The organism is Serinicoccus sp. CNJ-927 (assembly GCF_001942435.1).
GTDB lineage: Bacteria > Actinomycetota > Actinomycetes > Actinomycetales > Dermatophilaceae > Ornithinicoccus > Ornithinicoccus marinus.
In genome coordinates, this window is sequence record NZ_MKKF01000022.1 from 1 (window position 1) to 56,171 (window position 56,171).

A 56,171-nucleotide genomic window follows, 5' to 3' on the forward strand; every position below is an offset into this window, starting at 1 on the left:
CCCAGATCGCCGACCTCGAGACCCAGCTGAACCAGTCTTTTGAGCAGCACCCGGACGCCGACATCTACCTCTCGCTGCCAGGCCTGAGTGACATCCTCGCGCCCGGGTGCTCGGCGAGCTCGGGGACGACCCCGAACGCTTCGCTGACGCCAAGTCTCGCAGGAACTACGCAGGCACCTCACCCATCACCAAGGCCTCAGGCAAGAAGAAGATCGTGCTGGCCCGTTACATCCGCAACAAACGCCTGTACGACGCGATCGACCAGTGGGCCTTCTGCTCCCTGAGCACCAGCCCCGGCGCCCGCGCCTACTACGACGAACGCCGCGCCGCGGACTACGAGCACCACGAAGCCTTACGCGCCCTGGGCAACCGATGGATCGGGATCCTGCACGGCTGCCTCAAACACCGCACCCCTTACGACGAACACACCGCCTGGGCCCACCGCCACCCCGCCGCAGCTTGACAAGCTAGACCCTGGGATATCTACGTCGACGGCTCGATGCTCGACCCGCTCGAGGGGGCTGGTGCGCGGCTGGTCAACCGGGACCGGATGTGGCACTACGTCGAGGGCATACCCCACCACTCGCCGGTGTGGCCCGGGCACGGCATCCGGATCCTGCCGGGCCCGAGCAGCCTGTGGCTGGACGCGACCGGCCGGCGGCTCCCGGCGCCCTACCTGCCCGGTTTCGACACCCTCGGCACCCTCGCGCACCTGCGCAGGACGGCACCGCACCACGACCACAGTTGGTTCGTGGCGAGCCGGACCGTGCTCGGCAAGGAGTATGCGCTCTCCGGGTCGGAGCAGAACCCCGACCTCACCGGGCGCTCGGTGCGGCAGGTGCTGGGCAGGGTGACGACCGACGTGCCGGCCACGGTGCAGGCCTTCGTCGACCACGGGGCGGACGTCGTCGAGGCGAGCACCGTGGAGGAGCTCGTCGCGCGCATGAACGCGCTGACCGGCGAAGACCTGCTCGACCCGGCGCACGTCCGGGCGCTGGTCGAGGCGCGCGACCGCGAGCTCGCCAACGGCTACGGCAAGGACGTGCAGGTGGCGCTGGTGCGTGCGGCACGGGCCTCGCTGGGCGACAAGCTCATCCGCACCGCCGCGCCGCACCGCTTCCTGGACCCGAGGCACGGGCCGCTGGTCGCCGTGCGGCTGCGCGTCCTGACCCGCAAGACCCTCGGCGGGGCGCAGACCGACCTCGACTCCCGCGCGCTCGACGACCGCGGCGACCCGATCCCCGGCCTGTATGCCGCCGGCGAGGTCGCCGGCTTCGGCGGCGGCGGGGTGCACGGCTACCGGTCGCTGGAGGGCACCTTCCTGGGCGGGTGCCTCTTCACCGGGCGCGCGGCGGGCCGGGCGGCCGCGGCATGAGCCGATGACGGCCTGGGGCGCGACCCTGTCGGCCGGGAGCGGCACGATGCCCCACACGCCGACCGAGTGCTTCCGGCGCAGCCCCTCGATCGCGCGAGATGGCGCGCGGATCCTACGACCTCGGTCCACGGGGGACGCTGTCGCTGCTCTGGAGGACCGGGCGGGAGCTCGTGGCCCTGTGGGACGGCCAGGAGGTGGCCTGCGGCGAGGCGGAGCAGCGGCACCCGCTGCCGTTCCCGTATGCCCTGATGCCGCTACGCCTCGACGGCGTCGACGTCGGGTGCGAGCGGCAGCCCGTGGAGCCGCGTCCGCGCTCGCCGCTCCGGGCGCGTGAGCAGCTCGTGGCCACGGCTGGAGATCACGCCTGGACGTATACCGTGCGCGGACCGCGCGTGCCCCGTCCCGACCAGGAGGTGACCCGGGGGACGCACCGTGCCGAGCTGGCGCGTGCCGACGGGACGGTGCTGACCGAGCACCGTCTCCCTCCGCTGCTCGACAGCTTCGGCTCCGGGACCCCGGACTCGCTGGAGGTGGCGTGGGTCGAGGGGATCACCGTCGCCGAGCTCGTGATCAGCCTGATGTGGACGACCGACGGGCTCTACCGCGGGGTCGCCCCGGCGGGGCTGCGGACGGCGAACCTCGACTTCTGGTGAGACGGGTCGACGCCGTCAGGGACGGTGCCGCGGGGTCTCGCCGCCCTCGCGCAGCAGTGCCTGGCGCAGCGCCGCGCTCAGGCGCTCCGGCTCGCGGGTTGGGATCACCACCGGCCCCTGTCCGTCGACCATCATGCCGACGCCCTTCATCCCCAGCGGCACGGCATACCCCCCTCCGACCGCCTTACCGGGGACCTGCTCCTCACCCGGGCCGCGGACACTCCACGGGTCGATCGTGCTGAGCGGGATCCGGTCGCGACCTATGCGGAGCTCGCTGTCGGTGATCCTCAGCCGTCCGTAGAGGTTGATGCTGAACAGCGTCAATGCGGTGATGCCGGCCAACGTGACGAGCAGCGCGAGCATGATCGGCGCGTTCCGCGGGTCATGCCGCCACATCAAGCCACCCAGGGTGACCGTGACGACGGCAAGGATGACCCAGGCTACGGCCGGGATCGGACGGTGGCGGTAGCGGACCCGGTCATCCATGACGCGATAGTAGTTGTGGTTGGCTGCACCCGTGGACTTCGCGACCCTGCGCCGCAAGGCGAGCACCGCTGCGCTGCTCGGCTTCCGGGTGACGCCGGGACCGGTGAAGCGGGCCGTGGTCCGCACCGTCGCCCCGAGCTACACGGTCGGCGCCGTGTGCGTCCTCGAGCACGACGGCGAGTTCCTCGTGCTGTGGCAGCCGCACCGGCGCGGCTGGAGCCTGCCCGGCGGACTGCTCGGCCGGGCCGAGGATCCGGCGGACGCGGTGCGACGGGAGGTCGCCGAGGAGGTCGGGCTCGACGTTGACCCCGGTGACCCGGTCACGGTGCGGGTCGACCCGGTCGAGCAGGGGGTGGACGTGGTCTTCCGGGTGCGTCTGGACCAGCGGCCGGACCTGGCGCTCGCGACCGAGGCGCGCAAGGCCCGGTGGACCAGCCGGGCCGAGCTCGGTCCGGCCGACCGGGACACCCGAGGCATCCTGGACGTGCTGGCCCGGGCCGCGGACGCGCCACGCCCGGGGCGGCTGCTCGACCTGCCGCGCTAGGGCACGGCTGTCACAGTGGGGGTATGCGGCGACCTCGGACACTCCTCGCGCTGGCCGGCGTGCTGACGCTGGGGGGCTGCGCCGGCGGAGACGGCGGAGGCGCCCCGGAGGACGCGGCTGGCACGCAGGCAGGTGCCACCTCGGCGGCGCCCGAGCCCGACGACGGGGAGGCGCCCGACGGGGGAGAGGGCGGCGACGGCGAGGAGGGGCAGCAGGAGGCTGCGCCCACGACCGAGGAACCTGCTGAGCTCCCGCGCGGTGGCCGGGAGATCTTCCCCGACTTCCGCCTCGTGGGGTATGTCGGTCATCCGGACTCCCCGGCGATGGGCCGGCTTGGCATCGGGGACCCCGACGAGCGGGCCGCGGAGATCGAGACCGAGCTCGCCGGTTTCGCCGGCGACCGTGAGATGCTCCCGGTGCTGGAGCTCGTCGTCTCGATCGCGCACCCGGTGCCGGGTGAGGACGGCAGCTTCCGCACCCAGGTCACCGACCAGATGATCGAGGACCACCTCGACCTCGCCCGCAGGCACGACGCGATGCTGCTGCTCAACATCCAGACCGGCGCGGTCCCCTTCCCGGACGAGGTGCGCGACTTCGAGGAGTGGCTGGTCGAGCCGGACGTGGGGGTGGCCCTCGACCCGGAGTGGGCGGTGTCGCCCGGGCAGGTCCCGGGCGAGGTCTACGGCAGCACGACCGGGGCAGAGCTGGACGAGGTCGCGGCATACCTCGCCGGGCTGGTGGAGGAGCACGACCTGCCGGAGAAGGCGATGGTCTACCACCAGGTCCACGCGAGCGTCGTGCAGGACGAGGCGGCGCTGACCGAGCACGACGGTGTCGCGGCGATCAAGTCGGTGGACGGCATCGGGCACCCGCAGGACAAGGTCTCCACCTACGACCTGGTCAACGAGTCCACGCCTGAGCACGTGCACGGCGGCTTCAAGCTCTTCCTCGAGGAGGACGTCGAGTTCGGCCCGCTCATGACGCCCGAGGAGGTGGCCGAGCTCGACCCCGAGGTGGAGTACCTCATGGTCGAGTGAGCACGACCTCGGTGTTGACGCGGGTCAGCGGTCGGCCCGGGGTATGCCCGGCGCGTCCGGTCAGTCCCTGACCGCAGCGATCGAGGCGTGCGGTCGTGTCCCGTCGCCCCTGCGTTGCTCCATCCGCGTCACTCGCCAACCGGCGTCACTCATCTCGACAGCCGTCGCAAGAGGGGACCCGGTGTAGGCGGTGGTCACCTGGTGGTCGAAGGCGGTGCGGTGATCACCCTCGAAGAAACCGAGCAAGAGGCCACCGCCGGGGCGCAGCGCCCCTCCGCACCTGAGCCAGGGCAGGTCCGACGGCGCCTGGGGTGAGGTGGATGAGGGAGTACCACGCCAGGATGCCGTCGTACCGGGCATCGGGGGCGAGGTCGTCGGTGCCATCCACCTCGAAGGAGATCCGCGCTGAGGTCGAGACCGTCGATGAAGGCGGCGTACTCCGCCGCTCGAGCACCATAGGCACCGGGTGTGCCCGATGCCACGCTCACGGCGCGACGGTGAGCAGGATCTTGCCGATGTGCTCGCTGGCCTCCATCTCGCGGTGCGCGTCGGCGGCGTCCTCCAGCGGGTGGCGGGACTGGATCAGCGGCCGCACCCGGCCGGTCTCGATCCAGGGCCAGACGTGCTCGCGGACCTGCCGCACGATCTCGGCCTTGTCGTCGAGCGACCGGGACCGCAGCGAGGTGGCCATGACCTTCGCCCGCTTCATCAGCAAAGACCCGAGGTCGAGCTCGCCGGTGCGGCCGCCGAGGAGCCCGATGACGACCAGTCTGCCGTCGTGCGCGAGCGCGCGGACGTTGTCGGTGAGGTACTTCGCGCCCACCACGTCGAGGATGACGTCGGCGCCGCCGCCCCGGGTCGCCTCCCGCACCTCCTCCACGAAGTCCTGCTCGTGGTAGTTGATGAGCACCTCCGCCCCGAGCTCGCGGCAGGCGGCCAGCTTGTCCGCCGAGCCGGCGGTGACCGCCACCCGGGCACCGAGCGCCCGGGCGACCTGGATCGCCATGGTGCCGATGCCGCTGGAGCCGCCGTGGAGCAGCACGGTCTCGCCCTCGCCCAGCCCGGCCTCCATGACCAGGTTGCTCCAGACGGTGCACGCCACCTCGGGCAGCGCCGCGGCGTCCGCCACGGGTATGCCGTCGGGCACGGGCAGCAGCTGGCCGACCGAGACGGCGACGGTCTCGGCATACCCTCCGCCGGCGAGGAGCGCGCACACCTCGTCGCCGACGGACCACCCCGAGTCCTCGGTCCCCTCGCCGAGCGCTCTGATCCGGCCGCTGACCTCGAGCCCGGGGAGCTCGGAGGCACCGGGCGGCGGGGGATAGGCCCCCTTGCGCTGCTGCACGTCGGCGCGGTTCACCCCCGCGGCGACGACGTCGACGAGGACCTCGCCGGCGCTCGCGGTAGGGGCGGGCACGTCGGCGGGGACGAGGGCGTCGGCCTCACCGGGCTCGGGGATCGTGATGGCTCGCATGCTGCTCACCCTAGGAGGCTTCAGCTCACAGCGCTGACCTGACGTCCGTCTGAGCGAAGTCACCCCCCTTGAACAGCAGCGGGGCATCTCGGCGCTGTGCGGCGGCGTAGGCGAAGCAGTCACCCAGGTTGAGGGATGCTGGGTGGCGCCCCTTGCCGAAGCGGCGCCAGGCGTCGACGGCGATCGACGCCTGTGCAGCGTCGAGCGGTGCGATGTCGACCCCGAGCCGGTCCAGCAGCAGTCTCAGATCCTGGGTCGCCTCCCGGCCCTGCCGGGTCTCCACGACGATGCCGACCTCGACGGATGTCGCGGCACTCATCAGGAGGTCCCCGGCGGCCCGCTGCATGACTCGGAGGAGGGTCTCGGCGTCGGGCTCGCCGAAGATGACGGCGGCGACCGCCGACGTGTCCAGAACGATCGTCACCCGGGCAGCCCCGCCTCGTCGTAACCGACGATGTCCTCCGGCGTCCGCGCGTCGATCACGGGGCGCCGACGTCCTCTGTCGATGATCCCCTCGAGCTCGTCCGTGCCCTTCTCGGCCCGGGCAAGAGCGGTGACCCGGGCCAGGCGCTCCTCGATCGCGCGCCTCGCGGCCACGGTGATGGACTCGCCCGTGGCGTCGGCGAGCTCTCGAGCCAATCGGTCCGTCTCGGCATCCTTGATGTTCAGAGCCATGGGTCAACCATACGAGGAAGAAAGGAGGACAGCGAGGCAGATCAGGTGGGAGCCTGGGCCAACCGGAGGGCGCTACCCGATAAGGATGCCCGCGATCGCGGCGCTCATGAGGTTGGCCAGCGTCGCGGCGAGGATGGCGCGGATCCCGAGCTCGGCGATCTCGCGGCGCCGGTCCTTGACCAGCGAGCCGAGGCCGCCGAGCAGGATGCCGAGCGATCCCAGGTTGGCGAAGCCGGTCAGCGCGAAGGTCACGATGGCCGCGGTCTTGGGGCTGAGCTGGTCGATGATCGGCGCGAAGTTGGAGAACGCGACAAACTCGTTGACGATGACCTTCTGCCCGACGAAGCTTCCGGCGGTGGTCGCCTCGCCCCACGGCACGCCGATGACCGTCATGAGGGGGGCGAAGGCATACCCGAGTATCTGCTCGAAGGTGAGGTCCGGCTGGCCGAACCAGCCGCCGACCGTGCCGATGAGCAGGTTGACCAGCGCGATGAGCGAGATGAAGGCGAGCAGCATCGCGCCGATGTTGAGCGCGAGCTTGAGCCCGTCTGCGGCGCCCGAGGCGGCGGCGTCGATGACGTTGCGGTACTCCATCCCCTCCAGGTCGTCCTCGTCGTTCGGTATGCCGTCGCCGTCCTTGTCGCCCTCGGGGTCCGCCGGCACGTCGCTCACCGGCCGGTCCTGCCGCTCAGCCGCCTCCGGGTCCTCCTCCGGTCCTCTGGTCGGACTCCTCGGGGTTGCGGGCCTCGTTCGTCCCTCGCTCGTGTCCTCACCCTTGTCGTCGTCCTCCGGCAGCACCAGCTTCGCCATCATCAGCGCCCCCGGGGCCGCCATGAAGGAAGCCGCGATGAGGTACTCCAGCGGCGCGCCGAGCAGCGAGTAGCCCACGAGGACCGAGCCCGCGACCGTGGACAACCCGCCGACCATGACGGCGAACAGGCCCGATCGGGTGAGCCCCTTGAGGTAGGGGCGGATGACCAGCGGCGCCTCGGTCTGGCCGACGAAGATGTTGGCGGCGGCGTTGACCGACTCGGCCTTGCGGGTCCCGAGCGCCGCGCCCAGGGCTGCGCCGAGCTTCTCCACGACGAACTGCAGGATCTTGAAGTGGTAGAGCACCGCCGTCAGTGAGGCGAAGAAGATGATGACCGGCAGCACCTGGAAGGCGAAGACGACCCCGGCGTCCTCCCCCTGGGGCAGCACCGGCCCGAAGACGAACTGGATGCCGGCGTTGGAGGAGTTGATGACCGCCTGCACGCCCTGCGAGACCTGCTCCAGCGCCCGCTGCCCCCAGGACCAGTAGAGGACGAGGATCCCGAAGAGCACCTGGATGCCCAGGGCCGCGAGCACGGTGCGCCAGCGCACGGCGCGGCGGTTGGTCGAGAGCAGCAGCGCGAGCGCGATGAGCGCCGCCATGCCGCCGATTCCCCAGAGCACGTCCATCGTGACCTCCTGGTATGCCTCGTCGCGGGTAGCGCCGACCGTACCGCGTGGTGCGGGGTCGGGGTCAGAGGTGGTTAGTCTGTGGCCACGACCAGTCGACAGCGAGGGGAGCGGTCGTGGAGCCGAGTGAGCAGCAGGAGGCGGTGCGCGCGGTCGCGCAGCGCTTCGTCGAGATCGCGCCGGCCGGGTGGGCCCGGCTCGTGGGCAACTGGGAGGCGACCCGGGTCGACGGCCAGGTCAACCTCAACTACCTGACCCTGGCGGTGGTCGACCTGCAGGACCGCTGGGGGATCGGGCAGCTCGACTTCGACGAGCCGCTCTACGACCTGGTCGTCGAGCTGCACGAGGGCATGGGCTCCTCCGGGGATCGGTGGAGCGTGCTCGACCTCGAGGTGGACGCCGACGGGGCGTTCCGCACCACCTTCGGCTACGGCCAGCCCAAGCGCAGCCTCGGCATCGAGGACGAGGAGTCGATGGGGCGGTTCCAGAACTACCTGGCGACGTGGGTCGCCGAGCACGGCGAGCGCCCGCAGCACTGAGCGGGCGGGCATACCAGGACGAGGGGGGGAGCGCGATGGCGGGCGACGACGAGGTCACGATGGTGCCCAACCCGTACCGGACGGCGCTGGAGCAGGCGCGGAACCGGTCGGTCGACCCGGCGGGTGACATCAAGGAGGCCCTCGACAAGGCCGACCGGGCCATGTCGTCGGGGTGCTGGGTGAGCACGACGGCCGACGACTTCGGCGCGGCGCTGGCGGAGCACAAGCGGACCCTGGGGCGGGTGCGTGACGACGCCATCCAGGACTTCGACGACGCGATCGCGGGCCAGCCCGAGCGGGTGGAGTCGACCGCCTGGCAGACCCGGTGGCAGAAGATGGCGGGGTTGCGCTGATGGCGACCTGCTCGATCCACATCCCGGGCTTCACCGACCTCGTCGCGGGCGTGGGGAAGGTGCGCTCCGACCTGCCGCTCGACCGGAGCACGGTGTCCGGCAACCTCAGCGGGGTGATGCTCGGGACCGGCTCGCTCTCCCGGGTCGACGACGTGCTCAGCTGGGCCGACGGCGAGGTGCGCGGCCTGCACCGGCGGCTGGCGATGGCGCAGCAGATCGAGGCCTCGACCCCGGGCGTGCAGATGTATGCCCAGTTCGACGAGGACGACGTCTCCACCAAGAGCCAGGCCCAGGTCGAGGCCGACGCGAAGAAGGTCGCCGACTACCTCGAGGAGGGCGGGGAGATCCCGCAGGAGATCCTCGACCTGCTCGCGGAGGGCCAGAACGACCCCTACTTCGCGCAGGCCCTGGCCGAGCGGGTCGACCTGGAGGACCTGTCCAACACCATCGCCGGCGCGGGGATGCCGCCGCAGCCCAGTGGCTACGACCCGGACTACCAGGAGAAGCTGGAGGCCTGGCGGCAGGACTACGACGCCTTGCTCGACGGCCTCGGGCAGACCATGGGTCTGGCCTCGCGCGGCACCGGCGACGTGGCCCCGCCGGAGGGGTGGAGCCAGCAGTGGATCGACGCGATCACCACGACCGACCCACCGGGGCAGGCCTCCCGCCTGGCGGCGGTGGTGTCCCGCGGCCGGTGGTCGACGGACTTCACCGTGGAGCTCACGCAGGCGCTCTACGACTACGAGACCGGGGAAGAGGGCTATAGGGGGATGTGGGGCCAGAGCTCATACCCGATGGGCAGCTACGTGGGAGCCAGGTTGCCGGACGGCACCGAGGCCTACGACCCGATGGCACTCGTGCTGGAGGCTGTCGCGAAGGATCCCGAGGCGGGGATGCGCCTGGTGAAAGAGGCGGGCCGCACCACTGTCGAGGTGGAGGGTGAGTCGCACCAGGTCTCATCCTTCGTCGACTATCTGCTCACCGCACGCAAGTGGCCAGTCGACGACGGAGCGGCCGCCGGCGAGATGCTGAGCAGTTCCATCACCCCGTACGAGGGTGGCAGCACTTACTCCCTGACCGTGGGTGAGGACGTTCGGCTCGTCTCGAAGGCCTTCGAGGAGGAGGTCCTCGCGCGCACCGAGGACAAGCCGTGGTGGTCGGACGCGGGACACCTCTTCCTGGACGTGCTGGGCCTGGTCCCCGTCATCGGCGAGCCCATCGACGGGGTCAACGCCGCCTGGTACTACGCCGAGGGCGATGTCGTCAACGGCAGCCTCACGGTCGTCGCGATGGTGCCGTTGGCGGGATGGGGCGGGACCGGAGCCAAGTGGGGAACAAAGGTGTTCAAAGGCAGCGACGCGGCCAAGTTCATCGATGAGGTCGGGGGCAAGGTCCTCGACGATGCCATCGACGCAGCACCAGTGCCGACCGTGGCGAAGGCCGACGGACTGCCGGGCAAGGTGGACGTCCCCTCGATGAAGTTCACCGACGAGGCAAGTTTCAACGCGGCGGCCAACAAGGCCCATCCGAACGCCAGCTACGAGTACAACGGGGTGACGTGGAAGACGGACGAGTTCGGGCGCACGAAGGCCGTCGAGGGCACGATTACCGAAGGCTCGGCGACCCGAAGCAAGCTGCAGACGGACATCGGCAACACGCCCGGAGTAGCGGCAGACACCGACGTGGGCTTCCATCTCCTCGGACACTGGTTCGGCGGACCGACGAACCGCCTCAACGTCGTCCCAGGAAACGGCAAGCCACTCGCGGACGGCACGAAGAACCTCAACAACAGCGGTTACGCCAAGATGGAACGGTCCCTGCGTGACGCCATACGTGATCCCGATGTGGCGAGCGTCTCCGTCAAGCTGGAACCGAAGTACATGTCGACTAATGTCTCGGTGCGTCCTGATGCCTTCAATGTGGTCACGACCATCACCCGCAAGGACGGGACGATCGAGACCAAGCCATACTTCTTCGAGAACCAGAGGTAGCCCTGATGAGACCCGAGGCAGAATCGCAGCTGCGCAACATGGTTGCGGACTACATCGCCGTTGCGCCTGAAGGCTGGGTGCGCATCGTCACTTGGTGGGCCAAGCTGGGCGACAGTGCTGATGAGGCGTCTATGAGCGCGGTCCAGTCGCCCGCGGAGGTCGTCGTCAGGGGAGCCGATGGAGTGCTACGGCAGGAGTCGCTGGCCCCAGATTTCCCCTGGATGCACGTCAAGGCGATGGACGAGGCGCTCAAGGGGGACCCGGAAGAAGGATGGCTGGTCATGCGGGTCGAGATCGACGCCGACTGCGACGAGCCGCGCGTGGAGTTCGACCACGACACCCTGGTCCGGGCGGAAACCTCGCTCCAGGACCCGTGGGCGGACGAGGTACACCACTACCTGGAGCGGCACCGGGAGGAGCTGGAGCGGATGAGCGGACCGGCCACGACAAGCACGCCGGAGGACCAGTCGCGCCGTCGGTGGAATTGGTTCAGGTCGTGATGAACAAGGCGGGGGGAGTCGCAGTGCTGGAAGGCGAACTCGAAGCGACCGTCGGCGACATCGTCGACGCTTTCGCTGAGTCCTTTCCGAACTGGATCAGGGTCGTGATCTGGATCGGTCGTCTGAAGTACGAAGGCCAGCCCACCGACACCAACACCCGGCTCAACCGGGTGTTGTCGTACACCGATGGTGAGGTGGTCGCCGCCTACCACACCAAGATGCGCACCGTGTCTGCGCTGTATCGGCGCATCGATGCGCCGACGGAGGACGTGGACTGGACCCAGTGCCGGATCGTGGCTGACCGCGACGGCAAGCACCAGATCGACCTTGTGACCGACGAGCCGCGGCGAGACCTTGAGGGCGCTGGTTCCGACCCCTACTGGGATCAGGTCCACGACTATCTAGAACTGAACCGTGCTGAGGTTGGCGCGCTCGTGGAACGGCTGCGGAGCAGCGGCGACCTGCCCGGCGAGAAGAAGAAGTCGGGCCGAGGGGTGCTCAGCTACTTCCGCCCGGGAACGTGATTAGGACCACGAGAGCGCGTTCAGATGAGTGACCCAGTGTCGGTGGACCGGCAGGTCGAGACGATGGTCTCCGTCCTCACCTCCGACCATCCGCAATGGATACGCGCCGTGGCGTGGGTCGGCCGACTTCAAGAGGACGATGGCTCACCCGCCGAGAGCGATATCTACCTCAACAGAGTGATCTGTTGGAAGGACGGGGGTGTTGTCGCCGAGTACTACACCGGGTTCGACGATTACGAGGCCTATCGTGCGATCGCTGAGGCGTCGAAAGACGTCGAATGGACGCAATTCAGGCTGGTGGCTGACCGGGATGGGGAACGACAGGTGCGGTTCGTGACTGATGAACCACGAAGGCTGGCGGAAGGTGCGGCCACCGATAACTACTGGCGCCAAGTGCACGACTATGCCCAACTGAACGGCGACGACCTGGAAGCGCTGGTCAGACGGCTGCGGAGCACTGGCGACCTTCCCGGTGGGAAGAACAAGTCCCGGCGAGGCGTCCTCGGCTACTTCCGGCCAGGCGCCTGACGTCGGACACAGGGGAGAGGGTGCGCATGAGCGACTCGGAGTTGCTGGACCTGCAGGTCGAGGCGATCGTCTCGGTCCTCACCTCCGACCACCCGCAATGGATCCGCGCCGTGGCGTGGGTCGGCCGACTTCAGAATGATGACGGCTCGCCTGCGGAGGGCGACATCTACCTCAATCGGGTGCTGTGCTGGAAAGACGGCGTGGTCGTCCCTGAGTACTTCACCGGGTTCGGCGACTACGACGCCTACCGCGCGATTTCGCAGATGACGTCTGACGTCGATTGGACCCAGTTCAGGCTGGTCGCAGACCGAGATGGCGGCAGACAGGTCGAGTTCGTGACGGACGAGCCTCGGCGTCAGGTCGAAGGCTCGGCAACCGACCCGTACTGGCACCAGGTCGACGATTACCTCGAGCTGAACCGCGAGGAGGTCGATGCGCTCGTGGGACGCCTCCGAGCGAGCGGGGACCTGCCCGGGCAGAAGAAGCGGCGACGGGGAATTTTTGGGCTGCTTTCAGGTGGAGCATGAGTGCCGACGCCGGCGATCTCCAGGGGACTCTTGCCCCGCACCTCGATGAGATCGTCGCGACACTGGTCCGGGGCCAACCGGCGTGGATCAGGGTGATGTTCTGGGTAGCACGTCTGGCCGAGCCGGACGGGTTCCCGGCACCTGCTCATCTCAGGCTCAGGCTCAACCGGGTGGTGTCCTGGGTGGACGGCGCGGTCGGCGCGACCTATGGCAAGGCGTTCGAGCTCTCGGACGAGCTGCGGGCCGTGGACGACAAGACAGTCACTGTCCGTGGACGCAGTTGAGACTGGTGGCAGATCGTGATGGCCAGCGCGAGCTGCGGCTGGTCGATGATGAACCTCGCCGACAGTTCGACGACTCGGCGAGCTACCCGTACTGCCGACAGGTTCACGACTACCTGGACCTGAATCGTGACCAGGTCGATGCACTCGTGGATCGGCTGCGGGCAAGCGGGGATCTACCGGGTGAGAAGAAGAAGTCGGGCCGAGGGGTGCTCAGCCTCTTCCGACACCGTCGCGGCCAGCCGTCAGCTTCGAACCGAGAGGACTCCCGCGATGGATGAGCAAGCGCGGCTACACCTTCAGCGCTTCGCCGACGCCTACCGCGAGGCCGCGCCCGAGGGCTGGGTGCGCATCGTCACCTGGTGGGCCAAGATGGGCGAGTCGCCAGAGGAGGCCTCCCTCGACGCGACCATGGCGCCAGCTGTCGTGGTGCTTCGGGATCGCCGCGGATTCCTGGTGCAGGAGCCGATCGAGCCGATGAGCGAGCCGCTGCAGGACCTGCTCCAGCTCGAGGCGCTGGACCAACGTCATGCCGACTGGCTGGTCATGCGGGTCGAGATCGACGCCGACGACCCCGAACCACGCGCGGAGTTCGACCACGACACCCTGGTCCGGGCGGAGACTTCGCTCCAGGACCCTTGGGCGGACGAGGTGCACCACTACCTGGAGCGGCACCGTGAGGAGCTCCAGGGGCTGCCGGTGGAGCCGACGACGGAGGAGGCCGGGCCCGCCCTGGTCGACGTTCCCGGCGTGCACGAGATCGCGGACCGGATCGTGGACGGCCTGACCGGTGACCACTCGTCGTGGATCCGCGTCGTGATGTGGATCGGGCGACTCCAGCAGGAGGACGGGTCGACGGCGCCGAACAACGTGCGGCTCAACCGGGTGATCACCTGGGACGGAGCGCAGCTCGCGGCAGAGTACGGCCGCACCTCGACGGCTCATGACGCTATCGAGGCGCTGTACGAGGCGGCCGGTGGGATCGACTGGACCCAGCTGAGACTGATCGCCGACCGGGACGGCCCGCGCTCGATCCTCGCCGTGATGGACGAGCCGCGACGACCTGAGGAAGGGGCGGCGACCGATCCCTACTGGCGGCAGGTCCACGACTACCTCGAGCTCAACCAGGACGAGGTGGAGGCGCTGGTCGAGCGGCTTCAGGACCACGGCAACCTGCCTGGTGACCGAAGCGGGCAGAAGCGTGCCGGGTTACTCGGCTGGCTGCGGCGCCGGGGCTGATACCTGCCGGTCAGCCCACCGGGGAGCGTCCCTGGTCGCGGTGACCGAGCCGCGCCGACAGCTCGGCCGCCGTCTGCCGGACCAGCCGGACCACGGCGTCGATCCGCAGGTCACGGTCCGCGGGGTAGGTCACGGCGACCCCGGCCACCGGATGGCCGGAGTGGTCCAGCACGGCTGAGGCGACCGACGCGAGCCCGGGGGTCACGAGCCGTCCTCGACGGCATACCCACGGCCCCGGGTGTCGGTGAGCACCCGCCGCAGCTCGACGAGGGAGCGCGGCCCCTGCTCGTGCCGCTGCACGAAGGCCTCGCGCGAGGGGAAGAGCGCGCGCACCTGCGCCGCCGGGAGCGCCGCCAGGATCGCCAGCCCGCTCGCGGTGAGGGTCGCGGGCAGGCGCACCCCGGCATCGGTGACCAGCGAGGGTCGCCCGGCGACCCGCTCCTCGATGACGTAGAGCACGTCCGGCCCGTGCAGCACCGCCAGGTGCGCGTTGTGCCCGCACGCGTCGGCGAGCCGGGTCAGCCGCGGGCGCGCCAGCCGTTGCAGCGGCGCCTGCCGGGTGTAGGCCGAGCCCAGCTCGTAGGCGGCGACACCCAGGCCGTAGCGCCGCTCCTCGGGCAGGTGCACGGCATACTGCTGCTCGACGAGGACCGTGAGCAGGTGGTAGGTCGTGGACCGCGGCAGCCCCAGCTCGCGGGCGATCGTCGCCGCCGCGACCGGTGTCGCGTGCCGAGCGAGCAGCGTGAGGATGGCCAGCGCGTGACCCGCGGCGGGTGCATTGCTGGTCCCCATCCTCCCGAGGGTAGGCGCTCACCCGCCTCCGCGGGCGCTCACGCGTCCCCGGGCAGCCAGATCCGGTCGAGGTAGTCGCGCATCGAGCGGTCGGAGGAGAAGAACCCGCAGCGGGCGACGTTGAGGATCGTCGAGCGGCTCCACGCCTCGGGGTCGGCGTAGGCCCGCTCCACGCGGTCCTGGGCTTCGAGGTAGGACCCGAATCCTGCCAGCGCCATGAACGGGTCGTGGTTCAGCAGGTTGTCCAGCACCGCCGAGACGGCGCCCCGGTCGCCGCCGGTGAAGTGGCCGCTGCCGATGAGGTCGATCGTGGCCTTGAGCACCGGGTCCGCCTCGTAGAACGAGCTGGGGACGTAACCCCGCTGGCGCAGTTCCTCGACCTCCGGCTCTGTCATGCCGAAGAGGAAGAAGTTGTCCTCGCCGACGAGGTCGAGGATCTCGACGTTGGCGCCGTCGAGGGTGCCGATCGTCAGGGCGCCGTTGAGCGCGAACTTCATGTTGCCGGTGCCCGAGGCCTCCTTGCCGGCCAGCGAGATCTGCTCGGACAGATCGGCGGCCGGGATGACCTTCTCCGCGAGGGTGACGTTGTAGTTGGCCGGGAAGAGCACCTGCAGCCGGCCGTCCATCACCGGGTCGGTGTTCACCGTCTCCGCGACCGAGTTGATGAGGAAGATGATCTCCTTGGCCATGTGATAGCCCGGCGCCGCCTTGGCGCCGAAGAGCACCGTGCGCGGGGTCACCTGGTCGATCGGAGTGCGGCCCGAGAGGACTCCCTCGTAGACCGAGACGACGTGCAGCAGCTTGAGGGTCTGCCGCTTGTACTCGTGCAGCCGCTTGACCATGACGTCGAGCAGGTGGTCCTGCGAGAGCTCGATGCCGTCACGGACGCGCAGCAGCTTGCCGAGCCGCTCCTTGTTGGCGTCCTTGACGTCCCGGAACCGCTGCCGGAAGTCGGCGTCGTCGGCATACGGCTCGAGCTGGCGCAGCTGCTCCAGGTCGGTGACCCAACCGGTCCCGATGGTCTCGTTGATGAGGTCCGACAACCGCCGGTTGGCCAGGTAGAGGAAGCGGCGCGGGGTGATGCCGTTGGTGACGTTGGTGAACTTCTCCGGCCACATCGCGTGGAAATCGGGCAGCACGTCGTCGCGCAGCAGCTGGCTGTGCAGCTCGGCGACGCCGTTGACCTTGGCGCCCGCGACGGTGGCGAGGTAGGCCATCCGCACCGCGCGCTGCGGCTGCTCGGCGATGATCGACATCCGCCGCACCCGGCCTTCGTCGCCGGGGAAGGCGTCGCGCACCTCGAGCAGGAACTCTTCGTTGATGCGGTAGATGATCTCCAGGTGGCGCGGCAGCAGCCGCCCCAGCAGGTCGACGGGCCACACCTCGAGCGCTTCGGGGAGCAGCGTGTGGCAGGTGTAGGCGAAGCACTGCTGGGTGATGTCCCACGCCTCGTCCCAGTCGAAGCCCTTCTCGTCGACGAGGATGCGCATGAGCTCGGGCACCGCGATGACCGGGTGGGTGTCGTTGAGCTGGAAGATGATCCGCTGCGGCAGCTCGCGCAGGTCCACGTCGCGCGGCAGGGTGTTCTCGATGAAGTCGCGCAGGCTGCAGGCGACGAAGAAGTACTGCTGCTGCAGCCGCAGCTCCTTGCCCTGCGGCGTCGAGTCGTCGGGGTAGAGCACCTTGGAGATGTTCTCCGCGAAGATCTCCGCGCGGGAGGCCTGGGCGTAGTCGCCGGCGTTAAAGGTCTGCAGGTCGAAGGCCTGGTTGGCCTCGGCGCTCCACAGCCGCAGGGTGTTGACGACGCCGTTGCGGAAGCCGGGGACCATGTAGTGGTAGGGGACGCCGCGGACCTGCCAGGCGGGGACCCAGCGGGTGTGCTCGGTGCCGTCCTCGTCGACCGAGGTCTCGGTATGCCCGCCGAAGCCGACCTGGACGGCGCGCTCGGGGTGCGGGAACTCCCACGGGCTGCCCAGGCGCAGCCAGCTGTCCGGCTCCTCGACCTGGCGGCCCTCGACGAAGGTCTGCCGGAAGATGCCGTACTCGTAGCGGATGCCGTAGCCGATGCAGGGCTGGTCCATCGTCGCGAGCGAGTCGACGAAGCAGGCGGCGAGCCGCCCGAGGCCGCCGTTGCCCAGGCCGGGCTCGACCTCCTGGCCGCGCAGCGCCGCCATGTCGATGCCGCACTGCTCCATCGCCTGCTCGGCGATGCCCTGCAGGTCCGAGGCGAGCAGGTTGTTGCCGAGCTGGCGGCCCAGGAGGTACTCCGCCGAGAGGTAACCGACCATGCGCGTGGGGTTCTTGCGGCGCCGGTGCCCGGTCTCCAGCCAGGACGCCATGAGGTAGGAGCGCACGGTCCGGGCGAGCGCGAGGTACTGGTCGTTGATCGTCGACTGCGACAGCTTGACGCCCTGCCCGAAGTTGAGCTGGTCCAGGAACTCACGGACGAAGCCGTCGACGGTGCGCGGCGGCGAGGTCACCGGGCCGGTCGCCAGCTCGTGCGACGCCTCGAAGCTGGGGCCGCGCCGGTTGGCGTCGGCGGACGGGCTCTCGTCGGTGATGACGGGGTGCGGGTGCGTGGTGGTCACGAGTCGTAACCCTAGGGCCTCGCTGGTTCCCGGGCATACCTCGCGCGGGGCGTGTGTTGGCAACCGGGCCCGCCCTGAGAGCACCCGAGACCGGAGGAGACCGAGAGTGACCCCAGCCGACCAGTCCGCCCCCGCCCGTGAGGTCCGCCTCGTCGCCCGCCCGCACGGGTGGCCCGAGCCGTCCGACTTCGAGCTCGCGACGAGCGAGCTGCCCGAGCTCGCCGACGGGCAGGTGCGGGTGCGCAACGAGCTGATCTCCGTCGATCCCTACATGCGCGGACGGATGAACGACACCCGGTCCTACGTCGCGCCCTTCGAGCTGGGCCGGGCGATGGAGGGCGCCGCCGTCGGGGTCGTCGAGGAGTCCCGCGCCGAGGGGTATGCCGTGGGTGACCACGTCCTGCACCAGCTCGGCTGGCGCGAGGAGGCCGTCGTGGACGCCGAGTCCGCGCGCCTCGTCGACACCGACGCGGCGCCCGCCCCCGCCTACCTCGGGGTGCTCGGCATGACCGGGCTCACCGCCTACGCCGGTCTGGTCCGCGTCGCGCAGCTGCGCGAGGGCGACGTCGTCTTCGTCTCCGGGGCCGCCGGAGCGGTCGGCAGCGTGGCCGGCCAGGTGGCCAAGGCGCTCGGCGCGTCCCGCGTGATCGGCAGCGCCGGCTCCCAGGAGAAGGTGGACCACCTCGTGGACGAACTCGGCTTCGACGCCGCCTTCAACTACAAGGACGGCGACGTCGCCGCCCAGCTCGCCGAGCACGCGCCCGACGGGATCGACGTCTACTTCGACAACGTCGGCGGCGAGCACCTGGAGGCCGCGATCGGGGCCCTGCGGCAGGGTGGCCGGATCGCGATCTGCGGCGCGATCTCGAGCTACAACGACACCGAGCCCGCGCCCGGGCCCCGCAATCTGGCCCGGCTCATCCAGGTGCGCGGCACGATGACCGGCTTCCTCGTCTCCGACCACCAGGACCTGGCGGGCGAGTTCGCCGGGCAGGCCGCCGGGTGGCTGTCTTCCGGGCAGCTGAGCTCCCGCGAGACCGTCGTCGACGGCATCGAGCACGCGGTCGACGCCTTCCTCGGGCTCCTGCGCGGCGACAACACCGGCAAGATGCTCATCCGGGTCTGAGCCCGGGGCTGCCGTGCGGCGGCCGTCGCGGCCGGTGCAGCCGGGTCTGCCCCAGCGGTGTCGGCCGCCGGCGCCATGGGTGGGCCGTCGCGAGGGGCCTCAGGGGTGTCGGCGCGCGGCCCGTCCGGCCGCCGCGGGCACCAGCACCTCGAAACGCTCGAGGACCACGAGGGTGTCGTCGTCGACCGGCTCGCCGTGCGGCGCGGTGGCCGCGAACGCCTCGCGGTGGATGGCGCGCCAGTCCGCGAGGGTGCCGTTGCCCTCCCCCTCCAGACGGGCGTGCTCCGCGCTGACGTCGGCGAAGCGGCACACCTCCACGTCGGTGATCCGGACCAGCGCCCGCGGCTGGCCCGCCCCGTCGAGGATGATCGACAGCAGGCCGGGCTCGGGCAGGGCCAGGTCGAGGTCGACGCCGGTGCGGGTGAGGGTGTCGCCCTCGGCGGGCCCCTCGTCCAGGGCCTGCCGGGTCCGCGCGTCGGCCTCGTAGTCCCGGTAGGCGCTGGCCGTCGCGGTCTTCCGCCCGGCGAGCACCAGCCCGAGCAACCGGTCCGCGGTCTGCGGGTCGTCCTCACCGCCGAAGCTCCACGCCGGCGGCGGGAGGGTGTCGCTCACCTGAGCACCGGCATACACCTCGATGCGGTTGAGCTTGCCGCGGATGCGCGCGTCGGCCCAGAAGGCCGCGATCGCGCGGTCGCGTCGGTCCTGGTCCTGCCCGGTCGGTGTCGGCTCGTCCACACCGCCCACCCTAGGCTCTGCCGGTGTGAGGCCCTTCCTGCTGCTCGGCACGCGCGCCGAGGACGACGCCGCCGACGACGAGTACGCGGGCTTCCTGCGCTACGCCGGGTTGCGGGAGAGCGAGCTGCACCGGGTGCGCGTCGAGGCGGCGCCGCTGCCGACGGTCGACCTCGCGGCCTACAGCGGGATCATCCTGGGCGGCAGCCCGTTCAACGCCTCGGACGAGCGGAAGGGCGAGGTGCAGCAACGGGTCGAGCGTGACCTGGCCGCGCTGGCCCGCCGCGTCGTCGAGGCCGATGTGCCGTTCCTCGGCGCCTGCTACGGGATCGGGCTGCTCGGCCTGGCCATGGGCGGGACGGTCGACCGCCGGTTCGGCGAGGCGCCCGCCGCGGTGGAGATCTCGCTGACGGAGCGGGGCCTGGCCGACCCGCTGCTCGCCGGTATGCCGGACCCGTTCTACGCGATCGTCGGGCACAAGGAGGCATGCGCCGTGCTGCCGCCGGGTGCGGTGCTGCTCGCGTCGTCGGCGGGCTGCCCGACGCAGATGTTCCGGATGGGGCGCCACGTCTACGCCACGCAGTTCCACCCCGAGCTGGACGCGGAGTCGCTCGAGCGGCGGCTGCACATCTACGCCGGTCACGGCTACTGCGAGCCCGAGGATGTCGCGCCCATCGTGGCCCAGGCCGAGTCGGTCGACCTCACCCACGTGCGCAGCCTGCTTCCGGCCTTCGTTGAGCGCTTCGGCCACCCCGCGCCGGCCTGAGCAGAGAAGAGTCCTCGAGGCAGGGGCTGCCGCCGTCCCCTCTCGACCTGAGCAGAGAAAGGTCCTCGGCGCAGGGGCTGCCGCCGGCCCGCCTCGACCTGAGCAGAGAAAAGTCCTCGAGGCAGGGGCTGCAGCACCTGCGTAGGGCACGCTTCGTTGCTCAGGTTCCCGGCGGGTGCGCGGGCGCCGCCTGTCCGACCTCGTGGCCCGCCTGAGCAGAGAAAGGTCCTCGACGCAGGGGCTGCAGCACCTGCCTGGGGCACTCTTCGTTGCTCAGGTTCCCGGCGGGGTGGGCATGGCGGATGCGTCTGAGATCCGAGACGGCGAGGCCGTCGCAGGGGGTGACGCCGTCGCGGCAGACCGCTCCAATGGTCTCCATGAGCCGTCTCCCCGAGCCTGACCTGCCGCGCGAGGTCGTCGTCACCGCCGGCCCGATGTCGCACGCCGAGGTCGTGGCCGTCGCCCGGCATGGTGCCCGCGTGAGCATCGCGGGCGACGCCGTCGAGGGCATCGCCGCGACCCGCCGCATCATGGAGGACCTGGCGAGCGACACCCAGCCGCACTACGGCATCTCGACCGGCTTCGGCGCGCTGGCCAACACCAGCATTCCGCTCGAGAAGCGGGCGCAGCTGCAGCGCAGCCTGGTCCGCAGCCACGCCGCGGGGTCCGGCCCGGAGGTCGAGCGCGAGGTCGTGCGGGCGCTCATGCTCCTGCGCCTGTCGACCCTCGCGACCGGCCGCACCGGGGTGCGGGTCGAGACGGCGCAGGCGTATGCCTCGCTCCTCAACGCCGGCATCACCCCCGTCGTGCGCGAGCACGGCAGCCTCGGCTGCTCCGGCGACCTCGCGCCGCTGGCCCACTGCGCCCTGGCCGTCATGGGCGAGGGCATGGTCCGGGTCGGTCCGGAGGCGGGCGCGGACCAGGAGGCCTGGCAGGCCTCCCCGCAGGAGCTCATCCCCGCCGGTGAGGCGCTGGCCCGCGCCGGCATCGCCCCGGTCGAGCTGGCCGAGAAGGAGGGCCTGGCCCTCATCAACGGCACCGACGGCATGCTCGGCATGCTCGTGCTCGCCCTGCACGACCTCGACACCCTGCTCACCTCCGCCGACGTCGCGGCCGCGATGAGCGTCGAGGGCCTGCTCGGCACCGACGACGTCTTCGCCGCCGACCTGCACGCCCTCCGCCCGCATCCGGGGCAGTCCCGCTCGGCGGAGAACCTGCGGAGCCTCATGTCCGACAGCGCGATCCGCGAGTCGCACCGCACCGAGGCGTGCACCCGCGTGCAGGACGCCTACTCGCTGCGCTGCTCGCCCCAGGTGCACGGATCCGCCCGCGACACCTGCGGGTATGCCCGCACCGTCGCCGACCGCGAGCTCGCCGCCGCCGTCGACAACCCGGTCGTCACGCTCGATGGACGGGTCGAGAGCAACGGCAACTTCCACGGTGCGCCGGTCGCCCACGTGCTCGACTTCCTCGCGATCGTCGCCGCCGACGTGGCGAGCATCAGCGAGCGGCGCACCGACCGCTTCCTCGACGTCGCCCGCAGCCATGGGCTGCCGCCCTTCCTCGCGGACGACCCCGGGACCGACAGCGGGCACATGATCGCGCAGTACACCCAGGCCGCGCTGGTCAGCGAGCTCAAGCGGCTGGCCGCCCCGGCGAGCGTGGACTCCATACCCTCCTCCGCGATGCAGGAGGACCACGTGAGCATGGGCTGGGGTGCGGCCCGCAAGCTGCGCCGCGCCGTCGACGGGCTGACCCGCGTCGTCGCGGTCGAGGTCCTCACCGCCGCCCGCGCGCTCGACCTGCGCGCGCCGCTCACCCCCGCCCCCGCGACGGCGGCCGTCGTGGCGCTGCTGCGCGGGTCCGGCGTCGAGGGCCCCGGCCCGGACCGCCACCTCAGCCCGGAGATCGAGACCGTCGTCGATCTCGTCGCGGACGGCCGCGTCCGCGCCGCCGCCGAGAGGGTCACCGGACTGCTGCACTGACGCAGACCGGGCGGCCGGTCCGCGTAGACCGTGCGGCCGGTCGGAAGAAGAGCCACAGCCAGAGCCAAGCCAGAGAAACGAGTCGAAGGAGACCACCATGGAAGGCGCCCGTCCCGTCCGCGCACCGCGCGGCACCCAGCTCACCGCCCGCTCCTGGGCCACCGAGGCCCCGCTGCGGATGCTCATGAACAACCTCGACCCCGAGGTCGCCGAGCGCCCCGACGACCTCGTCGTCTACGGCGGCACCGGCCGCGCCGCACGAGACTGGCGCAGCTTCGACGCCATGGTCCGCACCCTCACCGACCTGCGCGAGGACGAGACCATGCTGGTCCAGTCCGGCCGCCCGGTCGGCGTCATGCAGACCCACGAGTGGGCGCCGCGCGTGCTCATCGCCAACTCCAACCTCGTCGGCGACTGGGCGACCTGGCCAGAGTTCCGCCGGCTCGAGCAGCTCGGGCTGACGATGTACGGCCAGATGACCGCCGGCTCCTGGATCTACATCGGCACCCAGGGCATCCTGCAGGGCACCTACGAGACGTTCGCCGCGGTCGCCGCCAAGAAGTTCGACGGCACCCTCGCCGGGACGCTCACCCTCACCGGTGGGTGCGGCGGCATGGGCGGCGCCCAGCCGCTCGCCGTCACCCTCAACGGCGGGGTATGCCTCGTCGTCGACGTCGACGAGGCCCGGCTGCGCCGTCGGGTCAAGAGCCGCTACCTCGACGAGGTCGCCGACTCCCTCGACGCCGGCATCGAGCGGGCGCTCGCCGCCAAGGAGGCCCGCGAGGCCGTCTCGATCGGCGTCGTCGGCAACGCCGCCGAGGTCTTCCCCGAGCTGCTGCGCCGCGGGGTCGCGATCGACATCGTGACCGACCAGACGTCCGCGCACGACCCCTTGTCCTACCTGCCGACCGGCATCGACCTCGCCGACTGGCACGACTACGCCGAGAAGAAGCCGGAGGAGTTCACCGACCGGGCACAGGAGTCGATGGCGCGGCACGTCGAGGCGATGGTCGGCTTCCTGGACGCCGGCGCTGAGGTCTTCGACTACGGCAACAGCATCCGTGACGAGGCCCGCCAGGGCGGCTACGACCGGGCCTTCGAGTTCCCCGGGTTCGTCCCGGCATACATCCGGCCGCTGTTCTGCGAGGGCAAGGGCCCGTTCCGCTGGGCCGCGCTGTCCGGCGACGAGAAGGACATCGCCGCCACCGACCAGGCCGTGCTCGACCTCTTCCCCGACAACGACCACCTGCAGAAGTGGATCCGGGGCGCCCAGGACAAGGTCGCCTTCGAGGGGCTGCCCGCGCGGATCTGCTGGCTCGGCTACGGCGAGCGGGACAAGGCGGGCGTGCGCTTCAACGACATGGTCGCCTCCGGCGAGGTCAGCGCCCCGATCGCCATCGGCCGGGACCACCTCGACTGCGGCTCGGTGGCGAGCCCCTACCGCGAGACCGAGGCCATGGCCGACGGCTCGGACGCCATCGCCGACTGGCCGCTGCTCAACGCCATGGTCAACACCGCCTCCGGCGCGTCCTGGGTGTCGCTGCACCACGGCGGCGGCGTCGGCATCGGCCGCTCGCTGCACGCTGGGCAGGTCAGCGTGGCCGACGGCACCGACCTGGCCCGGCAGAAGCTGGAGCGGGTCCTGACCAACGACCCCGGCATGGGCGTCATCCGGCACGTCGACGCCGGCTACGACCGTGCCGACGAGGTGGCCGCCGAGCGCGGCGTGCGCGTCCCCATGCGGGAGGGCGACTGACATGAGCACCACCATCCGGCCCGACGACGTGCCGGACACCGCAGTCCCCATGTGGAAGTTCTTCGTCCTGTCCGCCATCGGCGTCGTGATGTTCTTCGTGCCGGTCACGATCGGCGGGCGCAGCACGATCCCGCTGGACCACATCGTGTCCTGGCTGCGCGAGGCGATCCCCGGCGTCCTGCCCTGGTATGCCCTCGCCCTCATCGCGGCGGGTGCCGTCTACCCCTGGGTCACCGGGTCCTGGCGGCGGAGCACGACCGACGCCGTCTTCGCCGTCGCTCGCGTCATCGGTCTGGTCGTCGGGGTGATGCTCGTCCTCGAGGTCGGGCCGGCGTGGCTCTTCGCCGAGGGCATGGGGCCGTTCCTGCTGAACGCCCTGGTCATCCCGGTCGGGCTGCTCGTGCCGATCGGGGCGGTCTTCCTGGCGCTGCTCGTGGGCTACGGGCTGATGGAGTTCATCGGGGTGCTCGCGCGACCGCTCATGCAGCCCGTCTTCCGCACCCCCGGCCGCTCGGCGATCGACGCCGTCGCCAGCTTCGTCGGGTCCTACTCGCTCGCCCTGCTCATCACCAACCGGGTCTACCTCGACGGGAAGTACACCCGGCGCGAGGCCATGGTCATCGCCACCGGCTTCTCCACCGTCTCGGCGACCTTCATGATCGTCGTCGCGAGCGCGCTGGACCTCATGGACCACTGGACGGTCTACTTCTGGTCCACCCTGCTCATCACCTTCGTCGTCACCGCGATCACGGTGTGGATCCCGCCGCTGTCGCGCATCCCGGACGAGACGGCGCCCGGCGTGGAGCACCAGCCGGAGCAGCCGACCGAGGGCGGCCGGTTCGCGACCGCGTGGCGCGAGGCCAGGCATACCGTCGCGGCGGACCCGGGCCTGCTGCGGACGGTCCGGTCCACCTTCCTCGACGGGCTCCGGATGGCCATGGCGATCCTGCCGAGCATCCTGTCGATCGGGCTGCTGGGCCTGGTGCTCGCCGAGTTCACGCCGGTCTTCGACTGGCTCGGCTACGTCTTCTACCCCATCACCTGGGCGCTGCAGATCCCCGAGCCGCTGCTCGTCGCCAAGGCCGCCGCGCTGGGTGTCTCGGAGATGTTCCTCCCGGCCGCGCTCGTCGCGGAGTCCGCGATGTCGGTGAAGTACGTCGTCGCCGTGGTGAGCGTCAGCCAGATCATCTTCTTCTCCGCCATGGTGCCCTCCCTCGTCGGCACCCAGATCCCGGTGTCCATCCCGCGGCTGCTCGTCGTCTGGTTCGAGCGGGTATGCCTGAGCCTGGTCCTCGCGATCCCGGTCGGGCTGCTGCTGTTCTGAGACGCGAGGGACGCTACCCGCCGGTACGTTCGGCGCATGGGCAACGTCGCAGTGCAGCACCTCGGTGCCGAGGAGTTCATCTCGTTCACGACCTTCCGCCGCAACGGCGAGCCGGTGCCGACACCGGTGTGGGTGGTGCCGCTGCGCGACGGCGAGCGGGTCGGGTTCTACACGACGATGGGCACCGGCAAGACGAAGCGGCTCCGGCATACCTCGCGGGTCACGGTGCAGCCGTGCGGTCGGACCGGGACGCCTAAGCCGGGCACCGAGCCGGTCGAGTCGACCGCCGAGATGGTGCAGGGCGGCCAGGACTTCGACGAGGTGCAGGCCGCGGTCCGGGCGAAGTACGGCTGGCAGACACGGGTCTTCCGGCTGGTCGGCAAGCTCTCGCAGCGGGGCAAGGACCTGCGCTACGGCGACACCGTCGTGCTCGTCACCCCGGGGGTCGTGCCCGGCTGACCTGTGGACGGCCGTCGCGCACCGTCCCGGGCGAGCATGCTGGACGTCATGACGGGGGAGGGGCACGATGGAGAGCATGAGCATGACCGAGGTCGGCATCTACACGGTCGAGGACCTGTATGCCTACCGCGAGCAGCGGGACGACATGACGATCCAGCTCATCGAGGGTGAGCTGGTCGTGTCTCCCGGTCCGAGCATCATCCACCAGGCCGTCAGCAGCGAGCTGCACGTCCTGCTCCACGCAGCCTGTCCGCCCCACCTGCGGGTGCTGGCCGCACCGCTGGACCTGCGGGCCGGCGAGCGCAGCATGATCCAGCCCGACCTCATGGTGATCCCCCGGGAGATCCGCCAGGGCGGACAGGTCGAGGCCCCACCGGTCCTCGCCGTCGAGATCCTGTCGCCGTCGAGCCGCCGGACCGACCTCGTCGCGAAGCCGCACGTGCTCGCCCGCTTCGGCTGCCCGCACTACTGGGTGGTGGACCCGGAGGCGCCGGGCATCCGGGTCTACCGGCTGGTGGGCGACGCCTACGAGTCCGGCGAGGTCGTCATGGGCGACGCGGCGTTCCGCGTGACCGACCCCTTCGAGGTGTCCTTCCGGCTCTCCGACCTCACCCGCTGATCCGCAGCGGGTGTGCCGCCGGCCGGTCAGTCGGTGACGTCCGCCACCTGCGCGCCGAGAGCCGTCAGCGCGGCCTCTGCGTCGAGGGTCACCGCGACGCCGTGCGCGCCCGCCCCGAGCGAGATCTGGCGTCCTTGCTCACCGGCGAGGCTGGCGTCGGCGACGACGGGCCAGGCGTTGGTCGAGCCGAAGGGCGTGATCGTGCCGCGCTCGTAGCCGGTCGCCTCCTTGGCCGTCCCGGCGTCCGGCATGGAGAGCCTGTTGACGCCGAGCAGCGACCGGAGCTTGGGCCAGGCGATCTCCCGGTCGCCCGGCACGAGCACGAAGAGGTAGTCCTCCTCCCCGCGCCGCACCACCAGGGTCTTGACGATGTCGCGCGGCTCGACGCCACGCACCTGGGCCGCCTCCTGCAGGCTCCCGACCCGGCCGTGGCGGGTGACGGCATACTCGAGCCGAGCCGCCTCCAGCGCGGCCAGGGCGCGTTCCTCGCTCATGGGACCGAGGGTATGCCCCGCGCGCGCGATGGCATCTGGGTCCTGTCGTGTCTGATATCCGAGACGACGACGACAGCTCGGCACTGTCAGCGCCCGCCGCCGGACACCTAGGGTCGGGACCGTGAGCACCGCAGCCGCCCTTGCCGCCTTCGACCGCATGTGGGCCGACCTCGACCCGGTGGGCCGGGTCGGCAGCGGCGGCTACCGCCGGTTCGCCTGGACCCGCGAGGACGCGATGCTGCGGGAGTGGTTCGCCCAGGAGGCGGCCGCACGCGGGCTCGATCTGGTCGAGGACCGGGTCGGCAACCAGTGGGCCTGGTGGTGGGACGGCCCCGGCACCGTCGATGACGCGGTGCGGGCTGGGCATACCGGTCTCGTCGTCGGCTCGCACCTGGACTCCGTGCCCGACGGCGGCGCCTTCGACGGGCCGCTGGGGGTGGTCAGCTCGTTCGCGGCCCTCGACCTGCTGCGCAGCGAGGGGGTCGCGCCCACCCGGCCGGTCGCGGTGGCGAACTTCGTGGACGAGGAGGGCGCGCGCTTCGGGATCGCCTGCGCCGGGTCGCGGGTGCTCACCGGCGCGCTCGACGCAGACCGGGCCCGGGCGCTGACCGACTCCGACGGCGTGAGGTATGCCGAGGCGCTCGCCGCGGTGGGCCGCGACCCGGCCGACCTGGGGCGGGACGAGGAGACGTTGGCGCGCGTCGGCGCCTTCGTCGAGCTGCACGTCGAGCAGGGCCGGGCGCTGGTCGACCTCGACGCACCGGTCGCGGTGGCGAGCGACATCTGGCCGCACGGCCGCTGGCGCTTCGACGTCCCCGGCGAGGCCAACCACGCCGGGACCACCCGGCTGGAGGACCGCCGGGACGCGATGCTCGGCTATGCCGACCTCGTGCTGGCGGCCCGCGCGGGCGCCGCCGAGCGGGGCTGCGTCGCCACCGTCGGCAAGGTGGCGGTCACCCCGGGCGGCGTCAACGCCATCCCCTCCCACGTCACGGGGTGGCTGGACGCGCGAGGACCGGAGGAGGACCAGGTGGAGGCGCTCGTCGCCGAGCTCGAGGAGCGGGCGGGGCGGCACGGTGCCAGCCTCACCCGCGAGTCCTGGACGCCGACCACCCGCTTCGACGGGGCGCTGGCCGACCGGCTGCGCCGAGTCCTCGGCAGCGCGGACGAGCTCAGCGTGCCCGTGCTCGGCACCGGGGCGGGGCACGACGCGGGCATCCTCGCGGGAGCGGGCATACCCACCGCGATGCTCTTCGTGCGCAACCCGACCGGCGTCTCGCACAGCCCCGCCGAGCACGCCGAGGCCGCCGACTGCCACGCCGGCGTCGAGGCGCTCGCGGCGTGCGTGACCGACCTTGTGAGCGAGCAGCCGTGAGCACCGCCTTCCACGCGCGGCACGCGCACCTGCCGACCGGCGTCGCCGCCGACGTCCGCATCACGGTCCAGGACGGCCGGATCACCGGGGTGGAGACGGGCATACCGCCGCAGGACGGGGACCACCGGCTGCCCGGCGTCGTCCTGCCCGGCCTGGCCAACGCCCACAGCCACGCCTTCCACCGCGCGCTCCGGGGTCGGACGCACCACGGGGGCGGCACGTTCTGGTCCTGGCGCGAGACGATGTATGCCGTCGCAGCCCGGCTCGACCCGGACCGCTACCTCGCCCTGGCGCGCGCGACCTACGCCGAGATGGCGCTCGCCGGGATCACGGCGGTCGGGGAGTTCCACTACCTCCACCACGGGCCCGGCGGGAAGCGCTACATGGACCCCAACGTCATGGGGAAGGCGCTGGTGCAGGCCGCCGCCGACGTCGGGATCCGGCTGACGCTGCTGGACACCTGCTACCTCGTCGGCGGTCTCGACGGCGCCGGTCACCGGGAGCTGGAGGGCGCGCAGCTGCGCTTCGGCGACGGCGACGCACGGACCTGGGCGCTGCGCGTGGACGACCTGCGCGACCACACCGACGGCGGGCCCGCGCACCTGCGGGTCGGTGCCGCGATCCACTCGGTGCGCGCCGTGCCCCGCGACCAGCTCGCGACCGTGGCTTCGTGGGCGCGCACCGCGCCCGCGACCCTCGACCGGACAGCGCCTCTGTCAACACCCCCCACGTCCGGTCGCGGGGAGGGCGGGCGGCCGGTGCACGTGCACCTCTCGGAGCAGCCCGCGGAGAACGACGTGTGCCTCGCCGCGCACGGGCTCACCCCCACCGGTCTGCTCGAGGCCGAGGGCGTGCTCGGGCCGGACCTCAGCGCGGTGCACGCCACCCACCTCACCGACGAGGACGTCGCGCTGCTCGGCCGGCACCGGTCGTATGCCTGCTTCTGCCCCACCACCGAGCGCGACCTCGCCGACGGGATCGGTCCCGCCCGCGCCCTGCGCGACGCCGGGGCGCGACTGTCCCTCGGCTCGGACCAGCACGCGGTCATCGACCTGCTGGAGGAGGCCCGGGCCCTGGAGATGCACGAGCGGCTCGACAGCCTCGAGCGGGGTAGGTTCACGCCCGTCGACCTGCTGGCGGCGGCCACCGCGCACGACAGCATCGGCTGGCCGGACGCCGGGCGCATCGAGGTCGGCGCGCGGGCCGACCTCGTCGCCGTGCGCGACGACACCGTCCGCACCGCCGGCACCGACCCCGGTCAGGTCGTCCTCGCGGCGACCTCGGCCGATGTCGACACGGTCGTCGTCGACGGGCGGGTGGTCGTGCAGGACGGGCGCCACCGGCTGGGCGACGTCGGGCGCCTGCTGTCCGAGGCCATCCACCCGCTGGTCGCACCGACCGACTGATCGCGGCACGAGAGGATCGACCCATGAGCATGCTCATCACCGGCATCAGCGAGCTGTCCACCTGCGACGACGGTCAGGAGGAGCGAGCAGCCACCTCGGAGGAGGCGGCGCTCACCCGCGGCCTCGGTGTCGTCCGCGACGCCGCCGTCGTCCTCGGTGGCGGCGGCGAGGACTCGGCGCCCGTCGTGGAGTGGATCGGCCCGGCCGAGCAGGCACCGGCCGCGGACTGGGCGATCGACCTCGGCGGCAAGGCGGTCCTGCCCGGCTTCGTCGACAGCCACGCCCACCTCGTCTTCGCCGGCGACCGCTCGGCCGAGTTCGCCGCCAGGATGACCGGGCAGCCTTACGACGGCGGCGGCATCGCGGTGACGATGGCGGCGACCCGCGAGGCCGGGGACGCCGAGCTGCGCGACCTGCTCGCCCGGCGCGTCGCCGAGATGCGCTCCCAGGGCACCACGACGGTGGAGATCAAGAGCGGCTACGGGCTCGACGTCGAGCACGAGGTGCGGGCGCTGCGACTGGCGCGCGAGGTCACGCCGGAGACGACCTTCCTCGGCGCCCACGTCGTGCCGCCGGACCGGAGGGAGGACGGCGGGCGGGAGGCATACCTCGACCTCGTCTGCGGCGAGATGCTCGCCGCCTGCGCGCCGTATGCCCGCTGGATCGACGTCTTCTGCGAGCCGGCGAGCGCGCACGCCTTCGACGGCGAGGAGAGCCGGCGCGTGCTCGAGGCGGGTCGGGACGCCGGCCTGGAGCTGCGGGTCCACGGCAACCAGCTGTCGCACGGCCCGGGCGTGCGGCTCGCGGTCGAGCTCGGCGCCGCCAGCGTCGACCACTGCACCTTCCTCGCCGACGAGGACGTCGACGCGCTGGTCGGGAGCGACACCGTGGCGACCCTGCTGCCCGGCGTGGAGTTCTCCACCCGGCAGCCCTACCCGGACGCCCGCCAGCTCCTCGACGCGGGCGTCGACGTCGCCCTGGCGACCGACTGCAATCCCGGCACCTGCCACTCCTCCTCGATGCCGCTGATGATCGCGCTCGCGGTCCGGGAGATGGGGATGACGCCCGCCGAGGCGGTGCGGGCCGCCACCGTCGGCGGGGCGCGCGCGTTGCGCCGGGACGACGTCGGCCGCATCCGCGTGGGCCGACGCGCCGATCTCGCCGTGGTCGACGCGCCCAGCGTGCTGCACATCCCCTACCGCGTCGGGGTGCCGATCGTGCGTGCCCTGGAGGTCTGAGCAGTCCCGACGTCAGACCACGGGGGGACGTGAAGGGCGACCGCGGTATGACGCGGGCCGGCTGCCGCAGCGCCTAGTGTCGGACCGTGGACCAGACGGTGCAGGGACCCCGCCAGCGAGCTGCGGACGCGTGGCGCCGGGCGCGTGACGTGCCCTGGCTGCCCGACGCCGCGCTCGTGGGTGTGCTGCTGTTCTTCCTGCTCTTCCTCGGCGCCGGGCTGGGCAGCCCGGCCTATCTCGTGCTGAGCGTGCTGCAGATCGTGCCGCTGCTGTGGCGGCGCAGGCGTCCGCTTCCGGTGGCGCTGGTCGTGGCCGGTGGCTGCGCCCTGCAGGTGGTCTTCATGGACACCCCGATGCCCGCGAACCTGGCCGTGCTCATCGCGGTCTACAGCGCTGCGGCGTTCGGCACCCGGCGCGACTCCCGCCTCGTGCTCGCGCTCGGTCTGCTCGGTGCTGTGGTGGCAGCGCTGGACTGGGCGGCGTCGCTCTACGACGGGGTGGGCTACTTCCTCGCCATCGCCGCGGTGCAGGCCGTCTTCATGGCCTGCTTCGTCGGGGTGGCCTGGGCCCTGGGGGACGTCATGCGGCGACGCCGCGAGGTGGTCTCCCGGCTGCAGGAGCAGAACCGTGCGCTCGCTCGCGACCAGGCGCAGCGTGCCCGGCTCGCGGCCCAGGACGAGCGCGCCACGATCGCGCGGGAGATGCACGACGTGGTGGCACACTCGCTCGCGGTCGTGGTGGTGCAGGCGGACGGCGGTCTCTATGCCGCGCGGCAGGCGCTCTCGGGCGGCACCGGCGAGGCGTCTGATCAGGACCGGCAGCGGGCCGCGCTGGAGCAGGCCGCCACGACGCTGGAGACCTTGGCCGAGACCGCGAGGGCGTCGCTGGCGGACACCCGGCGCCTGGTGGGGGTGCTGCGCGACCCCGGGTCGGACCCGGAGTATGCGCCGCTGCAGGGACTGGCGCACCTGGACGACCTGGTGCAGCGGGTGCGCGCCTCGGGGGTCGACGTCTCCATGCACGTCCGCGGCGAGGTGGACGGACTGTCGACCGAGGCCGACCTGGCGGCCTACCGCGTCGTCCAGGAGGCCCTGACCAACGCCATGAAGCACGCCGGTCCGGACGCCGCGGTCGACGTCGACGTCCTGCGCGCGCCCGGGGTGCTGATGATCCGGGTCACCGACGACGGCCGCGGGTCGGACGGGCAGACCCCCGACGGCGAGGGCAACGGGCTGCACGGGATGCGCGAGCGCGTCGAGGTGCTCGGCGGCACCGTCCACGCCGGGCCGCGACGGCAGCGCGGCTGGGAGATGGTCGCGACCTTCCCGCTCACGCCATCTGACACCACGACCACGGAACGACCCGGCACCGCTGCGGTGCCGGACCGAGTGCCTACCCCAGGAGACGACCGATGACCGATGCCCCCACCCGACTCTTCCTCGTCGACGACCAGGAGCTGATGCGAGCCGGGTTCCGCATGGTCCTCGACGCGCAGGACGACATGACGGTCGTCGGGGAGGCGGGGGACGGCGTCAGCGCCCTCGAGGCCATCGCGCAGACCCGGCCGGACGTCGTGCTCATGGACATCCGGATGCCGCGGATGGACGGGGTCGAGACCACCCGGCGCCTGCTGACGGACGCCCCGGCCGACCGGACGCTCAAGGTCCTGGTGCTGACCACCTTCGACCTGGACGAGTACGTCTTCGCGGCCCTGCGCGCGGGGGCCTCCGGCTTCCTGCTCAAGGACGCGGGACCGGCCGAGCTGCTGGCGGCGATCCGGGCGGTGCACCAGGGTGACGCCGCGATGGCGCCGTCGACGACCCGTCGCCTGCTCGAGCGCTTCGTGCCGGACCTCCCGGACGCCCAGGGTGAGCAGGAGGGGGCGGCGAGCCGCCGCGCGGCCGCGGCCCGGCTGGAGTCGTTGACCGAGCGGGAGCGCGAGGTGCTCGAGTCCGTCGGGCGAGGGTTGACCAACACCGAGATCGCCGCCGAGCTCTACCTCGCCGAGGCGACGGTCAAGACGCACATCGGGCGGGTCCTGGCCAAGCTGTCGCTCCGCGACCGGGTGCAGATGGTCATCACGGCCTACGAGACGGGCCTCGTCGGCCGCCCCGAATAGCCACCGGGCGACGCTCGGTCATACCTGGGGCGGAGGGACGGGGGCGCAGGTCGAGACCTGGGGCTGACGCCGGGGGCGACGTCCGCTCCCTAGCGTCGCCGGTATGACATCCACGACACATCGACAGAGCGCCGCCGAGGCGCACCCGGGCCGGCGGATGGCCGCCAGCGCGGTCGACCTCACCAAGACCTACGGACGCGGCGAGGCCGCCGTCACCGCCCTCGACCGCGTCTCGGTCGGCATCGAGGCAGGCCGGTTCACGGCCATCATGGGGCCGAGCGGCTCGGGCAAGTCCACCCTCATGCACCTGCTCGCGGGGCTGGACACCCCCACGTCCGGTCGGGTCCACCTCGGCGAGCACGAGCTCACCTCGCTGTCCGACGCACAGCTGACCCGCCTGCGCCGCGACTCGGTCGGCTTCGTCTTCCAGGCGTTCAACCTGCTGCCCGCGCTCACCGCGCGTCAGAACCTCCGGCTGCCGCTGGAGCTCGCCGGCCGCGACACCGACGCGGCCTGGGAGAAGACCGTCGTGGACGCCCTGGGACTCGCAGGACGGCTCGACCACCGGCCCGGGCAGCTCTCCGGCGGGCAGCAGCAACGGGTCGCCCTGGCCCGCGCGCTGGTGACCCGGCCGGCCGTCATCTTCGCCGACGAGCCCACCGGTGCCCTCGACTCCACCACGGGAGCCGAGGTGCTCGACCTGCTGCGCCGGTCGGTGGACGAGTGGGCCCAGACCGTCGTCATGGTCACCCACGACCCGACCGCCGCCGCCGTCGCCGACCGGGTGCTCATGCTGGCCGACGGCCAGATCGCCGGAGAGCTGCACCACCCGGACGCGGACGCCGTGCTGGTGGCCGTGCGCGACCTCGGGAGGGCCTGATGAGCGCCCGCTGGATGGTCGCCGGGCTCGCCTCGCGCACGCGCCGACTCGTCGCTGCCGCGATCGCCGTCGTCATCGGCGTCGGCTTCCTCACCACGAGCACGGTGGTCGTGGCGACCTCGCAGGCGGCGCTGGAGGATGCCGTCGCGGCCGGGCTGCGCGAGGCGGACCTCGTCGTCACGGGGGAGGAGGAGCTGGTGCCGGCGGACGTCGTGGAGCAGGTGTCCGCGCTCGACGGGGTCGACCGGGTGACCGGCGACGCCACGGCCTGCACCGAGCGGGCCGGGGACTACTTCCCGGGCACGACGCTCCCGGTGGAGGGCGCCACCCTGCTGTCCGGCGAGCTGCCCGACGACGTGGGGGAGATCGTCGTCACCCCTGCTGTCGCGGAGGGTGCCCTGGCCGAGGGCGAGACCACCACCATCACGGGCGCCCCGGACGAGGAGGGCAACCCGGGTGGGGCGCACGAGGTGCGGGTCGTCGGCGTCGTCGACCCGGGCCCGGTCCATCCCCTGACCTATGGCGCGGGCTACATGGCCTCGGAGCAGACCCTGGGTGAGCTGGACCCGATGCTCGCCTACCGACAGGTGGTCCTCGACCTCGCCGAGGGCGCGGACGCGCAGGCCGTGCGAGCCGACCTGGACGCGCTCCTCGACGGGCAGGAGGTCACCACCGGACCGGAGGCCGCCCAGGCGGCCGTGACCGGGCTCACCGGAGGCACCGCGGTGCTGGGCGCGGTGCTCGTCGGCTTCGGCGGCGTGGCACTGCTGACCGCGGCGCTCGTCATCGCCAACACCTTCACGATCACGCTGGCCCAGCGCACCGCGGAGCTGGCCCTGCTGCGGTGCGTCGGCGCGACGCGCTCGCAGGTCCGGCGCTCGGTGCTCCTGGAGGCGGTGCTGCTGGGCGTCGTCGCCTCGGTCGTCGGCGTCCTGGGCGGCATCGGGCTCGCTGCCGGGCTGCTGACGCTGGCCCGTCGCCTCGACCTGGCCCTCCCGCTCGGCGCCGGGCTCGAGGTGGGCCTGACCTCCCTGCTCCTGCCGCTGCTCGTCGGCGTCGCCGTGACCGTGCTGTCCTCGCTGTGGCCGGCCGCCCGCGCGACCCGGGTCTCGCCGCTGGCCGCCCTGCGGCCGCTGGACGAGCCTGCCGGGGGTCGCCGCACCCCTGTCCTCCGGGTCGTCCTGGCGCTGCTGCTCCTGGCCGGCGGGACCGGCCTCATGGTGCTCGGGGCCGTGCAGCGCGAGGTCGTCCTCGGAGTGCTGGGAGGGGTGGTCTCCTTCGCCGGGGTCCTGCTCGCGGCCGTGCTGGTGGTCCCGGCGGCCGTCCGCGGACTCGGTGTCGGCGCCCGCGTCGCAGGCGTGCCCGGTCGCCTCGCGGTCTCGGGTGCGGTGCGCAACCCGGGCCGCGCCGCGTCCACCAGCGCCGCCCTGCTCGTGGGCGTCACCCTTATCACCATGACGTCGGTCGGAGCGGCGACCGGTCAGCGGACCGCGCTCGGCGAGATCGACAAGGAGTATGCCGTGGACCTGCTCGTCGACGCCGCCCCGGAGGTCGGCTCGGAGGTCGGCTCGGACGAGCCGCAGCCCACCACGCCGGTCGACCCCGACGTGGTGCAGCGGCTCGCCGAGGTCGACGGGATCGGCGCGGCCGTGCCGGTCGAGACGGCATACCTGCGGCTGGGGGAGATCCAGGGCACGAGCCGGGCGGTCGGACTGGACGCCGAGGCGGGGGCTCAGGTGCTGCGCAGCGAGGAGCTCGTCGCCGCCCTGCAGCCGGGCATCATCGGGCTCGGCGACCTCGAGCTCGCGATCCACGAGGTGGCCGAGGGCGACACCCTCACCGTCTCCGGCGCCGGGGGCGAGCGCGAGCTCCGCGTCGTCGAGCTGGGCGTCGGCGGCGGTCGCCTCACCCTGCACCCGGACGACCTGGATGCCCTGGCCGGGCCGACGGCTGGTCAGGGCACGGTGCTCATGCGGCTCGACGAGGGTGCGGACGTGGTGGCGACGATGAACGCCGTCTCGGACCTCGCCGACGAGGGCGGCCTCGACGTGGACGGTGCGGCCGGGCTGCGGGCCCAGATCGTGCAGATCCTCGACGTCATGGTGCTGGTCGCGACGGCGCTGCTCGGTGTCGCCGTGGTCATCGCGGTCGTCGGCATCGCCAACACGCTGTCGCTGTCGGTGATCGAGCGACGCCGCGAGCACGCCCTGCTGCGCGGGCTCGGCCTCACGCGGGGGCAGATGCGGCTCATGCTGACCGTCGAGGGCGTGCTGCTGGCCCTGGTCAGCGCCGGCCTCGGCCTGGTCCTGGGTGTGGGGTATGCCGCGCTGGGGATCCAGACGCTGATGCCGCAGGGCACCACGGTCACCCTCGACGTGCCGTGGGCGCGGGTCGCGCTGATCCTCGGGGTCGCCCTCGTGGCGGGCGCGCAGGCGAGCGTCCTGCCGGCTCGCCGGGCCGCGCGGGTCAGCCCGGCGGAAGGGTTGGCGACGACGTAGGACGTGGCGCGACCCGCGTCCGGGTGGGTGCGCGACTGCAGGGGTTGTGCCGCCCGCCAGCGCGATTCCACGACATACCCGCTGCAGTCGCGCCTTCCGGGCGCGTGATCAGCGCCGGGTGAGCTTGTAGTGCAGCCGGACGGCCGGTGCGGACCACATCCGCAGCGTGTGGTCGGTGCGCAGGACGCCCTCGTCGTCGACGTGGACCCGGAAGGTCTCGTGGATCGGCACCCGGGCGGCGTGCGTGCCGCGTTCGTCGACGACGACGCAGGCGCCGTCCTGGCCCCACCGCCCGGCCGGGGAGGGAGCTCCAGACCCCCGCCGGGCAGCAGGCGTGGTCCCAGGAAGACCTGGACGTTGCCGGCCTCGGGCGGGAAGGTGACGTGGACGCTCGGGCGGGCGCTGCCGGGCAGGGACCGGGTGGCGTAGCACCCGCTGGAGACCACCTCACCGGTAGAGCGCAGGGTCCGCACCCAGGCGGCACCGCGCTGCCGCCCCTGCCCGTCGGTGAGGACGGTGATGTGGCTGTCCATGCCCCGGGCCACGTCGAGCGGACGGGTCGGCAGGGCGAGCTGCTGCACCCTGCGCGCCAAGAGGCGGGACACGAGCTCGCCACCAGGCAGGAAGAGCGGGTTCCACTGGGTCCAGACCTCCATGCGCCACGCGGACGTGTGCTCGTAGAAGTCGCGGATCTCCGGGCGCAGCTCGGCGGAGCGGAAGCCCGGGCCGTCCAGCGCCGCCAGGTCCGCGAGCAGTCCCGAGCCGTCCCGCTCGACCGCCTCGCCACCGTGCGCGGCGGCCGCGGCGCGCACCTACGCGTCGCCGACGGTGGCCCCCGCGCTGACCGGCGCGGCCAGCCACGCCTCCGGCCCCTCCAGGTCCACCGGGCGGCCCGTGACCCGCCAGAACCGACGCGTGAGGCGGTCCATTACCGCGGCGACCGTGCTCACGAGGGGCCCGCCAGTCGCTGCCGCAGACCGCTCGCCCGCACGACGCGACGCGCCACCGCCGTCCGGACCTCCTCCTCGGTGCCGACGACGCGGATCCGCTCCTCGGCGCGGGTCACCGCGGTGTAGAACAGCTCCCGGGTGAGCAGCGGGCTGTCGAGCTCGGGGAGCAGCACCGTGATCTCCTCCGCCTGGCTGCCCTGCGCCTTGTGGATCGTCATCGCGTGCATCGTCTCGACGTCGCCGAGGCGGGAGGGGGCATACCTGCTCCGCCCACCGGTGCCGTCGACGGCCGCCATCCGCACCGAGACACCGGCGGACGTCTGGGAGGCGACGACGACGCCGGTGTCGCCGTTGAGCACCCCCGTCGCGTAGTCGTTGGCGGTGATGAGCAGCGGGCGGCCGACATACATCGGGTCGTAGAGGGTGAGACCGGTCTCCTCCGCGAGCCAGGTCTCGACGAGGTGGTTCCACCGGCGCACCCCGCGCTCCCCCTCGCGGTGGGCGCAGAGCAGCCGGTGGCGGTGCAGCGCCGCCAGCGCGGCGTCGTCGTCGCCCTGCCGGGCGGCCCGGAGGACCTGCAGCGCCTGCCGGGTCAGGTCCTCCCGCAGGTATGCACTCGCCTCCTCCTGGACCCACACCACCTCGTCCCCGGGCGTCGCGAGGGCGCGCACCACCGCGTCGGCGTCGCCGAGGCGCAGCGCCTGCGCCAGCGCGCCGATCGTCTCGCCGAAGCGGTGCACCGTGCGCAGCCGCGCCAGGGCCAGCGGGGCGGCACGGTGCGTGCTCTCTCCCCGCCCGGTCGCGTCGCCGGTCTCATCGTCCGGGCCGGTGGCCTCGTCGCACGGCTCCGGCGCGACCGGCTGGGCCAGCCCGACCGCGCCTTCGGGCACCGCGGCGACGAGGTCGGCGAGGACCGCGCCGGCCTCCACCGACACGAGCTGGTCAGCGTCGCCGACGAGGATGAGTCGGGCCGAGGGCCGCAGCGCCTCGAGCAGCCGGGCCATGTGCGTGAGCGACACCATCGAGGCCTCGTCGACGAGGACGACGTCGTGCGGCAAGCGGTTGCCCCGGTGGTGGCGGAAGCGGCTGCGCGACCCCGGTCGCCAGCCCAGCAGGCGGTGCAGCGTGCGCGGCTCGACGCCACGCAGCCGCTCCACGACCTCACGGCCCTCCGGCTCCGGGGTGCGCGCCTCGATCTCGTCGAGCGCGCGGTCCACCGCGGCCTTCACCCGTGCCGCGGCCTTGCCGGTGGGCGCGGCCAGCCCGACGCGCAGCGGGCGCTGCCCGGCGAGCGTCGCCTGCTCGGCCAGCAGGGTCAGCACACCGGCCACGGTGGTCGTCTTGCCCGTGCCCGGGCCGCCGGTGATGACTCCGGTGCGGGAGCGGACCACGACCTCCGCGGCGGTGCGCTGCTCGGCATACCCGACGCCGGGGAAGATCCTGGTCAGCCCGGCTGCCAGCACCTGCTCGTCGACCGGTGGTGGACCGAGCTCGGCCCGGGCCCGCAGGTCGGCCACCACCTGGACCTCCTGGTGGTGGTAGCGCTGGAGGTAGACCAGACCGGTCGGCTCGTCGACGACCAGCCCGCCCTCGGCGGCCAGCCGGCTGCCGGCCACGTCGGCGGTCCAGCGCCCCGGGTCGGGCCAGGGCAGGTCGGGCAGCGCGAGCACTCCCTCGGTCGCGAGGGCCGCGAGGTCGACGGCCACCGAGCCCGAGCGCACCGCCCGGGTCGCCACCGCCGCGGCGAGCACCACCTCCACGTCCTTCTCCCCGGCGGCGCGGGCCAGCCCGGTCGCGACGTGCACGTCGGCCGCGGTGAGCAGGCCGGCGGCGTTGAAGTCGCGCAACGGCCCGGTGGCGGTGAGCGCCAGGCGGCGGTCGTGGTCGTCGACCGGCTCGAAGAGCTCCACCATCGGCGCTGCCCGCTCCGGGGCGTCCCCGGCCGGTCCGGTGGTCGGGTCGCCGGTCATCGGGTCTCGCCTCCCGCACGGGCGGCGCCTTCGAGCAGGTCGGACAGGGCGAGGACCAGGACGACCGGCGGGCGCCAGGAGAAGACGCCGCACGGCATACCGTCCACGACCGGGGTGTCGGGCCCGCACATGCCGCGGAGGTAGAGGTAGAGCACGCCGCCCAGGTGCTGGTCCGGGTCGTAGCCGGGCAGCCGCCACCGCAGGAAGCGGTGCGCCACGACGGCGTAGAGCAGCGCCTGCAGCGGGTAGGAGGAGTGGCCCATCGCCTCGGCGAGCCGCTCGGGGCGGTAGTCGGCGGCGGTGAGGGCCTCCTCGGGGGTGCCGAGCCAGTTGGTCTTGTAGTCCGCCACGAGGAAGGTCTGCCGCCCGCCGACCTCGACCCGCAGCACCACGTCGACCGAGCCGGTGAGGTAGCCGCGCAGCTCCTGACCGGCCAGGTCGGGAGCGGCGTCCAGCACCTCCGCCCAGGCGCGGACCGGGTCGCCCGCCGGCAGGTGCTCGCGGAGCAGGGGTGCCAGGTCACCCAGCACGGCGGATCGCCCCGTCGTGTCACGCCGCAGGTCGCCACCACCGAGCGGCAGCTCGAAGTCCAGCTCGCAGAGCCGGTCGCCCGCCCCGATCTGCCGGAGCGTCGTGCCACCCGCGAGCGGCCCGAGCGGCGTGTCGCAGACGGCGACCAGGGCCTCGACGAGGAGGTCCTCGCCGCCCTCGGCGAGCTCCACCGGCCACAGCACCCGCTGCTCGTGCAGGTGGCGGCGCAGCTCGGCGCCGAGGTCCGCCGCCTGGGGGTCGGCGTGCTCGAGCACGGCGTGGACCAGCGAGCCGAAGGTCGCACCCACGGGGAGCTCGGCCATCGGCGAGGGCACCTCCGCGCCGACGGCGGGCGCGGCGGCGCCCAGACCGGGCAGGGCAGGGGTGCTCTCGGCCACCGGGTCCGGCCCGGTCGGCTCGTCCTCCCGCCCGGTCAGCCCCACCTCCGGCTCGCTGCCGACGCCGGCGACGGCCGGTCCGCTCTCGGCGGGCGTGGACAGGGCGGTGTAGGACGTGCGCCGCCAGTCGTGGTCGACCTGGCGGGTCCAGCTGGCCAGCCGCAGCTCCGGCGCGGCCGGCACCGGGCTGGGGAGCAGCTCGGTCGCGTGGTCGGCCCGCTCCAGCGCGAAGGCGCCGGTGTCGGCCCAGCGGCGCAGCAGCTCGGTGGCCGCGTCGTCCTGGCGCGGGACCCGCACGCGGTGCGGCACCTCCCCCTGCCCGGGCTCGCGGCCGAAGAGCACGCGGTGCAGGGCCGAGCCGCTGGCGTTGTTGACCGGCGCCCACCAGGTGACGACCTGGCTCTGGGCCCGGGTGAGCGCGACGTAGAGCAGCCGGAGCGACTCCCCGGCGTCCTCGTCCTTGTGGCGGCGCACCGACTCCTCCCACCCGGGGTTGGCCCCGTGCTCGCCGCCCACGTCGAGGCACCGGGTGCGCTCGGGCGGCTCGTCGTGGAAGAGCGGGATCGTGGGGGAGTCGCTGACCCACCGGTCGGCCAGCGAGGGCAGGTAGACGACGGGGTACTGCAGGCCCTTGCTGCCGTGGATGGTGGCCAGCTGGACCGCCGCGGCGTCGCTGTCCAGCCGCCGCGTGCGGGCCCCGGCGCTGCTCGGAGCGTCCTGCGCCATCCCGGCCCGGAGCCACTCCAGCAGCGCGACCAGCCCGAGCTGGTCGCGCCGGGCGGTCTCGTGCAGCAGCTGGGCGACGTGCCGCAGGTCGGTGAGCGAGCGCTCGCCCCCGACCTGGCCGAGCACCCGGTCCGGGAGACCGCGGGCGGTCAGCAGCTCGAGCACCGCGGCGACCCCCTGCCGGGCGTAGACCCCGGCCAGCTCGCGGCAGGTCTGCGCCAGCTCGTCCTCGAGGTCGGCGTCCGGCTGCTCGCCGCGCTCGCCGACGCGGGCGACGGCATACCCCAGCAGGTCGGTGAGGGCTGCCGCCCGGGTGAGCACCGGTCGGTGCGGCGCGACCATCGCCTCGAGCAGCGCCAGCCAGTCGTGCGCCGCCCGGCTGTGCAGCACGGTCGAGCCCCCCGTGGTGACGGCGGGTATGCCCAGCTCGGCCAGGGCGTCGCGCGCCGCGACGAGGTCCTTGCCGCGGTGCGCGAGGACCGCCACGTCCCGAGCCTGGACCGGGCGTCCCTCGAAGGTGGCCCCGGAGGCGAGCAGGGAGGCGACGTCGTGCGCCAGGTCGCGGGCGATCCACGGCCGCACCGTCGGCATCCGGGTGTCACCGCCCAGGTGGTCGCGCAGCAGCACCTGGCGCAGCCGCACCGGGGCGGTGCTCGGGGCCCCGGCCAGGCGCGAGCCCTCCCGGTGCGCGGTGACCGGGTGCACGAGGATCTGCTCGTCGCCGAGCTGGGCGCCGGTGAGCATCGACCCGAGCGCCTGCGTCACCCCGGGGTCGGAGCGGAAGTTGCGGGGCAGGGTGCGCCGGTCGCCGGCGGTCGCGGCCGCCGTGAGGTAGGTGGGGACGTCGCCGCCGCGGAAGGCGTAGATCGCCTGCTTGGGGTCGCCGATGAGCACCATCGCGTGCGCGTGGCCGGAGAAGGCGCGGTCCAGCACGGACCACTGGATCGGGTCGGTGTCCTGGAACTCGTCGACCAGCACGACCTTCCAGCGCCGCCGCATCCGGACCCGGGCGGGGGAGTCCTCGCCGGCCAGCGCGTCGGCGAGCTGGGTGAGCAGGTCGTTGTAGTGCATGACCTGCAACCGCTCCTTGCGCAGGCCGAGCTCGTGCCGGACGGCCCGCGCGAAGCGCACCCGCCGGTCCGGGACCGAGCGCGGCTCCGCGCCGGTCGGCCGCAGCTCGGCGTGGACGTCGTCGACGACGGTGCGGGCGATCTGCAGCGCCTCGCGCCGGGAGAAGAAGGGCTCGTCCTCGCGCTGGGCGAAGGCCCGCAGGTAGAGGTCGTCGACGACCTCGACGAGCAGCCGGTCGAGGTCGTCCACCAGCTCGGCGTCGGCGTCCGCCATGCCCGCGACCCCGAGGCTGCGCAGGACCTGCTGACAGAACTGGTGCGTGGTGGCGATGGTGGCGGCGTCGATGTCGGACAGGGCGGTCCGCAGGCGCCGGCGACGCAGCGCCCGCTCCTCCTCGTCCACGTCGAGCAGCAGCGTCAGCAGGTCGTCGCGGTCGCCGGCGGGCGGGGGATCGGCGAGGGCCCGCTCGGCCGCCACGAGCTGCTCGCGCACCCGGGCGCGCAGCTCCTGGCTGGCGGCCCGCCCGAAGGTCACGACCAGCATCTCCGGCAGCAGCACCACCCCCTCGGCGACGTAGCGGGTCACCAGCGCCGCGATCGTCCACGTCTTGCCGGTGCCGGCGCTCGCCTCGAGCAGGACGGTGCCGGTGGGCAGCGGGTCGGTGATGGAGAAGTGGGGCAGCGCGCTCATACCCGCTCCCTCCGCTCGGCGCCCCCGGTCAGGACCGGGCCCCAGACCCGCAGCGCGAGCTGACCGAGCCGGTGCTCCACGCCGGTCGCCCACCGCTCGTCCTCGCGCGGGACCCCGAGGATCTCCTGCAGCGGCACCGCGCCGCCGTGGACGTAGGCCTGGCTCGGGTCGTCCTGCTCCTTGGGGAAGGCCTGCTCGAAGGTGTCGTCGGTGCGCCACTCACGGACGGCGTCGAGCGTCGCGGCGCGCTCGTCGCCCGGCCCGCCGAGGTAGGACTCCGCCCACCGCAGCGAGGTCTGGACCGGCAGCGGCAGCGGCTCCACCAGGCCCCGTGCCCGCAGGTCGACGAGCTGGTCGAGCAGCTCCAGGGCACGGTCGGGCTCGTGCGGCCCGTGGGTGTAGTGCACGCCCCCCGGGTGGCGGCCCCACCGGTGCCGTCCGAGCAGGTGGCTGGTCGCGTCCGGTCCGAGGGCGGCGGCCAGCACGAGCGAGGTGATCCAGGAGCGCAGCCGCTGCTTGGCCTTGACCGTCGAGTAGGTCGCGGTCACCGCGCGTCGCCCGACCATGCCGGTGACGGTGCCGGTGAGCCGGGCGCCGCCAGGCAGCGTCAGATCCACGTCCAGGGTGTCCCGCTCGAGCGGCACCCCCCAGCCACCCTGCCCCGTCGCGCGCCACGTCGCCTCGGCCACGAGCTGGGCCTGCCGGGTGACCTCCTTCATCACCCCCGTGCCGAGCGCTCCCGGCGGCAGCTCGCCGCGCCACAGCTCGGCGTCGACGGTGGCTCCGGGCTCGCGGCCGGCCAGGACCGCCTGCAGCACGCGGTCGCCGACCCCCCACTTGTCGAGCCCGTCCAGCTCGATGGGTATGCCCTCGCTCGCCTCCTCGGGCACCTGCGGCAGCAGCAGGCCGAGCCGGTCGCGCAGGTAGGCCCGGGCGGGGTTGTCGAAGAAGCGGAGCAGGGCGTCGAGCTCGACGGCGTCGGCGGCGCCGTGGTGAGGACCCAGCGGTGCGTCCATCGGTCGGGGCCGAGGCGCCCGCTCTCCCACGGCGGCCCGGCCGCCACGCAGCGCCGCCGGGTCGTGGCTGAACGGCCGGTCCTGCGGGAGGAGCGAGGTCGTGTCCGCGCCCGCCGCTCCCAGGTTGCGCGGGTCGAAGGGCTGCAGCGGGTGACGGGTGAGCACCCGGGCGACCCCTGGCGAGGCTGGGTCGGCGGTGCGGCGCACCGCGTCGAGCAGCTCCCCGAGCGGCACGGCCGGGGGGCGGGGGGCGCCGGTGTGCTCATCGAAGCCGGTGTAGGTGACGACCAGGGCGTCGCGGGCCGCCATGAGCGCATCGAGCAGCAGCTGGCGGTCCTCGCTGCGCGGGTCCCGTTCACCGGTCACCGGACGCCGGGCCGTGGCGTCGTCGCCGTCGGCCGCAGTCGTGCGGGGGAAGACCCCGTCGTCGAGACCGACCAGCGCGACCACGCGGTGCGGCACCGAGCGCATCGGCACCATGGTGCAGACGGTGAGCGTGCCGGTCCGGAAGTTGGACCGGGTCGCCCGGCCAGCGGCCTGCTCGTCCAGCAGGGCGTGCACGTCGGAGAGCGCCAGGGTCGTGCCCGACGCCGTGCCCCCTGGGCCCGGGTCCGAGGCGCCACCGGCATACCTGCGCAGGAGGTCCAGCTCGCGCCGCAGCTGCGTCACCTGCCACGCCTCGGTGGGGGCGGTGTCGGCCAGCCCGAGCACGCCCTCCTCGAGGACATCCGCCCACCCGACCGCCTCGGACGCGACGCGCATCGCCCGCAGCGTCCGCCCGAGCCGCGCGACGAGCTCGGCCATCCGCCCCGCGAGGTCGAGGTCCCCGCTGTCCAGGTCGTCGAGACCGAGGGTGGTGCCGAGGTGGTCGACCTCCTCCCCGTCGACCGCGGCCCCGACCAGCACCCGCGCCAGCCCGGCCTGCCAGGTGTTCTGCGTCAGCCCGGGGAGGGCGTAGTCGGCGCGGTGCTCCTCGTCCAGCCCCCAGCGGACCCCGACCGAGCCCACCCAGTCGCCGAGGCGCTCGAGGTCGTCGTCGTCCAGCCCGAAGTGTCGGCGCACCGGCGCGCTGCGGGCGAGGTCGAGCACCTCGCCCGCGGTCAGCCGCCCACCGGCCAGCCCCACCAGACGCGCCGCCAGGGCGAGCAGGGGGTTGGCCCGCGTGGGGGCGCGGTCGGCGAGGCGCACCCGCAGCGAGTGCGCGGGGTGGGTCGCGGGCGACCCGTCACCCGGCCCCTCGCGGACCACCTCGCCGAGACCGAAGCCGGCGTGCACCAGGGGGGCGTAGGTGTCGATGTCGGGGCACATGACGAGGACGTCGCGCGGCTCGAGGGTGGGGTCGTGCTCGAGCAGGTCGGCGAGCACGTCGCGCAGCACGTCGACCTGCCGCGCCTGGCCGTGGCAGGCGTGGACCTGGAGGCTGCGGTCGTCCGCGCCGATGTGCCGGCCCGCGACCGCCTGGGGTGAGGGCACGTGGTCCCGGGCGAGGTCGGTCTGCAGCAGGTGCAGCAGTGCGCCCGACGGGGGTGGCGGGGAGGGTGCGGGCACCTCGGGAGCGGTGTGCGGCACCAGCGACAGCGTGCGCTGCAGCTCCCGCGCGTCGCGGCCCAGGCTCGCCAGCAGCGGGTGGTCCACGAGCAGCGCCGTCTCGTCCTCGTCGCGCGGCACCGGCCCTGCCGACACCTGCGGTGCCAGGGCCTGCCAGGCGGCGGGGGAGGCCTGCGGCAGCCAGAGGTGGACGTCGCGGTGCTCGGCGAGCGCGGCGAGCACCTCGACCTCGCTGCGCGCGATCCGGGTATGCCCGAACAACGAGAGTCGGCCCGGCAGCTCCAGCCCCGGGAGGCTCGGTGCGTGCTCGCCCGAGCGCAGCGCGGCGACCACCCGCTGCTGCCGCACGTCCGGCGGCTCGGCGTCCACCAGCTCCAGCACGCGGCGCCACAGCGGCGGCTGCCAGCCGAGGTCGTCCTCGACCTGGCCGCCGAGGCCGTCGCCGGAGCCGCCCTCGCGCCAGTCGGTGATCATCGCGGGGCGGGAGGCGGCATACCCCGCGAGGAGACCGGCCAGCCGCCGGGCGACGGCATACCTCCGACCGCGCCGCAGCGCTGCCCGCTCGGCGTCCACGCCCTCGCCCCGCCCGAGGTGACGGGCGAGGGTGTCGGCCCACGGCTCGCCCAGGCTCGTGTCGATCGCCTCCAGCACCGGCCACACCAGCCGGTCCGGGTGCCAGGGGTCGTCCCGCTCGATCCCGAGCACCATCGACACCAGCGAGTGCGGGTTGAGGAAGCGGATGCCCGCGCACACCCCGTCGTGTCCCGCCGTGCCGGCGCCGAGGGTGTGCGACAGCCGCTGCGCCAACCACCGCTCGACCCCCTTGGCGGGGACGGCGACGACCTCCTCGGCGAACGGGTCGGGCAGCGGCTCGGCCAGCAGCGCGGCCAGCCCCTCGGCCAGGGCCGCGGTGCTCACGTCCCGATGCACGACCAACGTCACGTCGCCGACCCTATCCGCGCCCACCGACGGGCCTGGGCGTCGATCGGCCCAGTGACCCGCCGGGCAGACTCTTGTCAGCGAGGGCACGTGACTCCTAGGCTGTGCGTATGGCGAGGCGCGTTGCATGATGGGCAACACCTACCCCTCGGTGGTGCTCGAGCGGCTGCTGCGGGGGGCGCGGCTGGAGATCCTCCCCACGGCCTCGGTGGCGGACCAGGTGCACGGTCACGTGGAGCCCGGCCGCAGCCTAAGCGTCACGGCCTCCCCGGCCAAGGGGCTCGAGGCCACGCTGCAGCTCGCCGAGCAGCTGGCGGGCGCCTACCACGTGATCCCGCACCTCGCCGCGCGCATGGTCGAGCGGGCCGCGCTGCCCGACCTCGTCGCCCGGCTGACCGAGGCCGGTATCACCGAGATCTTCGTGCCGGGTGGGGATGCGGAGCCGACCGACCAGACCTTCACCAGCGCGCTCGACCTGCTCATCGAGCTGGACTCCCTGGGGTCGCCGTTCACCGGGGTCGGGATCACCGGCTACCCCGAGTCCCACCCCGGGATCGACGACGACGTCATCGTGCAGTCGATGTGGGACAAGCGTCGGTATGCCACCGCGGTGGTCTCCAACATGACCTTCGACGACGACAGGGTCGGTCAGTGGCTGGAGCGGGTGCGCCGGCGGGGGGTCGAGCTGCCGGTGTGGGTCGGGGTCCCCGGGCCGGTCGACCCCGCGAGGTTGCTGCGCATGGCCAGCACCATCGGGGTCGGCGACTCGATGCGCTTCCTGCGCAAGCAGCGCAGCGTCTTCACCCGCATGGTGATGCCCGGCTTCTCCACCACCCGGTTCGCCCACCGGATGGCGGTGCTGGGGACGGCGGACCGGCTCGGCATCGCCGGGCTGCACCTCTACACCTTCAACCAGGTCGCGCAGACCGAGGCGTGGCGCCGGACCCAGCTGTCGAAGGTGGCCGAGCTGCGTGACCCCGCCGCGGGGCCGTGACCCGGTGGCGAGGAGCGATCCGGCTGCACCGACGCTCCGCGCGGGAACGGTCGTGAGAGGGTGGCGTAGGGAGGCTGCGACGCGCCGGGGGATCTCGCACCGGCACGGCGTCGCGTATGGCGCGTAGAGTTGCGGCATGCGCAACGATGACGAGACCACTGGTGCCTTGGTCCAGTCCGTGGACCGGGCGCTGACCATCCTGGAGATCCTGGCGCGGACCGGTGAGGCCGGTGTGGGCGAGGTGGCGACGGAGCTCGGGGTGCACAAGTCGACGGCGAGCAGGCTGGTGGCGACGCTGGCCGCGCACGACCTGGTCGAGCTCGCCGGCGAGCGGGGCCGCGCGACCCTGGGCGTCGGTGTCCTGCGCCTGGCCGGCGCCACCACGGCGCGGCTGGACCTCGTGCAGGAGGCTCGCCCGATCTGTCAGGAACTGGCCGCGGAGACCAACGAGACGGTCAACATCGCCGTGCTCGGGGGTCACTCCGCGCTCTACATCGACCAGGTCATCGGACCCTCGACGATCACGTCCTACAACTGGGTGGGGCAGCACATCCCGCTGCACGCGACGAGCAACGGGCGGGTGCTGCTGAGCGAGCTGCCCCGCGGCGAGCGGCACGACGCGTGGGGCGACCTCACCAGCTACACCGAGCGCACGGTCACCGACCAGGCACAGCTGGACGAGCTGGCCGACCGGGCGCGGGACCAGGGGTATGCCGTCGTCCGGGACGAGCTCGACGTGGGGCTGACGGCGATGGCGGCCCCGGTCCGTGACGCGCACGGGCAGATCTGCGCCTCGATGAGCCTGTCCGGTCCGACCTTCCGCATGGACGAGGCGCAGGTGGAGCAGCTGCTCCCCGCGCTGCTGCGGGCCGCGGCTCAGGTGTCGGTCCGGCTCGGCTGGCACCAGGCCGCGGCGACCGCCGGCTCCTGAGCTCGACCGCCTTGCGTCACGGCCGCGCTGGGTCGCGGCCGTCGCCTCGTCACGATCGCCGCCTGCCAGCACGCGACCCGGGCCCGACCGCAGCGGCGGTCGGGGCCCGGTCAGCCCGATCACTCAGGTCAGAGGAAGGCCTGACCCTCCTCCTTGAGCACCTCACGCGTGTTGGGGTTCACCGAGGGCCGGAAGGGCACCTCGACGACCGTGGCACCGACCGGCTGGCCGGGGGTCTCGGCATACTGGTCCGGCAGCCACACCCGAAGCTCGGTGCCGACCCCGCTCAGGCCGAACGGCACGTAGCCGAGCGCGATGTTGGTGTCGAGCTCGGGGGAGAACCACGGCGAGGTGAGGTAGCCGACCGGGTCGTCGGACTCGACCGTGCTCACCAGCCAGAAGTCCGGGGCGTAGTCGGTGATGGGCTTGCCGCCCAGCCGCAGGCCGACGAGCATCTGGCTGAACGGCGGGTTGCCCGCCTCCAGCTGCTCGCGCTGCGCCTCCAGCGCTGCCTTGCCGATGTAGTCCTCCTCCTTCATCCGCGGCACCTGGTAGGCCAGGTTGGTCTGCAGCGGTGAGGTCTCGGCGTCCAGGTCCTGACCCCAGGACAGGATGCCGGCCTGGACCCGCCGGGGGTGGGCCGGCGCGATGACCCGCAGGTTGTGCGCCTCACCCGCGGCGAGGATGGCGTACCACATCTGCTCGGCGTGCAGCGTGGCGTCGTAGAGGTAGATCTCGTAGCCCTTCTCCCCGGTGAACCCGGTCTGGGACACGATGACCGGCAGTCCCGCCACCTCGGCCGCGGCCAGCCCGTAGTTGGGGATGTCGGAGACCATCGGGCCGATGAGGTCGCGCATGAGCGCCTCGGACTTCGGTCCCTGGATCTGCACCGGGCACACGTCGATCTCCTGGATCGCCACGTCATACCCCTTGCCGACGTTGACCCCCTGCAGCCAGAGCATGAGGTCGGAGTCGGACAGGCTGAACCAGAACTCGTCCTCGCTGATCCGCAGCAGCACCGGGTCGTTGAGCACGCCGCCGGCCTCGTTGCACAGGATGACGTAGCGGGCGTGCATCGGGCTGATCTTCTTGGCCTGCCGGGTGATGACGTAGTTGACGAAGGCCTCGGCGTCCGGGCCCTTGACCTGGATCTGCCGCTCGACGGCGACGTTCCACAGCGTCACGTCGTGGACGACCGACTGGTGCTCGGTCAGCGCGGCGCCGTCGTCCCTGCTCACGTAGCCCCGCGGGTGGTAGGTGCGGTTGTAGACCTCGGCGCGCCAGGCGCCGGACTCGACCGACAGGTGCCAGTAGGGCGACTTGCGGATGCGGGTGGAGATGAGCATCTCCACCGGCGTGGGTCCGGACTGGCGCAGGTTAACCGGGACGGTGCGCCCCTGGTCGACCGTCGGGTAGTTGTGGTTGAGAGCGTCCGGACCGTCCGGCTGCTCGGGTACGGGTGTGTCGCTCTGGGTGGTTGCGATGCTCGGGGTTGCCGCCATGGGCCGCCCTCCTGTCATGCGGGGTCGATCCCGCAGGGTCGACCGGTCGGTGGGCTGTTTTCCAGCGTGCTCGGGACGCTACACCTGACGTTTCTTCCTATGCAATGGTATGCGCGATACGCAACTCGACGTGTCGCTCCGGCGCGGATCCTGATGCCGCTCAGGGCTGTCCGCCGGTCGGCCAGCCTGGGTCGCGACCGAGCCGGGCCAGGAGGCGGTCCGTCGGCGGGGCGTCGTCCGGGACCGAGACCGCGGGGGCGCAGATGCCCTCGCTGTAGAGCGCCGCCCCCCAGCCGTCGGCGGCGGCGGTCAGCGCCGCCGCCTCCTCCTCGTCGACCGACCACGGCTGGCCCGTGGCGCGGGCCACGTCCGACCCGTGGATGACGAGGTCCCAGCCGTAGAAGTCCGCCATCGTGGCGCCCAGGGTGGTCGGGCCGAAGTAGCCCGCGTACTCCCGCTCCGCCACCCCGTCCTGCCTCACGATGCTCACGGCCTGCTCCGCGTGCTGCGCCCAGGCCTGCGCGGGGTCCCCGAGGTCGGGGGCGGCCCCGAGGTCGAAGCCCTGCTGCCCGAGGAAGTCGCGCTGGGTCTGCACGACGTGGGCGACGACGTCCCGCGCGGTCCACCCCTCGCAGGGCGACGGGGCGTCCCAGCGGCCCTGTGCACCGCTGACGATCTGCGTGAACTGCTCGGTGCGCTCGATGAATCTCTGTGCTGTCTGGTCCATGCCCCCACGATGGCGGCACCGCCGGTGCCCTCTCTTGTCATAATCCGACACATGCCAGCCGACCAGGGTCGCGTGCGTCTGACCGACCCGGTGGACCGGGCGCACCTGACGGGGGTCAGCCGACCCTCGCCACCGATCCACCGCTACCCGCCCTCGCCCCACCTGCGCGACCTGGTGGAGCGCTACTGGATCCCGGTGTGGTCGCTGGCCGAGCCCTCGACGCAGAGCACGCTGCAGCACCCGGTCTGCCTCGTCGTGGTGAGCAACACGTATGCCCGGTTCTACGGCGTCGTCCGCGGCCGGTCATCGGTGACGCTCGAGGGGGAGGGGTGGGCGGTCGGGACGATGCTGACCCCGGCCGCCGGACGGCTGATCCTGGGCCGCTCGGTCGCGACGGTCACCGACGCGCACCTCGACCTGGGGCAGCTGCCGAGCCCTGACGCGCACGCGCTCGTGACGCAGATCCGCGGCGCGATGGCGGACGATCCCGCCTCGCCGCGAGCGCACGCCGAGGCGGTGGCGGCGACCGAGCGGTGGCTGACGGCATACCTGCCGGTCGACGACGCGGGTCTCCTCGTCAACGACCTCGTGGCCTGGGTGCGGGACCACCCCGAGGTGACCCGGGTCGACGAGCTCGCACGGCGCGCGGGGCTGGGGGAGCGAGCGCTGCAGCGGCTCGTCGAGCAACGCGTCGGCCTCAGCCCCAAGTGGCTGATCCAGCGGCGGCGGCTCCACGACGCGGTTGCCGCGCTCAAGGCCGGGACCGGGCCCCGGTCGGGGCCAGGGTCGCTCGCGGACCTGGCGGCCCGGCTCGGGTATGCCGACCAGGCCCACTTCACGCATGACTTCCGGGCGGTGACGGGCTTCACTCCGGGAGAGTTCGGGAGGGACCAACCGGTGCGCTGAGCAGGGACTGTCGGTCGCCCGTGCCAGTCTGTCGCAGACCTGGACGCGCAGGCACCGAGGGGGAGAGGATCAGACATGAGCACGGGACACGGCCGACAGCGTGCTGGTGGGCACGACCAAGGGGGCTTTCGTCCTCGAGCCCAGGAGCGAGGCGGAGGGGTCGTGGTCCGTGCGGGGACCGTTCTGCGACGGCTGGCCGATCAACCACGTGGTCGGCGATCCGGCCACCGGGACCATCTGGGCCGGGGGTGGTGGCGCCTGGAGCGGTGCAGGCATCTGGCGGTCGACCGACGGCGGTGACACCTGGACCCTGGCCAAGCTCACGACGGGCGAGCTGGACGCGTGGGCGGCGCCGTGCTCTCCCTGCTGTCCCGCCTGCCCTGACACCCGCTGAGGGGCGGGCGTGTCCGTGGCCGCGCCTATTCTCGTCCCATGGATGCCTCCGCGGTGCTGCGCCGGCTGGTGGAGACGATCGACGACCGGGCGTGGGATGACCTGCCCGGCCTCCTCGCGCCCGACTTCACCAGCACGCTCGTGCACACCCGCGAGCGCTTCGACCGGGACGGTTGGGTGCGCCTCAACGCCGACTACCCGGGCTTCGGTCGGGCGACGCTCGCCCAGATCGTCGGTGACGGTGACCGGGCTGCGGCGCGTGCCCACGTGACGGGGATGGTCGACGGCATCGAGGCGCACTTCGAGGTCGCGATGTTCGCCACCACCCGCGACGGACTCGTCACCGAGATGGTCGAGGTGTGGGCGGACTGCGACGCCGACCCGCCAGCGGGGACCCGGCCAGCCCTCTGAGGTCGGGCCGCGGCGACGGTGTACGGGCAGGCGCGCGGTCAGGCGCCGAACGGGTCGACCAGTCGCGCGCCAGTCAGGGCGACGTCCCGTCCTGAGTCGGCGACCCTCTGCAAGTCCTCGTCCTGGCCGACGTCCGGTATCGAGGCGACCGTTGCCCTGAAGCCGGCCCCACCCAGGACGGCCTCACGCAGGATCACGCGGTGCTCGGCCTCGGCCGAGCGTCCTCGGGCAGCGGCGCGCTTCTGCAGCGCTGCCACGACCTCGTCCTCGATGTTGCGCACGATCAGCTGAACCATGTGTGCTTCCCGATAGCGATGGCAGCAGCGTGTCGCCTCCGAAGATGGGCCGCGGTCGGTCCGCGCGGAGCCTTGACACTCCTCCCGCGACCGATGAGACTGATTGCACGATACGCGCAGCGTTGCATATTACGCACCAAGAAGGGCGACCATGACCTCCTCCCTCCCCGACCGCTGCGACGTGCTGGTCATCGGTGCCGGCATCGTCGGCAACTCCCTGGTCCACCACCTCGCCGAGCTGGGCTGGACCGACATCGTCCAGATCGACAAGGGACCGCTGCCCAACCCGGGCGGCTCGACCGGCCACGCGTCCAACTTCATCTTCCCGGTGGATCACAGCCGGGAGATCACCGACCTGACCCTCGACTCGATGCGGCAGTACGAGGAGATGGGGGTGCTCACCACCTCCGGCGGCATCGAGGTCGCCCGCACCGAGGAGCGGATGGAGGAGCTGCGCCGGCGGATGAGCTCGGCGCGGGCGTGGGGGATCGAGTCGCGTCTCGTCACCCCCGAGGAGATCGCCGAGATGGTGCCCTTCCTCGACCCCTCCGTCGTGATCGGCGGCTTCTACACCCCGAGCGTCGGCGTCGTCGACTCGCTGCGCGCGGGCACGATCATGCGGGAGAGGGCGCAGGCCAAGGGCGTGCTCACCACCGTCCCCAACGTGGAGGTCACGGGGATGACCGTCACCGAGGGCCGGATCAGCGCCGTCCAGACCGACAAGGGCGACATCGAGGCGCCCGTGGTCGTCATCGCCTGCGGGGTCTGGAGCCCCCGGCTGGCCCGGATGGCCGGGGCGCACATCCCGCTCACCCCGGCGGTGCACCAGATGATCTCCGTCGGCCCCTGCGAGCCGCTGGCCGACAAGCCCGGCGAGATCAGCTTCCCGATCATCCGCGACATGGACACCTTCTGCTACGAGCGCCAGCACGGCTCGGACATGGAGGTCGGGTCCTACGCCCACCGCGCGATCCTGCACGAGCCGGACGAGATCCCCTCCATCGCCCAGGCCAAGCTGTCCCCGACCGAGATGCCCTTCACCGAGGATGACTTCGACCCCCAGCTCGAGCAGGCGCTCGAGCTCATGCCCGAGCTGCTCGGCGACGAGCGCGCCGAGATCCGCTACGCCATCAACGGGCTGCTCTCGCTCACCCCCGACGGCGCCCCCGTCCTCGGTGAGACGCCCGAGGTCAAGGGTCTGTGGAGCTGCGCCGCGGTCTGGATCAAGGAGGGTCCGGGCGTGGGCCGCGCGGTCGCCGAGTGGATGACCCACGGCATACCCGAGATCGACCTGGGGCACAGCGACATCGCGCGCTTCTACCCCCACCAGCGCACCCGTGCGCACATCCGCGCCCGCACCTCCGAGGCGTTCAACAAGACCTACGGCATCGTCCACCCCGGCGAGCAGTGGGCCAGCTCGCGCCCGGTCCGGAAGTCGCCGATGCACGAGAGCCAGAAGGCGCTCGGCGCGGAGTTCTTCGAGGCCGTCGGCTGGGAGCGTCCGCAGTGGTATGCCTCTAACGAGCCGCTGCTGGAGGAGTTCGGCGACGCCGTCATGCCGCGCGAGCACGAGTGGGACGCCCGCTGGTGGTCCCCGATCATCAACGCCGAGCACCTGGCCCTGCGGGCCCGCGGAGGGATCGTCGACCTCAGCGCCTTCGCGATGTTCGACATCGTCGGGCCCGCCGCGCTGGACGCGGTGCAGCGGATCATCGTCGCCCAGGCCGACGTCGCGATCGGGCGGGTGATCTACACCCCTGTCCTCGACGAGCAGGGCGGCTTCCGCTCCGACCTCACCGTCATGCGGCTCGCGCACGACCGCTTCCGCGTCGTCACCGGCGGCGCGCACGGCATGGTCGACGCCAAGTGGTTCGCCGACCACCTCCCCGAGGGTGCTTCGCTGGTGGACCTGACCTCGGCATACACGACGATCGGGCTCTGGGGCCCGCGCGCCGGCGACGTCCTCGGGGCGCTCACCGACGACGACCTCTCGCCCGAGACGTTCAGGTTCGGCACCTGCCGGCTCATCGAGGTCGGCGAGCTGTCGGTCCTCGCCTCGCGGATCTCCTACGTCGGCGAGTTCGGCTGGGAGCTGTATGCCCCGATCGAGACCGGTGCGGCCCTGTGGGACCGGTTGATCGAGGCCGGCCGCGAGCACGGCGTCGTGCCTGTCGGCATCGGGGTCTACACCGCGACCGGGCGCATCGAGAAGGGCTACCGCGCCTACGGCGCCGAGCTCGACTCGGAGCGGACCCTCGCCGAGACCGGCATGCAGCGGCCGAAGATCAAGGACGCCGACTTCATCGGCAAGCAGGCGGTCCTCGCGCAGGCCGACGAGGAGCCGCGAGCCGTGCTCTGCGCGCTGACCGTCGACGACCACACCTCCGCGAGCGGGGTGAAGCGCTACATGCTCGGCGGCGAGCCGATCCTCACCCGCGAGGGCGAGCCGCTCACCGACGGCCACGGGCACCACCCCTACGTCACCTCCGCGGCCTCCGCGCCGAGCCTCGGCAAGCACGTCCTCATGGCCTTCCTGCCGCCGGCGCAGGCGAGCGTCGGGACCGAGCTGGCGGTCTCCTACATGGAGGAGCTCTACCCGGTCACCGTGGCGAGCGTCGATGCGACACCGTTGGTGGACCCCGACAATTTGCGGGTCAAGGGCCGGTATGCCGAGCTCGGGCAGGAGGACCCTCCCGCCGACCCCGACGGCGCCGACCGCACCCACGCGGCGGCCGAGCCGGCGGGGGTGGCGTGATGACCGACGTCCTGGTCTGCGTCAAGCGGGTGCCGGACACCTCCGGCGAGGTGGTGCTCACCGCGGACGGCGGCGGTGTCGACGGCCGGTATGCCGGGTGGACGATGAGCGCGCACGAGGAGTGCGCGGTCGAGCTCGGCGTGCAGGTCGCCGGGGAGACCGGCGGCTCGGTCACGGTGCTGACGCTCGGTGACGAGGACAGCGTCGAGCAGCTGCGCGCCGCGCTGGCCGTCGGGGCGCACGAGGCGGTGCGCATCGACGCGGTCGCCGACGACTACGGCCCGGCCGACGTCGCCACCGCCATCGCCGACGTGGTCCGCGCCCGGGAGGCCGACGGGTCCGGCTTCGGCCTCGTCCTCGTCGGCAACGATGCCGCCGACACCGGCGACCACCAGGTCGGGATCCGGTTGGCGCACCTGCTCGACCGGCCGGTGGTGGCCGGGGCGCAGGAGGTGACGCTCGCCGGTGAGCGGCTGGAGGTGCGCTCCAGCGTGTCCGGCCCGACCGAGGTCTACGACGTGCCGCTGCCGGCTGTGCTCACCGTCTGGGAGGGCGGCGTCGAGCCGCGCTACCCCAACATCAGCGGACGGATGAAGGCCAAGAAGGCGCAGGTCGAGGTGGTCCAGCCAGGGTCGGCGCCGCAGGGGTCGGGCCGGCTGGGCCTGCGGGTGCTGCCACCACCGGAGAGCAATGTCGAGGTGCTCGGCGAGGGGGCGGCCGCCGCGCCGCGCCTGGTCGCCGTGCTGCGGGAGATCGGGGTCGTGCGATGAGCGTGCTGGTGGTCGTGGAGCCGGACGAGGCGGGCGAGGGCCTGTCGGTCGTGTCCCGGGAGACGTTGACCTTCGCCCGGCAGCTGCCCGGCGGAGATCGTCTCGACGCGGTCCTGGTGGGTGCGGTCGGGGATCCCGACGATGCCGCGCTCGCCCACTGCCGCGAGCACGGTGTCGGCACCGTCCACGTCAGCGACGACGACCGGATGGAGCGGTTTGCCGCCCGCGCCTGGTCCCGCGTCGTCGACGCCGCGGCCGGGGCGGCCGGCGCGGCCTACCTGCTCGCCGGCGGGACCCCGCGCGGCAACGAGGTGCTGGCCCACG

The 56,171-nt window shown here is 72.6% G+C and carries 50 protein-coding genes and 3 pseudogenes (1 of these 53 running past the window's edge); 36 read left to right on the top strand and 17 right to left on the bottom strand.

All coding sequences use genetic code 11. From position 1 onward, the window contains the following. The 3 genes and pseudogenes from BJF86_RS07495 to BJF86_RS07505 form a co-directional block, all read left to right on the top strand. Window positions 1-463 (top strand): annotated as a pseudogene (locus BJF86_RS07495) (transposase); the annotation flags it as partial. 21 nt (window positions 464-484) lie between these two features. After that, window positions 485-1,375: pseudogene (locus BJF86_RS07500) on the top strand (FAD-binding protein); the annotation flags it as partial. Window positions 1,376-1,473: 98 nt separating this feature from the next. Continuing rightward, complete coding sequence (locus BJF86_RS07505) at window positions 1,474-2,028, top strand: hypothetical protein (protein WP_075817835.1); 555 nt, start codon at window positions 1,474-1,476, stop codon at window positions 2,026-2,028. Between the two features lie 15 nt (window positions 2,029-2,043). Here BJF86_RS07505 and BJF86_RS07510 read toward each other — a convergent pair whose 3' ends face one another. After that, window positions 2,044-2,514, bottom strand: coding sequence for a DUF3093 family protein (locus BJF86_RS07510; RefSeq protein ID WP_083652787.1), 471 nt, complete (start codon window positions 2,512-2,514; stop codon window positions 2,044-2,046). A gap of 31 nt (window positions 2,515-2,545) precedes the next feature. On the opposite strand from BJF86_RS07510, the gene BJF86_RS07515 reads away from it, so the two are divergent. Both BJF86_RS07515 and BJF86_RS07520 read left to right on the top strand, forming a co-directional pair. Beyond that, window positions 2,546-3,058, top strand: coding sequence for an NUDIX hydrolase (locus tag BJF86_RS07515; RefSeq protein ID WP_075817839.1), 513 nt, complete (start codon window positions 2,546-2,548; stop codon window positions 3,056-3,058). A gap of 23 nt (window positions 3,059-3,081) precedes the next feature. Next, complete coding sequence (locus BJF86_RS07520; RefSeq protein WP_075817841.1) at window positions 3,082-4,095, top strand: hypothetical protein; 1,014 nt, start codon at window positions 3,082-3,084, stop codon at window positions 4,093-4,095. Window positions 4,096-4,579: 484 nt separating this feature from the next. Here BJF86_RS07520 and BJF86_RS07530 read toward each other — a convergent pair whose 3' ends face one another. From BJF86_RS07530 to BJF86_RS07545, 4 genes are all read right to left on the bottom strand, one after another. After that, window positions 4,580-5,569 carry an NAD(P)H-quinone oxidoreductase gene (locus BJF86_RS07530; RefSeq protein ID WP_075818278.1) on the bottom strand — a complete coding sequence of 330 codons (990 nt, stop codon included), beginning with the start codon at window positions 5,567-5,569 and terminating at the stop codon, window positions 4,580-4,582. 25 nt (window positions 5,570-5,594) lie between these two features. Further along, on the bottom strand, window positions 5,595-5,993 hold the full coding sequence (locus BJF86_RS07535) for a type II toxin-antitoxin system VapC family toxin (protein WP_022925783.1): 399 nt from the start codon (window positions 5,991-5,993) through the stop codon (window positions 5,595-5,597). Next, window positions 5,990-6,244, bottom strand: coding sequence for a type II toxin-antitoxin system VapB family antitoxin (locus BJF86_RS07540; RefSeq protein WP_022925782.1), 255 nt, complete (start codon window positions 6,242-6,244; stop codon window positions 5,990-5,992). Before BJF86_RS07540 ends, BJF86_RS07535 begins: the two co-directional genes overlap by 4 nt. Before the next feature lie 72 nt (window positions 6,245-6,316). After that, on the bottom strand, window positions 6,317-7,684 hold the full coding sequence (locus tag BJF86_RS07545; RefSeq protein ID WP_075817845.1) for a NupC/NupG family nucleoside CNT transporter: 1,368 nt from the start codon (window positions 7,682-7,684) through the stop codon (window positions 6,317-6,319). Window positions 7,685-7,800: 116 nt separating this feature from the next. Here BJF86_RS07545 and BJF86_RS07550 point away from each other — a divergent pair, with 116 nt between their 5' ends. From BJF86_RS07550 to BJF86_RS07590, 9 genes are all read left to right on the top strand, one after another. Continuing rightward, a complete protein-coding gene (locus BJF86_RS07550; protein WP_022925780.1) occupies window positions 7,801-8,223 on the top strand; it encodes a hypothetical protein in 423 nt (140 codons plus the stop codon). Between the two features lie 35 nt (window positions 8,224-8,258). Further along, window positions 8,259-8,576: a hypothetical protein gene (locus tag BJF86_RS07555; RefSeq protein ID WP_022925779.1), complete on the top strand. Its 318-nt coding sequence runs from the start codon at window positions 8,259-8,261 to the stop codon at window positions 8,574-8,576. Further along, entirely contained in the window at window positions 8,576-10,567 is a 1,992-nt protein-coding gene (locus BJF86_RS07560) for a DUF6571 family protein (protein ID WP_075817847.1), read from the top strand. The genes BJF86_RS07555 and BJF86_RS07560 overlap by 1 nt, the downstream gene beginning before the upstream one ends. Before the next feature lie 131 nt (window positions 10,568-10,698). After that, window positions 10,699-11,067: a hypothetical protein gene (locus BJF86_RS07565; protein WP_143553737.1), complete on the top strand. Its 369-nt coding sequence runs from the start codon at window positions 10,699-10,701 to the stop codon at window positions 11,065-11,067. Further along, window positions 11,064-11,591, top strand: a complete 528-nt coding sequence (locus tag BJF86_RS07570) for a hypothetical protein (RefSeq protein ID WP_075817851.1) — start codon at window positions 11,064-11,066, stop codon at window positions 11,589-11,591. Before BJF86_RS07565 ends, BJF86_RS07570 begins: the two co-directional genes overlap by 4 nt. Window positions 11,592-11,615: 24 nt before the next feature. After that, entirely contained in the window at window positions 11,616-12,119 is a 504-nt protein-coding gene (locus tag BJF86_RS07575; RefSeq protein ID WP_075817853.1) for a hypothetical protein, read from the top strand. 26 nt (window positions 12,120-12,145) lie between these two features. Beyond that, complete coding sequence (locus BJF86_RS07580; RefSeq protein ID WP_075817855.1) at window positions 12,146-12,646, top strand: hypothetical protein; 501 nt, start codon at window positions 12,146-12,148, stop codon at window positions 12,644-12,646. Further along, the gene (locus BJF86_RS07585; protein WP_075817857.1) at window positions 12,643-12,930 is read left to right on the top strand and encodes a hypothetical protein; all 288 of its coding nucleotides are present in this window, start codon (window positions 12,643-12,645) and stop codon (window positions 12,928-12,930) included. The genes BJF86_RS07580 and BJF86_RS07585 overlap by 4 nt, the downstream gene beginning before the upstream one ends. A 270-nt stretch (window positions 12,931-13,200) precedes the next feature. Further along, window positions 13,201-14,166 carry a hypothetical protein gene (locus BJF86_RS07590; protein ID WP_075817859.1) on the top strand — a complete coding sequence of 322 codons (966 nt, stop codon included), beginning with the start codon at window positions 13,201-13,203 and terminating at the stop codon, window positions 14,164-14,166. 10 nt (window positions 14,167-14,176) lie between these two features. On the opposite strand, the pseudogene BJF86_RS07595 reads toward BJF86_RS07590, so the two are convergent. Both BJF86_RS07595 and BJF86_RS07600 read right to left on the bottom strand, forming a co-directional pair. Further along, window positions 14,177-14,958, bottom strand: a pseudogene (locus BJF86_RS07595) (IclR family transcriptional regulator). 38 nt (window positions 14,959-14,996) lie between these two features. Then, window positions 14,997-17,546, bottom strand: a complete 2,550-nt coding sequence (locus BJF86_RS07600) for a glycogen/starch/alpha-glucan phosphorylase (RefSeq protein WP_075817861.1) — start codon at window positions 17,544-17,546, stop codon at window positions 14,997-14,999. Window positions 17,547-17,652: 106 nt separating this feature from the next. On the opposite strand from BJF86_RS07600, the gene BJF86_RS07605 reads away from it, so the two are divergent. Then, entirely contained in the window at window positions 17,653-18,672 is a 1,020-nt protein-coding gene (locus BJF86_RS07605) for an NADP-dependent oxidoreductase (RefSeq protein WP_075817863.1), read from the top strand. Between the two features lie 99 nt (window positions 18,673-18,771). Here the strand turns inward: BJF86_RS07605 and BJF86_RS07610 are convergent, their stop codons facing one another. After that, the gene (locus tag BJF86_RS07610) at window positions 18,772-19,407 is read right to left on the bottom strand and encodes an ASCH domain-containing protein (protein WP_075818280.1); all 636 of its coding nucleotides are present in this window, start codon (window positions 19,405-19,407) and stop codon (window positions 18,772-18,774) included. Between the two features lie 25 nt (window positions 19,408-19,432). On the opposite strand from BJF86_RS07610, the gene BJF86_RS07615 reads away from it, so the two are divergent. From BJF86_RS07615 to BJF86_RS07640, 6 genes are all read left to right on the top strand, one after another. Then, a complete protein-coding gene (locus tag BJF86_RS07615) occupies window positions 19,433-20,170 on the top strand; it encodes a glutamine amidotransferase (RefSeq protein WP_075817865.1) in 738 nt (245 codons plus the stop codon). A 377-nt stretch (window positions 20,171-20,547) separates the two neighbouring features. Next, window positions 20,548-22,155, top strand: a complete 1,608-nt coding sequence (gene hutH, locus BJF86_RS07620; protein WP_075818282.1) for a histidine ammonia-lyase — start codon at window positions 20,548-20,550, stop codon at window positions 22,153-22,155. A gap of 97 nt (window positions 22,156-22,252) precedes the next feature. Beyond that, entirely contained in the window at window positions 22,253-23,911 is a 1,659-nt protein-coding gene (gene hutU / locus BJF86_RS07625) for a urocanate hydratase (RefSeq protein ID WP_075817867.1), read from the top strand. A gap of 1 nt (window position 23,912) precedes the next feature. Beyond that, a complete protein-coding gene (locus tag BJF86_RS07630) occupies window positions 23,913-25,235 on the top strand; it encodes a YjiH family protein (RefSeq protein WP_075817869.1) in 1,323 nt (440 codons plus the stop codon). Window positions 25,236-25,271: 36 nt separating this feature from the next. After that, window positions 25,272-25,694 carry a PPOX class F420-dependent oxidoreductase gene (locus BJF86_RS07635; protein ID WP_075817871.1) on the top strand — a complete coding sequence of 141 codons (423 nt, stop codon included), beginning with the start codon at window positions 25,272-25,274 and terminating at the stop codon, window positions 25,692-25,694. Between the two features lie 76 nt (window positions 25,695-25,770). Further along, complete coding sequence (locus BJF86_RS07640; protein WP_158068391.1) at window positions 25,771-26,313, top strand: Uma2 family endonuclease; 543 nt, start codon at window positions 25,771-25,773, stop codon at window positions 26,311-26,313. Window positions 26,314-26,339: 26 nt separating this feature from the next. Here BJF86_RS07640 and BJF86_RS07645 read toward each other — a convergent pair whose 3' ends face one another. Continuing rightward, entirely contained in the window at window positions 26,340-26,807 is a 468-nt protein-coding gene (locus BJF86_RS07645; protein ID WP_075817875.1) for an aminoacyl-tRNA deacylase, read from the bottom strand. A 121-nt stretch (window positions 26,808-26,928) separates the two neighbouring features. On the opposite strand from BJF86_RS07645, the gene BJF86_RS07650 reads away from it, so the two are divergent. The 7 genes from BJF86_RS07650 (at window position 26,929) to BJF86_RS07680 (ending at window position 36,323) form a co-directional block, all read left to right on the top strand. Then, window positions 26,929-28,182 (top strand): allantoate amidohydrolase, encoded by a 1,254-nt coding sequence (locus BJF86_RS07650; RefSeq protein WP_237768124.1) that lies wholly within the window; start codon window positions 26,929-26,931, stop codon window positions 28,180-28,182. Then, window positions 28,179-29,588 (top strand): formimidoylglutamate deiminase, encoded by a 1,410-nt coding sequence (locus BJF86_RS07655; RefSeq protein ID WP_075817877.1) that lies wholly within the window; start codon window positions 28,179-28,181, stop codon window positions 29,586-29,588. The genes BJF86_RS07650 and BJF86_RS07655 overlap by 4 nt, the downstream gene beginning before the upstream one ends. Before the next feature lie 23 nt (window positions 29,589-29,611). Further along, a complete protein-coding gene (gene hutI, locus BJF86_RS07660; RefSeq protein ID WP_075817879.1) occupies window positions 29,612-30,826 on the top strand; it encodes an imidazolonepropionase in 1,215 nt (404 codons plus the stop codon). A gap of 86 nt (window positions 30,827-30,912) precedes the next feature. Continuing rightward, window positions 30,913-32,241 (top strand): sensor histidine kinase, encoded by a 1,329-nt coding sequence (locus BJF86_RS07665; RefSeq protein WP_075817881.1) that lies wholly within the window; start codon window positions 30,913-30,915, stop codon window positions 32,239-32,241. Continuing rightward, window positions 32,238-32,945, top strand: coding sequence for a response regulator transcription factor (locus BJF86_RS07670; protein ID WP_075817883.1), 708 nt, complete (start codon window positions 32,238-32,240; stop codon window positions 32,943-32,945). Before BJF86_RS07665 ends, BJF86_RS07670 begins: the two co-directional genes overlap by 4 nt. Before the next feature lie 103 nt (window positions 32,946-33,048). Further along, a complete protein-coding gene (locus BJF86_RS07675) occupies window positions 33,049-33,825 on the top strand; it encodes an ABC transporter ATP-binding protein (protein ID WP_075817885.1) in 777 nt (258 codons plus the stop codon). Then, a complete protein-coding gene (locus BJF86_RS07680; RefSeq protein WP_075817887.1) occupies window positions 33,825-36,323 on the top strand; it encodes an ABC transporter permease in 2,499 nt (832 codons plus the stop codon). The genes BJF86_RS07675 and BJF86_RS07680 overlap by 1 nt, the downstream gene beginning before the upstream one ends. Window positions 36,324-36,431: 108 nt before the next feature. On the opposite strand, the gene BJF86_RS19355 is transcribed toward BJF86_RS07680, so the two are convergent. The 5 genes from BJF86_RS19355 to recC all read right to left on the bottom strand — a co-directional run bounded on the left by BJF86_RS19355 (window position 36,432) and on the right by recC (window position 46,165). Continuing rightward, on the bottom strand, window positions 36,432-36,554 hold the full coding sequence (locus BJF86_RS19355) for a hypothetical protein (RefSeq protein WP_269087267.1): 123 nt from the start codon (window positions 36,552-36,554) through the stop codon (window positions 36,432-36,434). A gap of 581 nt (window positions 36,555-37,135) precedes the next feature. After that, complete coding sequence (locus BJF86_RS18795; protein WP_237768125.1) at window positions 37,136-37,273, bottom strand: hypothetical protein; 138 nt, start codon at window positions 37,271-37,273, stop codon at window positions 37,136-37,138. Next, on the bottom strand, window positions 37,270-39,243 hold the full coding sequence (recD, locus tag BJF86_RS07690; RefSeq protein WP_202817325.1) for an exodeoxyribonuclease V subunit alpha: 1,974 nt from the start codon (window positions 39,241-39,243) through the stop codon (window positions 37,270-37,272). The genes BJF86_RS18795 and recD overlap by 4 nt, the downstream gene beginning before the upstream one ends. Next, the gene (locus BJF86_RS07695) at window positions 39,240-42,659 is read right to left on the bottom strand and encodes a UvrD-helicase domain-containing protein (RefSeq protein ID WP_075817889.1); all 3,420 of its coding nucleotides are present in this window, start codon (window positions 42,657-42,659) and stop codon (window positions 39,240-39,242) included. Before BJF86_RS07695 ends, recD begins: the two co-directional genes overlap by 4 nt. Then, window positions 42,656-46,165: an exodeoxyribonuclease V subunit gamma gene (gene recC / locus BJF86_RS07700; protein ID WP_075817891.1), complete on the bottom strand. Its 3,510-nt coding sequence runs from the start codon at window positions 46,163-46,165 to the stop codon at window positions 42,656-42,658. The genes BJF86_RS07695 and recC overlap by 4 nt, the downstream gene beginning before the upstream one ends. A gap of 124 nt (window positions 46,166-46,289) precedes the next feature. On the opposite strand from recC, the gene BJF86_RS07705 reads away from it, so the two are divergent. Both BJF86_RS07705 and BJF86_RS07710 read left to right on the top strand, forming a co-directional pair. After that, a complete protein-coding gene (locus BJF86_RS07705) occupies window positions 46,290-47,156 on the top strand; it encodes a methylenetetrahydrofolate reductase (protein ID WP_237768126.1) in 867 nt (288 codons plus the stop codon). 136 nt (window positions 47,157-47,292) lie between these two features. Beyond that, window positions 47,293-48,087: an IclR family transcriptional regulator gene (locus tag BJF86_RS07710; protein WP_075817893.1), complete on the top strand. Its 795-nt coding sequence runs from the start codon at window positions 47,293-47,295 to the stop codon at window positions 48,085-48,087. 128 nt (window positions 48,088-48,215) lie between these two features. On the opposite strand, the gene BJF86_RS07715 is transcribed toward BJF86_RS07710, so the two are convergent. Together BJF86_RS07715 and BJF86_RS07720 are read right to left on the bottom strand one after the other, a co-directional pair. Beyond that, window positions 48,216-49,589, bottom strand: a complete 1,374-nt coding sequence (locus BJF86_RS07715) for an aminomethyltransferase family protein (RefSeq protein ID WP_237768127.1) — start codon at window positions 49,587-49,589, stop codon at window positions 48,216-48,218. A 160-nt stretch (window positions 49,590-49,749) separates the two neighbouring features. Continuing rightward, window positions 49,750-50,316 carry a TIGR03086 family metal-binding protein gene (locus tag BJF86_RS07720; RefSeq protein ID WP_075817895.1) on the bottom strand — a complete coding sequence of 189 codons (567 nt, stop codon included), beginning with the start codon at window positions 50,314-50,316 and terminating at the stop codon, window positions 49,750-49,752. A gap of 51 nt (window positions 50,317-50,367) precedes the next feature. Between BJF86_RS07720 and BJF86_RS07725 the strand changes: the two genes are divergently transcribed. The 3 genes from BJF86_RS07725 to BJF86_RS07735 all read left to right on the top strand — a co-directional run bounded on the left by BJF86_RS07725 (window position 50,368) and on the right by BJF86_RS07735 (window position 52,026). Then, window positions 50,368-51,222: a helix-turn-helix domain-containing protein gene (locus tag BJF86_RS07725; protein WP_075817897.1), complete on the top strand. Its 855-nt coding sequence runs from the start codon at window positions 50,368-50,370 to the stop codon at window positions 51,220-51,222. A 106-nt stretch (window positions 51,223-51,328) separates the two neighbouring features. After that, window positions 51,329-51,616, top strand: coding sequence for a hypothetical protein (locus tag BJF86_RS07730; protein WP_187345603.1), 288 nt, complete (start codon window positions 51,329-51,331; stop codon window positions 51,614-51,616). 38 nt (window positions 51,617-51,654) lie between these two features. Then, window positions 51,655-52,026: a nuclear transport factor 2 family protein gene (locus tag BJF86_RS07735; protein WP_075817899.1), complete on the top strand. Its 372-nt coding sequence runs from the start codon at window positions 51,655-51,657 to the stop codon at window positions 52,024-52,026. Window positions 52,027-52,064: 38 nt separating this feature from the next. Here the strand turns inward: BJF86_RS07735 and BJF86_RS07740 are convergent, their stop codons facing one another. Beyond that, a complete protein-coding gene (locus tag BJF86_RS07740; protein ID WP_075817901.1) occupies window positions 52,065-52,322 on the bottom strand; it encodes a FitA-like ribbon-helix-helix domain-containing protein in 258 nt (85 codons plus the stop codon). Window positions 52,323-52,473: 151 nt separating this feature from the next. On the opposite strand from BJF86_RS07740, the gene BJF86_RS07745 reads away from it, so the two are divergent. The 3 genes in view from BJF86_RS07745 to BJF86_RS07755 are tightly spaced (each overlapping or abutting the next) and all read left to right on the top strand, a layout consistent with a single transcriptional unit that may run on beyond the window. Beyond that, a complete protein-coding gene (locus BJF86_RS07745; protein WP_237768128.1) occupies window positions 52,474-55,077 on the top strand; it encodes a GcvT family protein in 2,604 nt (867 codons plus the stop codon). Further along, window positions 55,077-55,847, top strand: coding sequence for an electron transfer flavoprotein subunit beta/FixA family protein (locus BJF86_RS07750; RefSeq protein WP_075813062.1), 771 nt, complete (start codon window positions 55,077-55,079; stop codon window positions 55,845-55,847). The genes BJF86_RS07745 and BJF86_RS07750 overlap by 1 nt, the downstream gene beginning before the upstream one ends. Further along, window positions 55,844-56,171, top strand: partial view of an electron transfer flavoprotein subunit alpha/FixB family protein gene (locus BJF86_RS07755; RefSeq protein ID WP_083652794.1) — the start only. It continues 653 nt past the right edge of the window; the window shows 328 of its 981 coding nt (coding positions 1-328); the start codon lies at window positions 55,844-55,846; the stop codon falls past the right edge of the window. Before BJF86_RS07750 ends, BJF86_RS07755 begins: the two co-directional genes overlap by 4 nt.

Excerpts from the sequence above, each read along its gene's own strand:
- BJF86_RS07505 (WP_075817835.1), top strand. The coding sequence starts at position 1,474 with ATGGCGCGCGGATCCTACGACCTCGGTCCACGGGGGACGCTGTCGCTG.
- BJF86_RS07510 (WP_083652787.1), bottom strand. The coding sequence starts at position 2,514 with ATGGATGACCGGGTCCGCTACCGCCACCGTCCGATCCCGGCCGTAGCC.
- BJF86_RS07520 (WP_075817841.1), top strand. The coding sequence starts at position 3,082 with ATGCGGCGACCTCGGACACTCCTCGCGCTGGCCGGCGTGCTGACGCTG.
- BJF86_RS07530 (WP_075818278.1), bottom strand. The coding sequence starts at position 5,569 with ATGCGAGCCATCACGATCCCCGAGCCCGGTGAGGCCGACGCCCTCGTC.
- BJF86_RS07540 (WP_022925782.1), bottom strand. The coding sequence starts at position 6,244 with ATGGCTCTGAACATCAAGGATGCCGAGACGGACCGATTGGCTCGAGAG.
- BJF86_RS07545 (WP_075817845.1), bottom strand. The coding sequence starts at position 7,684 with ATGGACGTGCTCTGGGGAATCGGCGGCATGGCGGCGCTCATCGCGCTC.
- BJF86_RS07555 (WP_022925779.1), top strand. The coding sequence starts at position 8,259 with ATGGCGGGCGACGACGAGGTCACGATGGTGCCCAACCCGTACCGGACG.
- BJF86_RS07560 (WP_075817847.1), top strand. The coding sequence starts at position 8,576 with ATGGCGACCTGCTCGATCCACATCCCGGGCTTCACCGACCTCGTCGCG.
- BJF86_RS07565 (WP_143553737.1), top strand. The coding sequence starts at position 10,699 with ATGAGCGCGGTCCAGTCGCCCGCGGAGGTCGTCGTCAGGGGAGCCGAT.
- BJF86_RS07575 (WP_075817853.1), top strand. The coding sequence starts at position 11,616 with ATGAGTGACCCAGTGTCGGTGGACCGGCAGGTCGAGACGATGGTCTCC.
- BJF86_RS07580 (WP_075817855.1), top strand. The coding sequence starts at position 12,146 with ATGAGCGACTCGGAGTTGCTGGACCTGCAGGTCGAGGCGATCGTCTCG.
- BJF86_RS07585 (WP_075817857.1), top strand. The coding sequence starts at position 12,643 with ATGAGTGCCGACGCCGGCGATCTCCAGGGGACTCTTGCCCCGCACCTC.
- BJF86_RS07590 (WP_075817859.1), top strand. The coding sequence starts at position 13,201 with ATGGATGAGCAAGCGCGGCTACACCTTCAGCGCTTCGCCGACGCCTAC.
- hutH (WP_075818282.1), top strand. The coding sequence starts at position 20,548 with ATGAGCCGTCTCCCCGAGCCTGACCTGCCGCGCGAGGTCGTCGTCACC.
- hutU (WP_075817867.1), top strand. The coding sequence starts at position 22,253 with ATGGAAGGCGCCCGTCCCGTCCGCGCACCGCGCGGCACCCAGCTCACC.
- BJF86_RS07630 (WP_075817869.1), top strand. The coding sequence starts at position 23,913 with ATGAGCACCACCATCCGGCCCGACGACGTGCCGGACACCGCAGTCCCC.
- BJF86_RS07635 (WP_075817871.1), top strand. The coding sequence starts at position 25,272 with ATGGGCAACGTCGCAGTGCAGCACCTCGGTGCCGAGGAGTTCATCTCG.
- BJF86_RS07640 (WP_158068391.1), top strand. The coding sequence starts at position 25,771 with ATGAGCATGACCGAGGTCGGCATCTACACGGTCGAGGACCTGTATGCC.
- BJF86_RS07645 (WP_075817875.1), bottom strand. The coding sequence starts at position 26,807 with ATGAGCGAGGAACGCGCCCTGGCCGCGCTGGAGGCGGCTCGGCTCGAG.
- hutI (WP_075817879.1), top strand. The coding sequence starts at position 29,612 with ATGAGCATGCTCATCACCGGCATCAGCGAGCTGTCCACCTGCGACGAC.
- BJF86_RS07670 (WP_075817883.1), top strand. The coding sequence starts at position 32,238 with ATGACCGATGCCCCCACCCGACTCTTCCTCGTCGACGACCAGGAGCTG.
- BJF86_RS07675 (WP_075817885.1), top strand. The coding sequence starts at position 33,049 with ATGACATCCACGACACATCGACAGAGCGCCGCCGAGGCGCACCCGGGC.
- BJF86_RS07680 (WP_075817887.1), top strand. The coding sequence starts at position 33,825 with ATGAGCGCCCGCTGGATGGTCGCCGGGCTCGCCTCGCGCACGCGCCGA.
- recD (WP_202817325.1), bottom strand. The coding sequence starts at position 39,243 with ATGACCGGCGACCCGACCACCGGACCGGCCGGGGACGCCCCGGAGCGG.
- BJF86_RS07695 (WP_075817889.1), bottom strand. The coding sequence starts at position 42,659 with ATGAGCGCGCTGCCCCACTTCTCCATCACCGACCCGCTGCCCACCGGC.
- BJF86_RS07705 (WP_237768126.1), top strand. The coding sequence starts at position 46,290 with ATGATGGGCAACACCTACCCCTCGGTGGTGCTCGAGCGGCTGCTGCGG.
- BJF86_RS07710 (WP_075817893.1), top strand. The coding sequence starts at position 47,293 with ATGCGCAACGATGACGAGACCACTGGTGCCTTGGTCCAGTCCGTGGAC.
- BJF86_RS07715 (WP_237768127.1), bottom strand. The coding sequence starts at position 49,589 with ATGGCGGCAACCCCGAGCATCGCAACCACCCAGAGCGACACACCCGTA.
- BJF86_RS07720 (WP_075817895.1), bottom strand. The coding sequence starts at position 50,316 with ATGGACCAGACAGCACAGAGATTCATCGAGCGCACCGAGCAGTTCACG.
- BJF86_RS07725 (WP_075817897.1), top strand. The coding sequence starts at position 50,368 with ATGCCAGCCGACCAGGGTCGCGTGCGTCTGACCGACCCGGTGGACCGG.
- BJF86_RS07735 (WP_075817899.1), top strand. The coding sequence starts at position 51,655 with ATGGATGCCTCCGCGGTGCTGCGCCGGCTGGTGGAGACGATCGACGAC.
- BJF86_RS07740 (WP_075817901.1), bottom strand. The coding sequence starts at position 52,322 with ATGGTTCAGCTGATCGTGCGCAACATCGAGGACGAGGTCGTGGCAGCG.
- BJF86_RS07745 (WP_237768128.1), top strand. The coding sequence starts at position 52,474 with ATGACCTCCTCCCTCCCCGACCGCTGCGACGTGCTGGTCATCGGTGCC.
- BJF86_RS07750 (WP_075813062.1), top strand. The coding sequence starts at position 55,077 with ATGACCGACGTCCTGGTCTGCGTCAAGCGGGTGCCGGACACCTCCGGC.